At 71.4% G+C, this 54464-nt stretch carries 59 protein-coding genes and 1 pseudogene (1 of these 60 running past the window's edge); 36 read left to right on the top strand and 24 right to left on the bottom strand.

Features of this window, described 5'->3' with window-relative positions; translation table 11 throughout:
- The first annotated feature begins 50 nt into the window (after positions 1-50).
- From CP978_RS06465 to CP978_RS06445, 5 genes are read left to right on the top strand one after another with little or no spacing between them, the layout of a single operon-like run.
- Positions 51-1211 (top strand): 4Fe-4S dicluster domain-containing protein, encoded by a 1161-nt coding sequence (locus CP978_RS06465; RefSeq protein ID WP_043438350.1) that lies wholly within the window; start codon positions 51-53, stop codon positions 1209-1211.
- On the top strand, positions 1208-1684 hold the full coding sequence (locus CP978_RS06460; protein ID WP_043438349.1) for a cyclic nucleotide-binding domain-containing protein: 477 nt from the start codon (positions 1208-1210) through the stop codon (positions 1682-1684). Before CP978_RS06465 ends, CP978_RS06460 begins: the two co-directional genes overlap by 4 nt.
- Entirely contained in the window at positions 1681-2487 is an 807-nt protein-coding gene (locus CP978_RS06455; protein ID WP_043438346.1) for an FAD/NAD(P)-binding protein, read from the top strand. Before CP978_RS06460 ends, CP978_RS06455 begins: the two co-directional genes overlap by 4 nt.
- 1 nt (position 2488) lies before the next feature.
- The gene (locus CP978_RS06450) at positions 2489-3280 is read left to right on the top strand and encodes an NADH-quinone oxidoreductase subunit B family protein (RefSeq protein ID WP_043438344.1); all 792 of its coding nucleotides are present in this window, start codon (positions 2489-2491) and stop codon (positions 3278-3280) included.
- On the top strand, positions 3277-4662 hold the full coding sequence (locus CP978_RS06445; protein WP_043438343.1) for a Ni/Fe hydrogenase subunit alpha: 1386 nt from the start codon (positions 3277-3279) through the stop codon (positions 4660-4662). The genes CP978_RS06450 and CP978_RS06445 overlap by 4 nt, the downstream gene beginning before the upstream one ends.
- A gap of 75 nt (positions 4663-4737) precedes the next feature.
- Here CP978_RS06445 and CP978_RS06440 read toward each other — a convergent pair whose 3' ends face one another.
- Positions 4738-5172, bottom strand: a complete 435-nt coding sequence (locus tag CP978_RS06440; protein ID WP_221500858.1) for a hypothetical protein — start codon at positions 5170-5172, stop codon at positions 4738-4740.
- 277 nt (positions 5173-5449) lie between these two features.
- Here CP978_RS06440 and CP978_RS06435 point away from each other — a divergent pair, with 277 nt between their 5' ends.
- Positions 5450-5824, top strand: a complete 375-nt coding sequence (locus CP978_RS06435) for a VOC family protein (RefSeq protein ID WP_043438342.1) — start codon at positions 5450-5452, stop codon at positions 5822-5824.
- A gap of 152 nt (positions 5825-5976) precedes the next feature.
- On the opposite strand, the gene CP978_RS06430 is transcribed toward CP978_RS06435, so the two are convergent.
- Positions 5977-6540, bottom strand: a complete 564-nt coding sequence (locus tag CP978_RS06430; RefSeq protein ID WP_043438341.1) for a DinB family protein — start codon at positions 6538-6540, stop codon at positions 5977-5979.
- Between the two features lie 245 nt (positions 6541-6785).
- Between CP978_RS06430 and CP978_RS06425 the strand changes: the two genes are divergently transcribed.
- From CP978_RS06425 to CP978_RS06410, 4 genes are all read left to right on the top strand, one after another.
- On the top strand, positions 6786-7436 hold the full coding sequence (locus CP978_RS06425) for a PadR family transcriptional regulator (protein ID WP_079162495.1): 651 nt from the start codon (positions 6786-6788) through the stop codon (positions 7434-7436).
- A gap of 221 nt (positions 7437-7657) precedes the next feature.
- Entirely contained in the window at positions 7658-8281 is a 624-nt protein-coding gene (locus tag CP978_RS06420) for a Clp protease N-terminal domain-containing protein (protein ID WP_052454043.1), read from the top strand.
- Between the two features lie 137 nt (positions 8282-8418).
- Positions 8419-9414: an EamA family transporter gene (locus tag CP978_RS06415; protein WP_162484969.1), complete on the top strand. Its 996-nt coding sequence runs from the start codon at positions 8419-8421 to the stop codon at positions 9412-9414.
- 173 nt (positions 9415-9587) lie between these two features.
- A complete protein-coding gene (locus CP978_RS06410; protein ID WP_043438336.1) occupies positions 9588-10541 on the top strand; it encodes a DMT family transporter in 954 nt (317 codons plus the stop codon).
- Between the two features lie 69 nt (positions 10542-10610).
- Here the strand turns inward: CP978_RS06410 and CP978_RS06405 are convergent, their stop codons facing one another.
- Positions 10611-11294, bottom strand: coding sequence for a pyridoxamine 5'-phosphate oxidase family protein (locus CP978_RS06405; RefSeq protein ID WP_043438334.1), 684 nt, complete (start codon positions 11292-11294; stop codon positions 10611-10613).
- Between the two features lie 36 nt (positions 11295-11330).
- On the opposite strand from CP978_RS06405, the gene CP978_RS06400 reads away from it, so the two are divergent.
- A complete protein-coding gene (locus CP978_RS06400; protein ID WP_043438333.1) occupies positions 11331-12662 on the top strand; it encodes an aminotransferase class I/II-fold pyridoxal phosphate-dependent enzyme in 1332 nt (443 codons plus the stop codon).
- A gap of 12 nt (positions 12663-12674) precedes the next feature.
- Here the strand turns inward: CP978_RS06400 and CP978_RS06395 are convergent, their stop codons facing one another.
- On the bottom strand, positions 12675-13706 hold the full coding sequence (locus CP978_RS06395; RefSeq protein WP_052454042.1) for a DMT family transporter: 1032 nt from the start codon (positions 13704-13706) through the stop codon (positions 12675-12677).
- A 75-nt stretch (positions 13707-13781) separates the two neighbouring features.
- On the opposite strand from CP978_RS06395, the gene CP978_RS06390 reads away from it, so the two are divergent.
- A complete protein-coding gene (locus tag CP978_RS06390; protein WP_043438332.1) occupies positions 13782-14687 on the top strand; it encodes a LysR family transcriptional regulator in 906 nt (301 codons plus the stop codon).
- Positions 14688-14897: 210 nt separating this feature from the next.
- On the opposite strand, the gene CP978_RS06380 is transcribed toward CP978_RS06390, so the two are convergent.
- From CP978_RS06380 to CP978_RS06370, 3 genes are all read right to left on the bottom strand, one after another.
- Positions 14898-15365: a pyridoxamine 5'-phosphate oxidase family protein gene (locus tag CP978_RS06380; protein ID WP_043438329.1), complete on the bottom strand. Its 468-nt coding sequence runs from the start codon at positions 15363-15365 to the stop codon at positions 14898-14900.
- A gap of 133 nt (positions 15366-15498) precedes the next feature.
- The gene (locus tag CP978_RS06375; protein WP_043438326.1) at positions 15499-15993 is read right to left on the bottom strand and encodes a Rieske (2Fe-2S) protein; all 495 of its coding nucleotides are present in this window, start codon (positions 15991-15993) and stop codon (positions 15499-15501) included.
- Between the two features lie 313 nt (positions 15994-16306).
- Complete coding sequence (locus CP978_RS06370) at positions 16307-16837, bottom strand: GNAT family N-acetyltransferase (protein ID WP_043438325.1); 531 nt, start codon at positions 16835-16837, stop codon at positions 16307-16309.
- Between the two features lie 71 nt (positions 16838-16908).
- On the opposite strand from CP978_RS06370, the gene CP978_RS06365 reads away from it, so the two are divergent.
- A complete protein-coding gene (locus CP978_RS06365) occupies positions 16909-17487 on the top strand; it encodes a TetR/AcrR family transcriptional regulator (RefSeq protein WP_043438322.1) in 579 nt (192 codons plus the stop codon).
- Here CP978_RS06365 and CP978_RS06360 read toward each other — a convergent pair.
- The gene (locus CP978_RS06360; RefSeq protein ID WP_242647124.1) at positions 17444-18556 is read right to left on the bottom strand and encodes a PP2C family protein-serine/threonine phosphatase; all 1113 of its coding nucleotides are present in this window, start codon (positions 18554-18556) and stop codon (positions 17444-17446) included. The two genes, CP978_RS06365 and CP978_RS06360, sit on opposite strands and share 44 nt — an antisense overlap.
- 355 nt (positions 18557-18911) lie before the next feature.
- Between CP978_RS06360 and CP978_RS35570 the strand changes: the two are divergent.
- The 8 genes and pseudogenes from CP978_RS35570 to CP978_RS06315 form a co-directional block, all read left to right on the top strand.
- Positions 18912-19022: pseudogene (locus tag CP978_RS35570) on the top strand (IS630 family transposase); the annotation flags it as partial.
- Between the two features lie 189 nt (positions 19023-19211).
- Positions 19212-19985: a HipA family kinase gene (locus CP978_RS06345; protein ID WP_043438320.1), complete on the top strand. Its 774-nt coding sequence runs from the start codon at positions 19212-19214 to the stop codon at positions 19983-19985.
- The gene (locus CP978_RS06340) at positions 19982-20365 is read left to right on the top strand and encodes a DUF3037 domain-containing protein (protein ID WP_043438318.1); all 384 of its coding nucleotides are present in this window, start codon (positions 19982-19984) and stop codon (positions 20363-20365) included. Before CP978_RS06345 ends, CP978_RS06340 begins: the two co-directional genes overlap by 4 nt.
- A 231-nt stretch (positions 20366-20596) precedes the next feature.
- Complete coding sequence (gene fabG / locus CP978_RS06335; protein WP_043438315.1) at positions 20597-21358, top strand: 3-oxoacyl-ACP reductase FabG; 762 nt, start codon at positions 20597-20599, stop codon at positions 21356-21358.
- Positions 21359-21377: 19 nt separating this feature from the next.
- Positions 21378-22139, top strand: a complete 762-nt coding sequence (locus CP978_RS06330; RefSeq protein WP_043438313.1) for an SDR family oxidoreductase — start codon at positions 21378-21380, stop codon at positions 22137-22139.
- 241 nt (positions 22140-22380) lie between these two features.
- Entirely contained in the window at positions 22381-23958 is a 1578-nt protein-coding gene (locus tag CP978_RS06325; protein ID WP_043438311.1) for an ABC transporter substrate-binding protein, read from the top strand.
- A 100-nt stretch (positions 23959-24058) separates the two neighbouring features.
- Entirely contained in the window at positions 24059-24742 is a 684-nt protein-coding gene (gene ung, locus CP978_RS06320) for a uracil-DNA glycosylase (protein WP_043438309.1), read from the top strand.
- 172 nt (positions 24743-24914) lie between these two features.
- The gene (locus tag CP978_RS06315; protein WP_043448238.1) at positions 24915-25496 is read left to right on the top strand and encodes a tetratricopeptide repeat protein; all 582 of its coding nucleotides are present in this window, start codon (positions 24915-24917) and stop codon (positions 25494-25496) included.
- A 707-nt stretch (positions 25497-26203) separates the two neighbouring features.
- Here CP978_RS06315 and CP978_RS06305 read toward each other — a convergent pair.
- Positions 26204-26716 carry a DinB family protein gene (locus CP978_RS06305; protein ID WP_043438306.1) on the bottom strand — a complete coding sequence of 171 codons (513 nt, stop codon included), beginning with the start codon at positions 26714-26716 and terminating at the stop codon, positions 26204-26206.
- 173 nt (positions 26717-26889) lie between these two features.
- On the opposite strand from CP978_RS06305, the gene CP978_RS06300 reads away from it, so the two are divergent.
- Positions 26890-27801 carry a Gfo/Idh/MocA family protein gene (locus CP978_RS06300; RefSeq protein ID WP_043438303.1) on the top strand — a complete coding sequence of 304 codons (912 nt, stop codon included), beginning with the start codon at positions 26890-26892 and terminating at the stop codon, positions 27799-27801.
- On the opposite strand, the gene lnt is transcribed toward CP978_RS06300, so the two are convergent.
- The 5 genes from lnt to CP978_RS06275 form a co-directional block, all read right to left on the bottom strand.
- Entirely contained in the window at positions 27719-29293 is a 1575-nt protein-coding gene (gene lnt, locus CP978_RS06295) for an apolipoprotein N-acyltransferase (RefSeq protein ID WP_043438301.1), read from the bottom strand. The genes CP978_RS06300 and lnt overlap by 83 nt on opposite strands.
- 193 nt (positions 29294-29486) lie before the next feature.
- Entirely contained in the window at positions 29487-30230 is a 744-nt protein-coding gene (locus CP978_RS06290) for a hypothetical protein (protein ID WP_144401436.1), read from the bottom strand.
- 249 nt (positions 30231-30479) lie between these two features.
- Positions 30480-30683, bottom strand: coding sequence for a hypothetical protein (locus tag CP978_RS06285; RefSeq protein ID WP_043438297.1), 204 nt, complete (start codon positions 30681-30683; stop codon positions 30480-30482).
- 142 nt (positions 30684-30825) lie between these two features.
- Positions 30826-31701, bottom strand: coding sequence for an undecaprenyl-diphosphate phosphatase (locus CP978_RS06280; RefSeq protein ID WP_043438294.1), 876 nt, complete (start codon positions 31699-31701; stop codon positions 30826-30828).
- Positions 31702-31871: 170 nt separating this feature from the next.
- Positions 31872-32336: a winged helix-turn-helix transcriptional regulator gene (locus tag CP978_RS06275; RefSeq protein WP_043438292.1), complete on the bottom strand. Its 465-nt coding sequence runs from the start codon at positions 32334-32336 to the stop codon at positions 31872-31874.
- Between the two features lie 178 nt (positions 32337-32514).
- Between CP978_RS06275 and CP978_RS06270 the strand changes: the two genes are divergently transcribed.
- On the top strand, positions 32515-33684 hold the full coding sequence (locus CP978_RS06270) for a thiolase family protein (RefSeq protein WP_043438290.1): 1170 nt from the start codon (positions 32515-32517) through the stop codon (positions 33682-33684).
- Positions 33685-33688: 4 nt separating this feature from the next.
- On the opposite strand, the gene CP978_RS06265 is transcribed toward CP978_RS06270, so the two are convergent.
- Entirely contained in the window at positions 33689-34465 is a 777-nt protein-coding gene (locus CP978_RS06265; protein WP_150478152.1) for a TVP38/TMEM64 family protein, read from the bottom strand.
- Positions 34466-34927: 462 nt separating this feature from the next.
- On the opposite strand from CP978_RS06265, the gene tuf reads away from it, so the two are divergent.
- Complete coding sequence (gene tuf / locus CP978_RS06260) at positions 34928-36097, top strand: elongation factor Tu (protein ID WP_043438288.1); 1170 nt, start codon at positions 34928-34930, stop codon at positions 36095-36097.
- Positions 36098-36229: 132 nt separating this feature from the next.
- On the top strand, positions 36230-37075 hold the full coding sequence (locus tag CP978_RS06255) for a spermidine synthase (RefSeq protein WP_043438286.1): 846 nt from the start codon (positions 36230-36232) through the stop codon (positions 37073-37075).
- Positions 37076-37142: 67 nt separating this feature from the next.
- On the opposite strand, the gene CP978_RS06250 is transcribed toward CP978_RS06255, so the two are convergent.
- Both CP978_RS06250 and CP978_RS06245 read right to left on the bottom strand, forming a co-directional pair.
- Positions 37143-38141 (bottom strand): DUF8017 domain-containing protein, encoded by a 999-nt coding sequence (locus CP978_RS06250; protein WP_043438283.1) that lies wholly within the window; start codon positions 38139-38141, stop codon positions 37143-37145.
- Between the two features lie 75 nt (positions 38142-38216).
- Positions 38217-39176 (bottom strand): DUF8017 domain-containing protein, encoded by a 960-nt coding sequence (locus tag CP978_RS06245; protein WP_043438281.1) that lies wholly within the window; start codon positions 39174-39176, stop codon positions 38217-38219.
- A 71-nt stretch (positions 39177-39247) separates the two neighbouring features.
- Between CP978_RS06245 and CP978_RS06240 the strand changes: the two genes are divergently transcribed.
- Positions 39248-39700 (top strand): DUF4442 domain-containing protein, encoded by a 453-nt coding sequence (locus CP978_RS06240; RefSeq protein WP_043438279.1) that lies wholly within the window; start codon positions 39248-39250, stop codon positions 39698-39700.
- 240 nt (positions 39701-39940) lie between these two features.
- Here CP978_RS06240 and CP978_RS06235 read toward each other — a convergent pair whose 3' ends face one another.
- Complete coding sequence (locus tag CP978_RS06235) at positions 39941-40609, bottom strand: HhH-GDP family DNA glycosylase (RefSeq protein ID WP_043438277.1); 669 nt, start codon at positions 40607-40609, stop codon at positions 39941-39943.
- Between the two features lie 223 nt (positions 40610-40832).
- On the opposite strand from CP978_RS06235, the gene CP978_RS06230 reads away from it, so the two are divergent.
- Entirely contained in the window at positions 40833-41498 is a 666-nt protein-coding gene (locus CP978_RS06230; RefSeq protein ID WP_043438275.1) for a DedA family protein, read from the top strand.
- Positions 41499-41518: 20 nt separating this feature from the next.
- Here the strand turns inward: CP978_RS06230 and CP978_RS06225 are convergent, their stop codons facing one another.
- Positions 41519-42052 (bottom strand): gamma carbonic anhydrase family protein, encoded by a 534-nt coding sequence (locus CP978_RS06225; RefSeq protein ID WP_043438272.1) that lies wholly within the window; start codon positions 42050-42052, stop codon positions 41519-41521.
- Between the two features lie 111 nt (positions 42053-42163).
- On the opposite strand from CP978_RS06225, the gene CP978_RS06220 reads away from it, so the two are divergent.
- Complete coding sequence (locus tag CP978_RS06220) at positions 42164-42940, top strand: acyltransferase (protein WP_052454534.1); 777 nt, start codon at positions 42164-42166, stop codon at positions 42938-42940.
- A gap of 1 nt (position 42941) precedes the next feature.
- On the opposite strand, the gene CP978_RS06215 is transcribed toward CP978_RS06220, so the two are convergent.
- Positions 42942-43799, bottom strand: a complete 858-nt coding sequence (locus CP978_RS06215) for an EamA family transporter (protein WP_043438267.1) — start codon at positions 43797-43799, stop codon at positions 42942-42944.
- 93 nt (positions 43800-43892) lie between these two features.
- Between CP978_RS06215 and CP978_RS06210 the strand changes: the two genes are divergently transcribed.
- Positions 43893-44465, top strand: a complete 573-nt coding sequence (locus tag CP978_RS06210) for a helix-turn-helix domain-containing protein (RefSeq protein WP_043438264.1) — start codon at positions 43893-43895, stop codon at positions 44463-44465.
- Positions 44466-44673: 208 nt separating this feature from the next.
- Complete coding sequence (locus CP978_RS06205) at positions 44674-45228, top strand: YbaK/EbsC family protein (protein ID WP_043438262.1); 555 nt, start codon at positions 44674-44676, stop codon at positions 45226-45228.
- Positions 45229-45305: 77 nt separating this feature from the next.
- Here CP978_RS06205 and CP978_RS06200 read toward each other — a convergent pair whose 3' ends face one another.
- The gene (locus CP978_RS06200) at positions 45306-46385 is read right to left on the bottom strand and encodes a cation diffusion facilitator family transporter (RefSeq protein ID WP_043438260.1); all 1080 of its coding nucleotides are present in this window, start codon (positions 46383-46385) and stop codon (positions 45306-45308) included.
- Positions 46386-46458: 73 nt separating this feature from the next.
- Between CP978_RS06200 and CP978_RS06195 the strand changes: the two genes are divergently transcribed.
- Positions 46459-46851 carry an ArsR/SmtB family transcription factor gene (locus CP978_RS06195; protein ID WP_043438258.1) on the top strand — a complete coding sequence of 131 codons (393 nt, stop codon included), beginning with the start codon at positions 46459-46461 and terminating at the stop codon, positions 46849-46851.
- 112 nt (positions 46852-46963) lie between these two features.
- Here CP978_RS06195 and CP978_RS06190 read toward each other — a convergent pair whose 3' ends face one another.
- On the bottom strand, positions 46964-47521 hold the full coding sequence (locus CP978_RS06190) for an NAD(P)H-dependent oxidoreductase (protein WP_043438255.1): 558 nt from the start codon (positions 47519-47521) through the stop codon (positions 46964-46966).
- 149 nt (positions 47522-47670) lie between these two features.
- Between CP978_RS06190 and CP978_RS06185 the strand changes: the two genes are divergently transcribed.
- The 5 genes from CP978_RS06185 (at position 47671) to CP978_RS06165 (ending at position 51783) form a co-directional block, all read left to right on the top strand.
- Positions 47671-48330: a TetR/AcrR family transcriptional regulator gene (locus CP978_RS06185; RefSeq protein ID WP_043438252.1), complete on the top strand. Its 660-nt coding sequence runs from the start codon at positions 47671-47673 to the stop codon at positions 48328-48330.
- A gap of 154 nt (positions 48331-48484) precedes the next feature.
- Positions 48485-49504: a cation diffusion facilitator family transporter gene (locus CP978_RS06180; protein WP_043438251.1), complete on the top strand. Its 1020-nt coding sequence runs from the start codon at positions 48485-48487 to the stop codon at positions 49502-49504.
- A 146-nt stretch (positions 49505-49650) separates the two neighbouring features.
- Entirely contained in the window at positions 49651-50112 is a 462-nt protein-coding gene (locus CP978_RS06175; protein WP_043438248.1) for a MarR family winged helix-turn-helix transcriptional regulator, read from the top strand.
- Positions 50109-50963: an ABC transporter ATP-binding protein gene (locus tag CP978_RS06170; protein WP_043438247.1), complete on the top strand. Its 855-nt coding sequence runs from the start codon at positions 50109-50111 to the stop codon at positions 50961-50963. The genes CP978_RS06175 and CP978_RS06170 overlap by 4 nt, the downstream gene beginning before the upstream one ends.
- Positions 50923-51783 (top strand): ABC transporter permease, encoded by an 861-nt coding sequence (locus CP978_RS06165; RefSeq protein WP_043438244.1) that lies wholly within the window; start codon positions 50923-50925, stop codon positions 51781-51783. Before CP978_RS06170 ends, CP978_RS06165 begins: the two co-directional genes overlap by 41 nt.
- A 36-nt stretch (positions 51784-51819) precedes the next feature.
- On the opposite strand, the gene CP978_RS06160 is transcribed toward CP978_RS06165, so the two are convergent.
- Positions 51820-52002: a hypothetical protein gene (locus CP978_RS06160; RefSeq protein ID WP_043438243.1), complete on the bottom strand. Its 183-nt coding sequence runs from the start codon at positions 52000-52002 to the stop codon at positions 51820-51822.
- 553 nt (positions 52003-52555) lie between these two features.
- Positions 52556-54464, bottom strand: the 3' portion of a protein-coding gene (locus CP978_RS06155; protein ID WP_043438240.1) for a GH92 family glycosyl hydrolase. 1373 nt of this gene lie beyond the right edge of the window; the window shows 1909 of its 3282 coding nt (coding positions 1374-3282); its start codon lies beyond the right edge, outside the window — the gene reads right to left on this strand; it ends in the stop codon at positions 52556-52558.

The following is a 54464-nucleotide window of genomic DNA, read 5'->3' as shown; positions in this document are numbered from 1 at the left end:
ACGGCCGCGATGGGCCATCGGCCCGGAGGGCCAGGAGCGAGGGAACGAGGATGACCGACCCGGACGCCGTCCTCGACCGAGGCGGTCTCGACGCGCTGGTGCGGGTCCTGAAACGGCGCGGTCGTACCGTGATCGGCCCCACGCTACGGGACCGTGCCATCGTGCTGGCCGAGTTGGACTCCGCCGACGAACTGCCGTACGGCTGGGGGGTCGAGGCGGAGGCGGGGCGGTACCGGGTCCGCCGGAGGCAGGACGAGGCCGCCTTCGCGCACAGTGCGGGCCCGCAGTCCTGGAAGTCGTTCCTGCACCCCCGAAGGGTCCGCCAGTGGACCGCCGACCGTGACGCCGACGGCGGGATGACCGTGCGCGAGGAAGAGCCCGCCGGTGTCTCGTACGCGTTCCTCGGGGTGAGGCCCTGCGACCTGCGGGCCGTGCGGATCCTGGACCGGGTGACGACCGGCGGCCGGTACCGGGACCCCGCCTATGACGCACGCCGCTCGGGGGCCTTTCTGATCGCCGCCGAGTGCACCGAGCCGGGAGCCACCTGCTTCTGCGTCTCCATGGGCTCGGGACCGGCCGTGGACGCCGGATACGACCTCGCGCTCACCGAGGTGGTGGACCGTGACGGCCATCGCTTTCTCTGCCGCAGCGGCAGCGAGGAGGGCGCCGCCGTGCTCGCGGAACTGCCGCGCCGCGGCGCCGACGACGCCACGCGCACCGCGGCGGCCGGGGCCGTGAGCCGGGCCGCCGAGCGGATGGGCCGGTCCATGCCACCGGTCGACCTGCGCGCCCTGATGCGGGACACCCTGGAGGCCGACCGCTGGGACGATGTCACCTCCCGCTGCCTGAGCTGCGGCAACTGCACCATGGTCTGCCCCACCTGCTTCTGCACCACCACCGAGGACATCACCGACCTGACCGGCGACCACGCCGAGCGCTGGCGCCGCTGGGACTCCTGCTACGACCTGGACTTCACCCTGCTGCACGGCGGCCCGGTCCGTGCCACCCCCCGCAGCCGCTACCGGCAGTGGCTCACCCACAAGATCGGCACCTGGCACGACCAGTTCGGCAGTTCCGGGTGTGTCGGCTGTGGTCGCTGCATCGTCTGGTGCCCCACCGGCATCGACCTCACCGAGGAGGCTCACGCCCTGCACCGGGAGGCCACGGAGAAGGCGCAGCGGGACGCCGGGGAGAGGGGGACCGCGCGATGAGGTCGCAGCAGGGCGCGGATCCCGGGGCCGGCCTGCTCGCCGCGCTGTCGCCGGAGCACCGGGACCGGCTCCTCGGCCTAGCACGGGAGGTCACCCACCCGGGGGACACCCGGCTGTTCGAGGAGGGCGAGCCGGCCGACCGCTTCTGGATCGTCCGTACCGGCGTGGTGGCGCTCGACATCCAGATCCCCGGCCGCGGACGTGCGGTCGTCGAGACGATCGGTGCGGGCGGTCTCCTCGGCTGGTCCTGGCTGTGCCCGCCGCGTCAGTGGCATCTCGGGGCCGAGACCAGGAGCCCCGTGGTGGCCTGGGAGTTCGATGCCGAGGAGGTGCGCCGGACGTGCGCCGCGGACCCGGGGTTCGGTCTGGCGCTGGTCACCCTGGTCGCCGAGACGATCGGGCACCGGCTGCGTGCCACCCGCACCCGGCTGCTCGACCTCTACGGTCCTCTGGGGAGCGCACCGAGGCCATGACGACCGTCCCCGTCCCCCATCGCCTCGTCGGCCGTCACCGTGAGACGGCCGACACGGTGACCCTCCGTCTGGAGCCGGTGGGGGAGCCCCTGAGCCCTTTCGCACCGGGCCAGTTCGCCATGATGTACGCCTTCGGCGTCGGTGAGATCCCGGTCTCGGCCTCCCGCACGGCCCCGGACGGGCGGCTCGCGCACACGGTCCGCGCGGTCGGCGCCGTGTCCCGGGCGCTGTGCGAGCTGTCGACGGGGGCCTCGGTCGGACTGCGCGGCCCCTTCGGCACCGACTGGGGCCTGACCGCTGCCCGGGGACACGATCTGCTCGTCATCGCCGGGGGCATCGGCCTCGCCCCGCTGCGCCCCCTGATCCATGCCGTCCTCGCCGAGCCCGGCGCCTATGGGAGGCTGAACGTCCTCATCGGGGCCCGCACCCCCGACGATCTGCTCTACCGGGACGAACTCCCCTCCTGGAGAAGGCCGTTCGGCGCCGTCACGGTCGACCGGCCCACCGGCGGCTGGACCGGCCGGGTCGGAGTCGTCACCACCCTGCTGGACGAGGCCCACTGCGCCCCGGAGCGGACCACCGCCTTCGTCTGCGGCCCCGAGGTCATGATCCGGGCCACGGCCCGCGAGCTGATTCACCGCGGGGTGCGCGCCGATCGGATCCGGGTCTCCCTGGAACGCACCATGCGCTGCGGCACCGGTCACTGCGGTCACTGCCAGCTCGGCCCGCTGCTGCTCTGCCGGGACGGCCCCGTCGTCGGTCATGACCTGGCCGGTCCGCTGCTCGCCGTACGGGAGTTGTGAGATGAGCGATCCCACCCCGCCGCCGGAGCACGCCCGTCCGCGACTCGGCGTGTTCAAGTTCGCGTCGTGCGACGGCTGTCAGCTCACCCTGCTCGACTGCGAGGACGAACTGCTGGGCATCGCCGAGGAACTGGAGATCGCCCACTTCCTGGAGGCCTCCGGCGACATCGGTTCCGGTCCCTTCGATCTGTCGCTCGTCGAGGGGTCGGTCTCCACCCCCGAGCATCTGGAGCGCGTCCGGCGTATCCGTGACGCGTCCCGGCATCTCGTCACCATCGGTGCCTGCGCCACGGCCGGAGGCGTCCAGGCCCTGCGGAACCACGCCGGAACGACGGAGTATCTGGAGAAGGTCTACGCCCGCCCCGACTACATCGCGACCCTCGCCTGCTCCACCCCGATCTCCGCCCATGTGCCGGTCGATTTCGAGCTGCGCGGCTGCCCCATCGACCGCGGCCAGCTCCTCGAGGTCGTCACCGCCTTCCTCATCGGCCGCAAGCCCGGCATCCCCGACCACAGCGTCTGCTTCTCCTGCAAACAGCGTGACAATGTGTGCGTCCTGGTCGCCCATGGCACGCCCTGCCTCGGACCCGTCACCCACGCCGGGTGCGGAGCCCTGTGCCCCACCTACGGTCGCGGCTGCTACGGCTGCTTCGGACCCGCCGCCACCACCAATCTGCCCGCCCTGATCCCCGTCCTGCGCCATGACGGGATGCACGACGACGCCATCGGCAGATTTCTGCACACCTTCAATGTCACCGCCTTCGCCGCGCTGGAGGAGGAAGAGGGGCCATGACCGAGCCCGCCGCCGGATCCCGGGTGCTGCGCATCCCCGCACTCGCCCGCGTCGAGGGCGAGGCGGCCCTGTATCTGCGGGTCCACGACGGCACCGTCACCGAGGCCCGGTTGAGGATCTATGAGCCTCCTCGGTTCTTCGAGGCCTTTCTGTGCGGCCGCGCCCACACCGAGGCGCCCGATCTCACCTCGCGGGTCTGCGGGATCTGCCCGGTCGCCTACCAGCTGAGCGCCTGCCGGGCCGTCGAGGACGCCTGTGGAACCGTGGTCGACGGCCGACTCGCGGCGCTGCGGCGCCTGTTGTACTGCGGCGAGTGGATCGAGAGCCAGACCCTGCACATCTATCTGCTGCACGCCCCCGACTTCCTCGGTCATGACGGCGCGATCAGCATGGCCCGCACCCACCGGAGCCAGGTCGAGCGCGGGCTGCGGCTCAAACAAGCCGGCAACGCCATCATGGAACTGCTCGGCGGACGCGCCATCCACCCCGTCAACGTCCGCCTCGGCGGCTTCCACCGGGTGCCCGCCCCCGCCGAGCTCCGGCCCCTCGAGCAACGGCTGCGGATCGCTCTGGACGACGCGTGGGAGACCGTGCGCTGGGTCGCCGGCTTCGACTTCCCCGACGCCGAGTGCACCGCCGACCTGCTGGCGCTGGCCGAACCCGGCACCTATGCCATCGAGTCGGGCGTGCCCACCGTTCTCCCGGAGGCCGGCTCCCTGCCCCCGTACACCTTCCCGGTCCAGGACTTCTCCGGCCATGTCACCGAGGAACAGGTCCCCCACTCCACCGCCCTCCGTGCACGGCTGGACGGCCGCCGGCACCTCACCGGCTCCCTCGCCCGCTACGCCGTCAGCGGCCATCAGCTCTCCCCGACCGCCTTGCAGGCCGCACACGAGGCCGGGCTGGGCGCCCCGCCGGTCCCCGGCGCGGACGGCACGATGCGGGGCGAGGTCTGCAGAAACCCCTACCGCAGCATCGTCGTACGGGCGGTCGAGGTGCTCTACGCGGTGGAGGAGGCCCTCCGGATCATCGACGCCTATGAGCCTCCGGAACGCCCGTACACGGAGGTGTCGCCCCGGGCGGCCGTGGGGCACGGGGCCACCGAGGCGCCACGGGGCCTGCTCTACCACCGCTATGCGTTCGACGACGAGGGGCGCATCACCGAGGCCTGCCTCGTCCCGCCGACCGCGCAGAACCAGGGGGCGATCGAGGAGGACCTGCGCCGCCTGACCCAGGCCGCCCTGGACCGGGGGCGGCCATCCGACGCCGACCTCATCCACCTGTGCGAGCGCGCGATCCGCAACCACGACCCGTGCATCTCCTGCGCGGCCCACTTCCTGGACCTGACCATCGAGAACCACCCGTGGGCGAGCCGGCCGTAGCCGGTCCTCCCACCGAGCGCCTCCCGGAAGGCCCGTGCTCAGCGGCCCGGGACAGGCCGCCGAGCCGCTGCGGAGTCACTCTTTCGGGCCCGCGGGGTCGGTGGCCCCGGCCCGCGCGGCGGCTGCCGCCTCCAGCAGGGACCAGCCGTCGATCTCCACCGCCCGACTCCCCTCCGGCTGCCACCCGCGGGTCGACGCCGCGTCGAGCAGGGCGCGGACGGCGCCGGGTTCATGCAGGTTCAGGGAGGCACCCCGGCTGTACCCCACGTCTCCGGAGCCCAGGGGAGCCCCGCCCGGGACGTACCGGCCCGGGCCCTCGGTGAAGGCGATGCGCAGAGGTCCGACAGCGCCGGCCGGCTGCGGGTACAGGGTGAGGGTCTCGCAGCATGACTGGCCGCCGTTCGCCACGCTGTGGCTGTGACGGAGCGTCCACAGGTACACGCGCCCGTCGGCAGTGAGCCGACGGGGCTTCTTCGGATGGCGGGGCACGGAGCCGAGGGTACGCGGCATGCTCCACAAGTCCCTGGCGATTGTTCCGTCTCACGAGACGTGGCAGCTTCCAAGCTCAGCCCACGAGCCGCACGTTGTCGTGGTCAGTCGGATCAACTAAGGTCACCCGACGTGAACACCGGACCGGCACTACGCCACACACGGATTGGCCACCCGGTGGTGGGCTGATCGCGCAGCGGGTGCGGAGAAGGCACCCCCTCAGTTCGGCACGCGGACCTCCCGCTGCTCGTGCACCGCGAGTCCGCTTTTCGTGCCGAACAATACTGAGGTCAGCCGAATGACAGTCACGTTCAACCACACCATCATCGCTTCCAAGGACCGCCATGAGTCGGCCCGCTTCTTCCGAGAGCTGTTGGAAGTGCCGGAAGCGCCTTCCTGGGGGCCGTTCACCAACATTCAGCTCCCCGACGGTGTGCTGCTGCAGTTCGCCGAGCCGCCGGTGGAGATCCAGATGCAGCACTACGCGTTCCTGATCGACGACGAGCTGTTCGACCGGGCGTACCGGCGGCTCTGCGACCAGGGCATCGAGCACTGGGCCGACCCCCAGATGCGACGCCCGGGTGAGACCAACAACGAGCACGGCGGTCGAGGCGTGTACTTCAAGGACCCCGCCGGCCATGCGATCGAGTTGATCACCCGCCCGTACCTGTAGGGGGCGGAGCCTGGTCGGGCACCCGAGACGCGGCGCCCGACCAGGCGTTCGGAGTCACAAGCGACGGACACGTGGTTCGTCGAGCCGGCCCTGGCCTTCAGGCCCCCCGATGGCCGGCCAGTTTCCGAAGCTCGATCGACGGTTACCGAAAGTCAGATTCGGCGCGGTACGGCTCCGTCCTGCCAGCGGTAGAGGTCGCGCAGCAGGGAAATCTCGGCGCCGTGATGGATCAGCTCCCTGTTGACGTGCAGGACCCTGTTCTCCATGGGATACCGCTCGGGACCCACCGTGGGCGGATTGTCCAGGTCAGCGTCCGAGAGCTTGCGGACCCCCGCGTTCCATCTCCCATACATCTCATCGAGCTGTTTCAGCGCCTCGTCAGCGGTCCCCGCGTAGGCGAATGTCTGGGAGTCGCCGTCCTGGCCGCCGAAGTACCATCCGACCCGATAGCCCAGGCACGAGACGATGATGTGCGCCAGCCGCCAGGCGATCGTGGTCACCGGTGCCGGCACCGGGGCAGGGGACGCGGAGTCCATCGTCCATTCCCCCGAGCCTTCCAGCGTCGGTGCTGCCGACGTGCCACGTGGGCGGATGCTCCAGCAGCCGCGCACCGGCTCCCAGAAGTACTCCTCGTCGGTAAGACCGTCCAGCCGTGGCCGCAGGTTCTTGCGCCAGTACCAGTCCAACTGCTCCGCGAGCCGCTCGCTTCTTGTCATTGCCGCACAGTACAGACCCGTCGAGCAGAGTGATCCCCACCGTCTGCGGTCATCCTCCACTGTCACAGAACCCGCAGGCAGTCATCCCTGACTGGCACAGAAGCCAATCGATCGGCCTTCGCCGGCAATCGATCAACACCCACTGACACAGGTCAACGGACCCAGAGCAGAGGGTTGCCATGCCGAGGATGCCGATATATCGTTGAGGTATCGCGACAGATCAACGATGGAATGGAGTGATCCAGATGCGGTCCCATGGAGAGGACTACGGACAGGACTACGGATTCGAGCGACGGCATGGCCGGCACGGTGACGCCGGTCGGCATGTCCGGGGTGGCTTCGAGAGTCGGCGTGCGGCCTTCGGGCCCTTCGGGCCGGGCGGCGGGCCGGGTGGGCCGGGCTTCTTCGGTCCGGGTGGCCCGTGGGGCGGGCGTGGCCGGGGCGGACCGAGGGGAAGGGCGCGGCGCGGCGACGTACGCGCGTCGATCCTGGCTCTCCTCAAGGACCGGCCGATGCACGGCTACGAGATGATCCAGGAGATCGCCGAGCGCAGCGGCGGGGCCTGGAAGCCCAGCCCGGGCTCGGTGTACCCGACCCTCCAGCTGCTGGAGGACGAGGGGCTGATCGTCAGTGAGAGCGAGGGAGGCAAGAAGCTCTTCGCGCTCACCGAGGCGGGCCGCACCGCGGCCGACGAAGGTCCCGACGCGCCCTGGGAGGCGGCCTCGCAGGGCGTCGACTGGGAAGCCCTGCATGAGATCCGGCAGGCCGGTTTCGGTCTGATGGAGGCGTTCGGGCAGGTCTGGAAGACCGGTGACAAGGACCAGCGTGACAAGGCCCTGGCGGTCATCAACGAGGCCCGCAAGAAGCTGTATCTGATCCTCGCCGACGAGGACTGACGGCGGTGTGGCGGTATCCGCCGCCGGACGGCGCCCCGCGGAATCGCCGCGGGGCGCCGACGTGTCCGTGCGCCCCCACCGCCTGGGCGAGGCCGGGTGCCGAATAAAGGGCGTCGGGACAGGTGATCTCCGGGAAAAATCGGCGTGACCTCATCCCTGAGGAGGAGAACCTCTTGAAGATGCCCACCCTGTGACGGATGTGAAGATGCCCCCCGCCGGGGATGACCATGGCGTCCGGGACTGATGAGGTGGAGGGCGTGTCACCCCGTCAGTCACCGCAGCCGGCCGCCGAGCGCGGCACGCACCGCACGGACCCCGACGCCAGGCTCACCGCCGAGCTGGCCGCGGTGGTCTCGGGTGCGCGCAGAAGGGCGATGCGGGACGGGGACCGCCAGATCGACACGGCCCATCTGCTGCACTCCCTGCTGGAGTCCGACCCCGAGGTCCGCGCCCTCTTCGAGGGCCCCCAGGTCGCACGGCTGCTCGGCTATCTCGTCCAGCGCGCCATCGGCTACGGCCTGCGCTGGCAGGGCACCGTCGAGGACTCCGGTGCCGTACCCGTGCTGAACGAGCCCGAGGGCTGGTCGCCCGCGGCGGCGAGCGCTCTGGACGCGGCGTGCGGGCGTGCGCTGCGGCGCGGCGAGCCCCGTGCCCGCGGTCTCGACCTGCTCACCGCGATCGTCGAGGACCCCGAGTCGCGGGCCGTCGAGGTTCTGGGCCGGGCGGGTGTCGACGCGGGGGCGCTGGGAGCGCGGATCGAGACGGGGGCTACGGCGCGGGAGTACGCCGACGGGTGCGCGGGTGGGGGGACACCGGCCGCGGAGCCGGCCACCGGATCTGCCTGATTCCGGCGGTACGTCGACAGCCGGCCTACGGGCGTCCGGGATCCGGATTCTGCCGTGGGTGGCCGGGTCCAGCTGCTGAGACAGGTGCATTCAGGGGTGACGCTCATGTTGCCGCCTGTCATCATGTGCCGGTGCATATGTCTCAGGGCAGTCAGGGTGAGCGGGGCAGAGGCGTCGGCCTCGGGCTCGCCCTTGTGTCGGCGGTCGCCTTCGGTGGATCGGGGGTCGCGGCCAAACCGCTGATCCAGGCGGGTCTTGACCCCCTCCATGTGGTGTGGCTGCGGGCCACCGGCGCCGCACTGGTGATGCTTCCGCTCGCCGTGCGGCACCGCGGGCTGGTGCGCAGCCGACCGGCACTGCTCGCCGGGTTCGGACTGCTCGGGGTGGCCGGCGTCCAGGCCTGCTACTTCGCCGCGCTCTCCCGCATACCCGTCGGCGTCGCCCTGCTGATCGAATACCTCGCGCCCGCACTGGTGCTCGGCTGGGTGCGGTTTGTACAGCGGCGCCCCGTGACGCGCGCCGCGGCGGTCGGGGTGGTGCTCGCGGTCGGCGGACTCGCCTGTGTGGTGGAGGTCTGGTCGGGGCTGAGCTTCGACGTCCTGGGGCTGCTGCTCGCGCTCGGCGCCGCCTGCTGCCAGGTGGGCTACTTCGTCCTGGCCGACCAGGGCAGCGAGGCGGGCGACCGGGCCCCTGACCCGCTCGGTGTCATCGCCTACGGCCTGCTCGTCGGGGCCGCGCTGCTGACCGTGGTGGCCCGCCCCTGGACCCTGGACTGGTCCGTCCTCGGGGGCAGCGCGGCGATGAACGGCACCTCCGTGCCGGCCGTCGCCCTGCTGGCCTGGGTGGTGCTGATCGCCACGGTGCTCGCCTATGTCACCGGGGTGCTGTCGGTGCGCCGGCTCTCGCCGCAGGTGGCGGGCGTGGTGGCCTGTCTCGAAGCGGTCATCGCGACCGTCCTTGCCTGGGTGCTGCTCGGCGAGCACCTCTCGATGCCGCAGCTCATCGGTGGCGCGGTCGTCCTGCTGGGCGCGTTCACGGCCCAGTCCTCGGCGCCGGCGAAGACCTCCGCGGAGCCGGTGGCGGCGGGCGACGGCACCGGCAGGGAGTTGTCCTCCCGCAGCGCGTCGGCCTAGAGTTCCGATCATGCATACGCACGCGCTCGTCCTTCCGCCCCCGGCCGCCTGAGGCGGGCCCTCCGGAAACACCCGGCTGTCCGCCGGGTGGACGGTGCTGCCCGCAGACGCAGTCCCTGGATCCCGTCGCCATGGGGTCTTCCCGAACATCTGTGCATCTGCGGAGTCAACTCGTGTCGAATGCTGCCCCCTTGGGCCTGCCCGTCGGGCGGGGCCTTGTCTATCTGATCGTCGCCGGTGTCGCCTGGGGCACTGCGGGAGCCGCCGCCTCCCTGGTCTACCGGACCAGCGACATGGGCCCGGTCGCCCTCTCCTTCTGGCGCTGCGCCACCGGACTCGTCCTGCTGGTCGCCGTCCGTCTGCTGCGCCCGCGTGCCAGGGCCGCGGTGTCCCTGCCGCTCCGGCCGAGGGCGCTGCGGGCCGGTGCCACCGGTGCTGCGCTCGCCGTCTTCCAGACCGCCTACTTCGCGGCCGTCTCCGCCACCGGACTTGCGGTGGCCACCGTGGTCACCCTCGGTGCCGGTCCCGTGCTCATCGCGCTGGGCGCCCGCCTCACCCTGGGGGAGCGGCTCGGCCGCGGCGGGGTGTGCGCCGTCGTCGGGGCGCTCGCCGGGCTCGCGGTGCTCGTCCTGGGCAGCGGCGGTGCGACCGTGCGTCCCTGGGGTGTGCTGCTCGCGGTGCTGTCGGCGTCCGGCTACTCGGCCATGACGCTGCTCACCCGGTGGTGGGGTCGGGACGGCGGCGTCGACATGTCCGGTACGACCGTGTCGGCCTTCGCGGTCACCAGCCTGTGCCTGCTGCCCTTCGCCCTGGCCGAGGGGCTGGTGCCGCACTCCGCGGAGCCGGTCAGGCTCGCCTGGCTGCTGGTGTATGTCGCGGCGGTTCCCACGGCCCTGGCCTATGCCCTCTACTTCGCGGGCGCGGCCGTCGTACGGTCCGCCACCGTCTCCGTGATCATGCTCCTCGAACCGGTCAGCGCGGCGGTGCTCGCGGTGGCCCTGCTCGGTGAGCGGCTCACGGCGGCGACCCTCCTCGGTACCGCGCTGATGCTCGGCTCGGTCGCGGGGCTCGCCCTGGCGGAGGCGCGCGGGGCGCGGCTGCCGGGGGAGGAACCCCTGCCCGCCTGACCGTGTGACGCGGGACCCGCCGAAGGGCCCCGCCGCCGGGCCCCGCGTCACACTCCGGCGCCTTCGGCGTCACCGGGTCGTCAGGTAGTCCGGTAGTGGGGTGGCGGGGGGCAGTCGGGGGTCGGTCAGGGGGGTGCCGTGAGCGGTGCGGACCGGGATCACTCCGGCCCAGTGGGGGAGGGAGAGGTCCTCGGGCTCGTCGTTCACCCCGCCGGCGCGCATCTTGGCGGAGACCTCCTCCAGATCGAGGCGGATCACGGAGGTGGCGGCCAGCTCCTTGGCGTTGGCGGGCCGGCAGTCACGGGAGCGGCCCGGCACCACCTGGTCCACCAGGGCGTCGAGCGCCGTCCGTCGTTCCTCGGGGTCGGTGACCTGCCGGGCGATGCCGTGCACCACCACGGAACGGTAGTTCATCGAATGGTGGAAGGCCGACCGGGCCAGCACCAGACCGTCCACATGGGTCACCGTCAGACAGACCGCGAGCCCCGGGTCCGCCCTGCCGGTCATCAGCAGCGGACGCGAGCCCGTGGAGCCGTGTACGTAGAGCCGCTCGCCGACCCGTGCGTACAGCGTGGGCAGCACGACCGGCGCACCGTCGCGGACGAAGCCGAGATGGCAGACGGAACCCTCGTCGAGTATCGCGTGGACCACCTCCCTGTCGTACGAGGCCTGCGTGGCGGAGCGCGTGGGAGTGGTGCGGTCGGTGGGGGTGTAGGAGGTGGTGGCCGGTGACCCCGGCGGGCTGCCCTGCATCTGCGCTCCTGATTGCACTAGTGCATAATGTGATTTGTGCTAGGAGAATATCGGATCGAAGGGCGTGGCGCAGCGGAGATCGCGGCGAGCGTCGAGCGCGCGGTGGGCGACGGACGGCTGGAGCCGGGCCGACTGCTCCCTCCCATGCGGGTGTTGGCCGCCGAGTTGGGGGTGAACCCCAATACGGTCGCCGCCGCGTACCGCGTGCTGCGTGACCGCGGGGTGATCGAGACCGCCGGGCGCCGGGGCAGCCGGGTGCGGTCCGCGCCGGCCACGACGGAGCGGGACAGCATCCGGGTGGAGGTCCCGGAAGGGGTGCGGGACGTGTCGAGCGGCAACCCGGACCGGGCGCTGCTGCCCCCGCTCGCACCGGCGCTCGCGGCGGCCGCCGCGCAGGGGAACGGTGAGCCGGTGCTGTACGGGGCGATTCCCGTGGACCCCGAACTGGAGCGCCGCGCGCGGGCCGCCCTGGACGCCGACGGGGTGCCCGACGGTCCGCTCGCGGTGGCCTCAGGGTCCCTCGACGCGATCGAACGCGTGCTCACCGCCCGTCTCAAACCCGGGGACACCGTCGCGGTCGAGGACCCCGGCTGGAGCCGCACCCTCGACCTCGTCCCGGCGCTCGGGCTGCGCACGGCTCCGGTCGGCGTCGACGACGAGGGGCCGCTCACCGAAGACCTGCGCACCGCTCTGGAGGCGGGCGCGCGCGCCCTGATCGTCACGGACCGGGCGCAGAACCCGACCGGCGCAGCGGTGAGCGCCCCGCGCGCGCGTGCCCTGCGGTCCGTGCTGAAGGCGTACCCGGAGACCCTGCTGATCGAGGACGACCACGGCCACGGGATCGTCGACCTTCCCCTCCACCCCCTCGCCGGGATCACCCGGCACTGGGCCTTCGTGCGCTCGGTCGCCAAGGCGTACGGGCCCGATCTGCGGATCGCCGTGCTCACCGGGGATCCCGTCACCCTCGACCGGTTCCGCGGACGCCAGCGGCTGGGACCCGGCTGGACCAGCCTGCTGCTCCAGCGGACCGTGGCGCGGTTGTGGGCGGACGGCGCGGTGGACACCCGGGCGGTGGCGGCGGCGTACGGGGAACGCCGTGCCGCGCTGATCGACGCCCTTGCGCGCCGCGGGGTCCCGGCCCAGGGGCGCAGCGGGATGAACGTATGGGTCCCGGTGCCGGACGAGACGGGCGCGGTGGCGCGCCTGCTGCACGCCGGGTGGGCGGTGGCGCCGGGCGCCCGCTTCCGGTTGAGTGCGCAGCCCGGCATCAGGATCACCGTCTCGGCGCTGACCGCGGAGGACACCGAAGCCCTGGCCGCCGCCGTCGCAGCCGCTCTGCGCCCGGGCCCGGCCCGCAGTTACGTCTAGTGCTGTGACCCATCAGGTGGTGTCGGGCGCGGCCTGCTCCCCGGATCCGGCCCCCGGTCCGGTCGCCCGGGCCCCGGAAGCGGGCTTCGGCCTGGACTGTGTCAGCGCCGCGCCCGCCAGTACGATCACCGCGCCGACCGGGGTCGACCAGCTCAGCGACTCGTCGAGGATCGCCACGCCCGCCGCGGTGGCGATGACCGGGATGAAGTAGGTGACCATCTGCGCCGTGGTCGGGCCGACCTCCGCGACCAGGCCGTACTGGACCAGCACCGCGAACCCGGTGCCCAGTGCGCCCAGGGCCACGACCGCCAGCAGCGGGACCAGCGGGAAGCGGCTCGGCATGCTGGTGAACAGCGGCGTGATCAGAGCCAGTTGGACGGTCGCCAGCAGCAGCTGCGCGCCGGTCAGCGACAGATGGGAGTGGCTGGAGCCGGCCAGGGTGCGGCGGACATAGATCCAGCCGACCGGATAGCTGAGCGAGGCGAGCAGTGCCATCGCGGTGCCCGTCAGATCCAGTCCGTCGAAGCCCTGCCAGGCTCCGAGCACCGTCAGCACCCCCAGGAAGCCGATGCCGAGCCCCGCGAACCGGCGGCGCGTCGGCCGGTCCTCGGAGAGCGCGACCAGCGACAGCACCATGCCCCACAGGGGCGAGGTGGCGTTGCAGATGCCCGCGAGCGTGGACGGGATGGTCAGCTCCGAGTAGGCGAAGAGCGAGAACGGCAGCGCGTTGAGCAGAAAGGCCGCGACCGCGAGGTGGCCCCAGGTGCGGGCCCCGCGCGGCAGCCGCTCGCGCTTGACCGCCATGGCGGCCGCGAGTACCGCCGTACCGAACACCAGCCGGCCGAGCGTGACCTGGAACGGGGCGTACGCGTCGGTGCCGACCTTGATGAACAGAAAGCTGAAACCCCAGATCAGCGAGAGGGCGCCGAAGCGGATCCGCCAGTCGAGGGCGGCCGGACGGCGCGGTGTGCCGGGGGTGTCAGCGTCGGTGGTGCTGGTGCTGGTGCTGTCGGTGGTGCCTTGTCGGCCGGTGACGGTGGTCATGGGGTAAACGATGACGTACCACAATCTCGTAGCACAATCGAGAATTCAACCGGGGTATCTCGTAGTATCGCTTACATGTTGAATCTGGAGCGCCTGCGCACCCTGGACGCCCTCGCCCGGCACGGCTCGGTCAGCGGCGCGGCCGAGGGGCTGCACGTCACGACCTCGGCGGTCTCCCAGCAGATGGCGAAGCTGGAACGGGAGGTGGGCCAGCAGCTCCTGGCCCGGAACGGACGAGGGGTGCGGCTCACCGACGCGGGCCGGCTGCTCGCCGATCACGCGGCACGCATCCTGTCCCAGGTCGAGCTCGCCCAGGCCGATCTGGAGGCGCAGCGCGGGCAGGTGGCCGGCGAGCTTCGTCTGTCGGCCTTCCCGACGGCCGCGCGCGGACTGTTCCCGACCGCGCTGGCCGCGCTGCGGACCGAACATCCCGCGTTGCGGCTGCGCTCGTGCGAGCTGGAGCCCGAGGCCGGGGTCGCCGGGGTGGTGCGGGGGGACCTCGATCTCGCGGTCGTCCTCGACTGGTACAACAAGCCGATGCCGTTGCCCGAGGGACTGGTGAAGGCGGCGGTGCTCGACGATCCGGCGGATGTGGCGATGCCCGTCGGGCACCGGCTCGCGGACCGTGCGGAGGTGGACCTCGGGGAGTTCACCGACGACGAGTGGATCACCTGGGGCGAGGGCGAGTTCTGTCATGAGTGGCTGATGTTCACCCTGCGCTCCCTGGGCGTCGAACCGTGCGTCGGCCATCGTGCCGGAGAGACCCACACCCAGCTCGCGCTGGTCGCCGCCGGGCTCGGGGTGTGCATCGCGCCGCTGCTCGGGCGCGACCCGGTGCCGGACGGTGTGGTGACCGTGCCCCTGCGGCAGGGGGTGCGACGGCATGTCTTCGTGGTGTGGCGGGCCGACGCCGACCGCCGCCCGTCGATCAGGGCGGCGGTCAAGGCGCTGCAGACGGCGGGGCGGACCGTGAGGCCCTAGGGCGTGTTTCGAAAGTGGCGTCGTTCGCCCGGAGGGCGGGCCCTGCGGCGTCTGGTGCGTGCGATCGCAAGGCGGAGGGTCGTCCTCGTGCTGGGTGTACGTGGGCGATCCCGACAACGCAGCGAGCGTGCGTGCCTGGGGGCACCCCCAGCGGTAGCTGGGGGAGCGTCGCGGAGCAGACGGCACTTTCGAAACACGCCCTAGGTCCACCTAGGACGTGCCCAGTTTGCGGAAGTCCCAGGAGACGACCTTCGTGGGGGTCAGCCGCAGCCAGGCGTGCCGGCCGTCGTGCGTCAGCTCCTCCAGGCCGGAGTACTTGCGTGCGAACAGGGTCTCGGGGACGTCCAGTTCGGCGCACAGGTCCCCGGTGCGGGGGATCTCACCCACGAACTCCACGGTGCCCGACAGTTCGGCCCCGCGCAGTTCCTCGTACTCCTCCCCGGCGTCGACGATGACCGCGACCCGTGGTTCACGGCGCAGCTCGGCCCAGCGCTTGCTGCGCACCACCGAGTACAGCCACAGCGAGACCCCGTCCCAGACGAACCACAGGGCGCTCACATGCGGGGCGCCCTCGGCCGACACGGTGGCCACCCGGCAGGTGCGCCGGGCGGTCAGGAAGTCGTCCAGCTCCCCGGTCGTCATCATGATCTTCCGGCCACGGCGCTGAGTGCCGGTCATGCGGTCCCCCTCATCTCTCTTGTCCACACCCCCCTCGTGCCCGGCTTCGGCCGTAACGGCCGAGACCGTGCGGCGAGACGCCGGGCTGCCCCGTCCGGCGCGCCGGACGGCGCGGTCCGGACGCGGCGCCGGGTCAGGTGAGCTTGATCGAGTCCCCGTCGACGGAGATCTTCGCGGCGGCCAGCGGCTGGGTCGCCGGGCCCTTCTGCACGCTGCCGTCGGTCGCGGAGAACTGGCTATCGTGGCACGGGCAGGTGATGAGGCCGTTCGCAACGTCCTTCACCGCACAGCCCTGGTGGGTGCACTTGGACGAGAACGCCTTGAAATGACCGGCGGTCGGCTGGGTCACCACCACGCCCTGGTCGGCGAAGACCTTGCCGCCGCCCTGCGGGATCTCGGAGGTCTTGGCCAGGACCGTGCCGTCGGAGCCGGCGGCGGCGTTCTCGCCCGCTCCGGCGCTCGCCGGGGCGCTGCTGTCCTCCTGCGGGGCGGACGAGTTCGACGACGAGCTGTTGGAGTCCGAGCCCGCACACGCGGTCAGCGCGACGGCGAGCCCCGTCGCGCCCACCGCCGCCACGACGGTGCGACGGGCCGGCGCGGGGACGGGCTGAAGCGGTTCGCTGGTCATGCTGACGTTCCCTTCCACGGTTCTTTCGTAGGTCTGGCTGCCTCGTTGGTCTGTACGGAGGTACGGCCCGGGGCCGATGGCCGTTCAGACGGCCTCGACATCCTGACCGGTTCGGGATGAGCTGCCCGGAAGGCGCGCACGGACCGCCCCCAATGGGCCCCGAACGCCCCAGCAGCCTGGGGCGATGCTCCGGGGCAGCCCCCGGTGACGCACACTGGAAGGTCTCCGTGCCGAGGGGGAACGCGGCGGTGCCGCACGCCTGGCGGGCGACGACGGCCTGTTGACAGAGGCGGCGGTTCGAGCTGTGTGCCGGTCAGCTGTCGCTGTTCACCGCGGTGGTGCGCAGATCGAGGGTCCAGTTCTGGCCGACGAGATCGTGGCCGAAGCTGTGGTGGCGTTCCTCGTCGGCGAGGGTGAAGCCGAAGCTCTGGTAGATCTTGCGCGCTGCCGTCAGGACGTCGTTGGTCCACAGCGTCACCTGTTCGTAGCCCACCTCGCGGGCGAAGGTCAGGCACTCCTCGACCAGGCGGGTCCCGAGGCGCAGGCCCCTTCCTTCCGGAGTGACGAGCAGGATCCGCAGCTTGGCCACCTTCGGCTGGTCGCCCGCGACGAGGAAGACGCAGCCCACGCGCCGGCCGTCGACTTCGGCGATCCAAGCCGCCTCGCGTGCCGGGTCGTGCCCGGTGCCGTAGTCGGCGACGATCCTGGCGACCAGGGCCTCGAAGTCGGTGTTCCAGCCGAACTGCCGGTCGTATGCCTCGCCGTGGGCCATCACCACCCATCCCAGGTCGCCGGGACGGTCGGCGCGACGTACGACGATGTGCTTCTGATCCTGCTGCGGCATGAGCTGCTCTCCTGGTCCCGCGATCGTTCCGCCCACATCACTGAAACAGGTGTTTCAGTTAGGCTAACCGTATGCCCCAGGAAGCGCCGACCCCCTCCGCCCGGCAGACCGAACTGCTGGAGGCCGCCTACCGGTACGCCCTCGCCCACGGCCTGGCCGACCTGTCACTGCGCCCGCTGGCCGAGGCGATCGGCTCCAGCCCGCGGGTCCTGCTCTACCTCTTCGGAAGCAAGGACGGCCTGCTGCAGGCACTGCTGGAGCGCGCCCGCAGCGAGGAACTGGCACTCCTGGACCGGGCCGGGCGCCCCGGTCGCCCCACCGGGCTGGCCCCGGCCGTCGAGCACGTCTGGACGTGGCTCGCCGCGAAAGAACACCGGCCGCTGCTGCGTCTGTGGGCCGAGGCGTACACGCGCTCCCTCGTCCAGTCCGACGGGGCCTGGGCCGGGTTCGCCCGAGCGACGGTGGAGGACTGGCTCGGTGTCCTGGCCGACTGCCAGCCACCGTCCGAGCGTGACAGCAGGGACGGCGCCGCCCGCCGCACCCTGGCCCTGGCCGTGCTACGAGGCGCACTGCTCGACCTCCTCGCCACGAACGACGAGCGGCGGCTCACCGAAGCCGTCGAGCACCAACTCGCCCTGCTGCAGGACTGAACAGGTTCGCCGGCCTGTCGCGGCGGAGGTTTCCGTGCCCCTGCTGGATCACCCCGGCAGGCCGCTCGATCGCGATCATCGCGGCGTCGTCATCCAGTCGGCCTCCCGCGTGGGCAAGCAGATCGGTGCGCAGCCGCTCCAGGAAGTCCTCCGGACGTTCCCCCTTCCACGCCGCGCGTTCGAGGAGCGGGTAGAACTCGCCCCGGGTGTTGCGGGCTTCGATCACACCGTCGGTGTACAGCAGGAGGAGGTCACCGGCCCCGAAGTCGAACGTGTCCACGTCATAACAGGGCGTGCCGATGTCCAGGCCCAGCGGGGGGCCCGGCAGACGGGGAGACAGCGCCGCGGCGGTGTGCCCAGGTCGCAGCAACAGCGGCGGTGGATGACCGCAATAGGCGATACGGGCGGCGGCGGGGTGGTCGGGGATCTCGAGGAGCACCGCAGTGATGAAGCACTCGTGCGCATGATGATCGGGGGCGGCAAGCTCCGCCTGCCTCCCACACACGCTGGTGTCCAAGTGGGCGGTCAGTTGTGCCAAGGTCATCGGCAGATGCGCGACCGCACGGAAGGCGCCCATCAGCAGCGCCGCATCGCCCACTGCCGCCAGGCCCTTGCCGCGGACGTCTCCCACGATCAGGCGCGTGCCGCGCTTGATCCGGGCCGCCGCGTACAGGTCGCCACCGATATGCATCTCGTTCTCCGCCGACAGGTACACCGCGGCCAGGTGCAGCGGCCCGATCCGCGGCGGCAACGGCTGCAACACCAGTTCCTGGGCGGTCTCACAGACCTGGCTCACGCGCCTGAGCTCCCGTGCACTGCGCTCCCGCCCGGCGGACATCACCGCGGCGAACCCCGAGACTCCGATCAACGCCAGCAACTGCGCCACGCGGTCGGCGGAGGACAGATCCCGTTGCAGCATCGCGATGGCCACCTGGCACATCAACGCCAGCACCCCGGTGAGCACGATCAGCCTCGGCCCCAGCCGGACCGCGGCCAGGGCCGGCGCAATGACCAGCAGTGGCCCGACGTGCGGATGCCCTGGAGTAGCCAGATGGACCGCGACAGTCACGACGATCAATGTGAGAGGGACCGCCAGCAGGCCGCGCGCCTCGCACCACGATCGGCAGCGCCGTGCGGAAAGCCTCCTGGAAGTCACCCTTTTGTACTACCACCGTCCACACCCCATCGCAGCTCAGCGGGAGTGTCGAAGCGACGGCGATGACGCGCGTTGCCTCGGTCAGGGCGGGTTGACGTGGTTTCAGGTGCACTGGTCCACCGCTGCCTGGTCGCTGTGCAGTGGCAGGCGTGGCGGGCATGGTGGACGAGCATTCCGGGTTCGACCTCGCGGGGCGAGGGCATACTGGAGGAAGGCGAGGAGCAGGTCGGCGTCCGTGTGAGCGGAAGTCTCCCAGGACACGACCCGGTGGGATGTGCACAAGGCCGCCGGGCTGCGGGAGTTCGCCGCGTTCCGGGACCGGCCGACCATTTACCATCTGCCGCTCTATGCGCTCGACCTCAACCCCGTGGGCGGGATCCGGGCAGTGGCATGCCTGTGCCTCGGTCCAACTGGGGGCTGGAGAGGGTGTTGTGACCTTGGCGCGGCGGCTCGGACACTCCTCGCCCGCGATCACCCTCGGTTACTATGCTCACTTCACGCCGGAGGCCGGCAGCAAGCGGTGGTCGGTCATGGATTGCAAGGTTGAAGAGATGGGTGGCCTGGGAAATTGCTGAAAGAGGTCACCGCGACCCGCTACATCACCCCCCTGCGTGAGGGCGGTTCGCTGCCGGGGCTCGTCGAGGCCGACGATCTCGGGACGTATGTCATGAAGTTCACCGGCGCCGGGCAGGGCCGCAAGACGCTCGTCGCCGAGGTGGTCTGCGGTGAGCTCGCCCGGCGGCTCGGTCTGCGGGTGCCGGGCCTGGTGACGATCGGCCTCGACCCGGTGCTGGGCCTCGGCGAGCCCGACCCGGAGGTGCAGGAACTGCTGAAGTCGAGCGGCGGACGCAACCTCGGCATGGGCTTCCTCGACCGTGCGATCGGCTTCGACCCGCTCGCCTTCGCGGTCGGCCCCGAGGAGGCCGGACGCGTCGTCTGGTTCGACGCGCTGGTGAACAACGTCGACCGCTCCTGGCGCAACCCCAATCTGCTGATGTGGCACGGCGAGCTGTGGCTCATCGACCACGGCGCCACCATGATCTGGCACCACAACTGGCCCGGCGTGGAGGCCTCGGCCGCCCGGCCCTACGACGCCTCCGACCATGCCCTGGCCCCCTTCGCCCCGGATGTGGCGGGCGCTGCCGCCGCGCTGGCGCCGCTGGTCACCGAGGACCTGCTGGCCGAGGTGACTGCCGGGATCCCGGACGAATGGCTGGCCGGCGAACCCGGTTTTGACTCACCGGACGCACTGCGCCGGGCGTATGCGCGGCCGCTGCTGGCCCGCGCCGCCGACATCCATGAACGCATCCGGGGCATCGCGGCCCACCAGGAGGACCGGTGAACGGGCGGGACGTCTTCGAGTACGCGCTGCTGCGAGTCGTACCCAGAGTCGAACGCGGCGAGTGCATCAACGCCGGCGTGTTGGTGTACTGCCGCGCCAAGTCCTTCGTCACCGCCCTCACCCATCTGGACGAGGGGCGACTGCTGGCGCTGGACCCGGAGGCGGACGTGGCCGGGGTGCGGGCCGCGCTCGGTGCCGTCGAGGGCGTGTGCGCGGGCGGCGCGGCGGCCGGGCAGGCCTCGGGCGACGACGCCGGGCGGCGCTTCCGCTGGCTGATCGCACCCCGCTCGACGGTGGTACAGCCCGGACCGGTGCACACCGGGCTGACCGCGGACCCGGCGGCCGAGGCGGAGCGGTTGCTCGACCTCCTGGTGAGATAGGGGACCACCTGCACCGGGTGGGCCGTTGACACCGGGTGCCAGGACTTCTAGCGTCACAACCGCAAGAAGGTACTAAGCGGTCGCTCACTGGTGGCGTACCGTGGGAGCCGCAGACCTCCAGGGCCTCTCCCGGGAGTTCCAGGAGTCCCGGGCGGTGCAGGGGTTCCGGCGGTCCGGTCGGTCTGTGTGTTCCAGGTGTTCCAGGCTTTTCACAGGCGAGGAGAACCAGCAATGTCCACCACTGAGCAGCGGGTCGCCGTCGTCACCGGCGGTGCGCGCGGCATCGGCGCCGCGACCGCCGTACGACTGGCCGCCGAGGGCCGTGCCGTCGCGGTGATCGACCTCGACGAGGCCGCCTGCAAGGACACCGTCGGGAAGATCACTGAGGCCGGTGGCAGGGCCATCGCCGTCGGCTGCGACGTCTCGGACGAGGCACAGGTCGAGGCAGCCGTCGCCCGGGTCGCCGAGGAGCTGGGCGCCCCGACGATCCTCGTCAACAACGCGGGTGTGCTCCGTGACAACCTGCTGTTCAAGATGAGCGTCTCGGACTGGGACACCGTCATGAACGTGCATCTGCGCGGCGCCTTCCTGATGTCCCGCGCGGTGCAGAACCACATGGTGGACGCGGGCTTCGGCAGGATCGTCAACCTCTCGTCGTCCTCCGCGCTCGGCAACCGCGGCCAGGTGAACTACTCCGCGGCCAAGGCCGGCCTCCAGGGCTTCACCAAGACCCTGGCCAAGGAGCTCGGCAAGTTCGGCGTCACCGCCAACGCCGTCGCCCCGGGCTTCATCGCCACCGAGATGACCAAGGCCACCGCGGAACGGGTAGGCATGGGCTTCGAGGACTTCAAGGCCGCGGCCGCCACCCAGATCCCCGTGCAGCGCGTCGGCGAGCCCGACGACATCGCCAACGCGATCGCCTTCTTCACGGGCGACGCGGCCGGATTCGTCTCCGGCCAGGTGCTGTACGTCGCCGGCGGACCGCTCGACTAGGCAGGGGGACCTGGAACAGATGACTGCACCGACCGAACTCTCCGGCAGGGTCGCCCTCGTCACGGGCGCCAGCCGCGGCATCGGCTACGGCATAGCCGAGGCGTTCGTCGCCCGCGGCGACCGGGTCTGCATCACCGGACGCAACGAGGAGGCCCTCAAGGAGGCCGTCGAGAGACTGGGCGGCGACCGGGTCATCGGCGTCGCCGGCAAGGCCCATGACGAGACCCACCAGGCCGTCGCCGTGGAACGCACCATGGAGGCCTTCGGCCGCGTCGACTTCCTGGTCAACAACGCGGGCACCAACCCGGTGTTCGGCCCGATCGCCGACCTCGATCTGAATGTGGCGCGCAAGGTGTTCGAGACCAATGTCGTCTCGGCCCTCGGCTTCGCCCAGCAGACCTGGAAGGCATGGCAGGGCGACCACGGCGGCGCGATCGTCAACATCGCCTCGGTGGCGGGCGTTTCCGCCTCGCCGTTCATCGGCGCCTACGGCATCAGCAAGGCCGCCATGATCAATCTGACCCTGCAGCTCGCGCACGAGTTCGCGCCCGGGGTGCGGGTCAACGCGATCGCTCCGGCCGTCGTGAAGACCAGGTTCGCCCAGGCCCTGTACGAGGGACGGGAGGCGGAGGCCGCCGCGGCCTATCCCCTCGGCCGGCTCGGGGTTCCCTCCGACATCGGCGGCGCCGCCGCGTTCCTCACCTCGGACCAGTCCGACTGGATCACCGGCCAGACCCTTGTCGTCGACGGTGGGATCTTCCTGAACGCCGGGGTCGGATGAGCTGAGTCCCGGCACGGGCGCCGCGCCCGGATCCGACGGCGCCCGTGCCGGCGTACCCGCGCCACACGCACACCACGCACACCACGACACATACGAAGGTGACACGAACATCACGGCGTGAAGGCGTTGACAACGTTGTTCATCACGTGCTGATCAAGGACTCCTCGAACCCCTTCCGCTCGCCGGTTGCTGCGGTAGCGTCCGCGCCGACCCCAGATACGGCGGATCGAGGAGTGTGCGCGTGTTCAATCGGAACCGTTTCCTGCGTCGGCTGGCGGCGATCACATCGATATCCCTGGTGGCAGGCTGCAGCGCACTCTCCTCGGGGCCCTCGGACGAGGAGCCGATCCTCGTGGGCACCACCAGTGCTCCGAGCACGCTGGACCCGGCCGCCTCCTGGGACAACTCCTGGGAGCTGTTCCGTAACGTCTACCAGACCCTGCTCAACTACCCCGACGGCGCGGCCGAGCCGGGCCCCGACGCCGCGGAGAGCTGTGACTTCACGGATGAGAAGAACCTGGCGTACCGCTGTGTGCTGCGCAGGCACCTCACCTTCTCCGACGGGGACGCACTGGACGCCCGTGCGGTGAAGCACTCCTTCGACCGGATCAAACGGATCGATGTGCCCGGCGGCCCGGCCGGTCTGCTGGGCAGCCTGGACCGGGTCGAGACGAGGGGCACCCGCGAGGTCGTCTTCCACCTCAAAGAACCGGACGCCACCTTCCCGTTCGTCCTCGCCACCCCCGCGATGTCCATCGTCGATCCGGCCGAGTACCCGGCCGACCGGCTGCGCGAGGACGGCGAGGTCACCGGGTCCGGGCCCTACACGCTGGCGTCGTACGAGGAGGGCGACGAGGCCCGGCTCACCGGCAACGACACCTACCGGGGCTACGCCCAGCGGAAGAACGAGGCGGTCACCATCCGCTACTTCCAGGACTCCTCCTCCATGGTGGAGGCGCTCAGGAGCGGGAAGATCGATGTCACCTATCGCGGCCTCGGCGCCTCCGACATCGTCTCGCTCCAGGACCGCGCCTCCCGCGAGGGCCTCCAGCTCGTGGAGAACCCGGGGATCGAGATCAGCTATCTGGTGTTCAACCCGAAGGACCCCTGGGCCCGGAAGACCGTCGTCCGCAAGGCCGTGGCCCAGGTGGTGGACCGGGCCGCGATCGCCCACACCGTCTACAAGGACACCGTCCAACCGCTCTACTCCATGATCCCGGCGGGGCTGACCGGGCACACCACCGGGTTCTTCGACGACTACGGGGACCCCAGTGTCACCAAGGCCCACGAGATGCTCACCGGCGCAGGGATCACCGAGCCGGTGCCCCTGACCCTCTGGTACACCACCGACCGGTACGGTTCCGAGACCGCGCCGGAGTTCCGGGAGCTCAAGCGGCAGCTCGACGAGTCCGGCCTCTTCCGGGTGACCCTCAAGAGCCGCCCCTGGAAGCAGTATGTGGGGGGCTACCAGAAGGGCGAGTACCCGGTGTTCGGCCGCGGCTGGTTCCCCGACTTCCCGGACCCCGACAACTACATCGCGCCCTTCGTGGGCCGGCAGAACGCCCTCGGCACGCCCTATGAGGCGCCGGAGATCACCGATGTGCTGCTGCCGCGGTCCCGGCGGGCGAGCAACCGCGCCGACGTGATGAAGGAGTTCGAGGACGCCCAGCGGATCCTGGTGGACGAGGCCAGGCTGCTGCCCCTGTGGCAGGGCAAGCAGTACGTCGCGGCGAGCGAGGACATCTCCGGCGGGGAGCGGGCGCTGGACCCGTCGACGATCATGTTGCTGTGGGAGCTGTCCCGCAAGACGAGCTGGTAGCGGGCCCGGCCGGGGGCCGGTCCGGTGCCAGGAGCCCGTTGTCAGTGGCCGCCTGTAGGTTCTGAGGCCTGGAAGTGATCGTACGACGGAGGAAGTTGACGTGACCGACATCGCCATGCTGCCGGAGTCCTGGCGGGGCGTTCTGGGCGACGAACTGCAGCAGCCCTACTTCAAGGAGCTGACGGAGTTCGTCGAGGAGGAGCGTGCCAAGGGTCCTGTCTACCCTCCGCGTGAGGAGGTCTTCGCCGCCCTCGACGCCACGCCGTACGACCAGGTGAAGGTCCTTGTCCTCGGCCAGGACCCCTACCACGGCGAGGGCCAGGGACACGGTCTGTGCTTCTCCGTGCGGCCCGGGGTGAAGACCCCGCCCTCGCTGCGGAACATCTACAAGGAGATGAAGGAGGAGCTGGGCACGCCCGTCCCGGACAACGGCTATCTGATGCCCTGGGCGCAGCAGGGCGTGCTGCTGCTCAACGCGGTGCTGACGGTGCGGGCCGGCGAGGCGAACTCGCACAAGGGCAAGGGCTGGGAGAAGTTCACCGACGCGGTGATCCGCGCGGTCGCCGGCCGTCCGGACCCTGCGGTGTTCGTGCTGTGGGGCAACTACGCGCAGAAGAAGCTCCCGCTGATCGACGAGACACGGCATGTAGTCGTCAAGGGCGCGCACCCCTCGCCGCTGTCCGCGAAGAAGTTCTTCGGCTCGCGCCCGTTCACCCAGATCAACGAGGCGGTGGCGCGGCAGGGCCATGCCCCGATCGACTGGACCGTCCCGAACCTGGGCTGAGACCGGGGCCCGGGAGGGACATCCGGGACGGGATCAGGGGGCGGGGGCGCGTTCGGGCCCCCGCCCCGGCCGCGTCACCGGCTTGGCCCAGCGCCCGTACGGAGCCGCCTGATCGTGATTGTCGGCGCGGGCGGCTAGCGTCGTGACGACGGCCGAGGCACGGGAGGACGCGGTGGCGGAGCGACAGGAGCAGGCGGCGCCGGACGCCGTCATGACCCGGATCGGACAGGTCGTCATGCTGCACCACGGCGGCGACCGCGAGGAGGCCAGGGACCGCTTTCTGCGGCTGTGGTCGGAGATCGGTGAGGACGGCGACCCGCTGCACCGCTGCACCCTGGCCCACTACCTGGCGGACACCCATGACGATCCGGCGGACGAGCTCGCCTGGGACCTGAGAGCGCTGTCGGCCGCCGAGGAACTCACCGACGGGCGCCCCGCCGGCCAGGCGGGAAAGGTCGCGGTGCGCGCCTTCTACCCCTCACTGCATCTGAACCTGGCCGCCGACTACATGAAGCTCGGCCGCTCCGAGGCCGCCCGCACCCATCTGAGCAGGGCCCGTGGCGCGGCCGGTGTCCTCGCCGACGACCGTTACGGGGACGGTATCCGGGCGGCGATCGGCCGCCTGGAACGGCGGCTGGCGCAGGAGCGGTCCACGGACGGCTCCGCCGAGCCCGCTCCCCGGGACGGCCCGGGCGGGGACACCCTGGGCCCGCCGAGACAGCGGCTCCAGGGCCCTTCTGACGGATCTCCCTGACGCCACGGAGATCGGTCAGAAGGACCCTGGGGGCCGGGCCGCCCGGACCGCGACCCCGGGAGGACCCGGCGGGGGGGACTTCCCGTACGGGCCTCGGGCTCAACGCCCGTAGGTTCCGTCGCAGATGGCGGACTCGGGGCTGTCCGGCCGCCATTTTCCGTATCTGCGGCCGAGCGCGCACACGTCCGCATTCCTGGGGAGCGGACCGGAGACGGCCGGCGGCACCTGGGCCTGCTGACCGGAGCGGGGCCGATGCGGGTGCCGATGTGGGTGCGAGTGCCGGTGCTGAGGCGAGCGAGGGGACGCGGGCGCGGGCGGTGCGACGGGCGGGATCACTCTGTGCTCCGGCCGGGGCGCACGGTCCGGGGCGGTGCCGGACGGCGAGAGACCCGGAGCGGACGGAACCCTCCCCAGCGCCTCCCGTGCCGGCGCCTGCACGGGGCGCGGATCCACACTGCCGTCGGGGCGCCCCGCCCAGGGGGCCGAGGGCGCCGTGGGCGGCGGGGCGGGAGCCGGCGGTCGATGGACGGTCACACAGCCGGTGAGGGCCGAGGCGGCCATGGTGACCAGGAGCGTTGCGGTCGTCTTTCGGTGCACCCCTGCAACACTGCCGGGAGACGGCCCGCCGCAGGGAGCGGACAGGCGCAGGATGCCCCGCACGGGTGATGTCCGGCTCGTCAGGGGCCCGGGCCGGCGCCCGGGAGTCGTCAGTCCCCGGTGGCCCCGTCGAGCCGCTCACGCAGCAGATCGGCGTGCCCGTTGTGGCGGGCGTACTCCTCGATCATATGGGTGTAGATCCAGCGCAGATTGAAGGGTTCCTCGGTGGACCTGCTCGAACCCTTGGAGAGGTCGTCAAGACCGAAGCCGGCGGCCTGCCGCCGGGCGGTCTCGATCTCGGCCTGCCAGGTGGCGTACGCCTCCTCCCAGGTGTCGGCGTCGGTGACATGGAAATCACCGTCGCGGTCCTTGTCGCTGGAGTAGATCGGTCCCGGGTCCTCGCCGACGAGGACCGCACGGAACCAGCCCCGCTCCACCTCCGCCATATGGCGGACGAGCCCCATCAGGGAGAGTCCGGACGGTTCGACGGCGGCCGTCCGCAGTTGTGCGTCGGTGAGACCCTCGCACTTCCAGGCGAGGGTGCGGCGGTGATAGTCGAGCCAGCCCTCCAGCATGGCTCGTTCGCCGGCGGTCTGGGCGGGTTCAAGGCGCTCCACAGTCATGGGCGCCATCGTGACCCACGTGCGTGGACCGTCACCACACCTTTTCCGCGGCCGGCGGCTCCAGCGGCTCCACAGGTGACCACCGGTGGAGCCCCCGGTCGGCGGAAGCCGCCGACGGGTGGAGCCGTATGCTTCCGACGACACACCCGCCCGTGATTTCCAGGAGACGCCCCGTGAAGGTCGGTTGCATCGGACTCGGCGACATCGCGCAGAAGGCCTATCTGCCGGTGCTCGGGCTGCAGCCGGGGCTCGAACTGCACCTCCAGACGCGCACCCCCGCGACGCTCCACCGGGTCGCCAACGGCCTGCACCTTCCGCGGGAGCAGCGGCACCTGGACCTGGACGCGCTGCTCGCCCAGGACCTGGACGCGGCGTTCGTGCATGCGCCCACCGCCGCGCACCCCGAGATCGTGGCGCGTTTGCTGGAGGCGGGCGTACCGACGTATGTCGACAAGCCTCTCGCCTACGAACTGGCCGACTCCGAACGGCTGGTGCGGCTCGCCGAGGAGCGTGAGGTCTCGCTGGCGGTCGGCTTCAACCGGCGTTTCGCACCCGGCTACGCGCAGTGCGCCGACCACCCCCGCGCGCTGATCCTGATGCAGAAGAACCGCGTCGGACTGCCCGAGGAACCGCGCACGATGATCCTCGACGACTTCATCCATGTCGTCGACACCCTGCGGTTCCTGGTCCCCGGGCCGGTCGACGAGGTGACGGTGCACGGCCGGGTGCGGGACGGGCTGCTGCACCATGTGGTGCTTCAGCTGGCCGGTGACGGGTTCACCGCGCTCGGCGTGATGAACCGGCTGAGCGGTTCGACGGAGGAGATCCTCGAGGTGTCCGGGCAGGACACCAAGCGGCAGGTGCTCAACCTCGCCGAGGTGATCGACCACAAGGGTCAGCCGACCGTGCGGCGGCGCGGGGACTGGGTGCCGGTGGCCCGGCAGCGGGGTATCGAGCAGGCCGCGACGGCCTTTCTCGACGCGGTCCGTGCGGGCACGGTGCTCAGCGCCCGTGACGCGCTGGCGACTCATGAGCTGTGTGAGCGGGTGGTGGCTGAGGTGCAGAGCCGCCCCGTCGCGCTCTGAGGGCGCCGAACCCCTCGGCCGCGCACATCCCGGCCAGGATCAGCAGGGCGCCGTGCACCGGCCAGTCGCCGTGCCGGACGTACGGCGTGCTGCCGCGGGCGAGCGGGACCTCGTACACCACGGAGGCGCTCCTGCCGGTGCCGAGCCAGGAGCCGACGCGCTCTCCGTCGGGGCCGTAGACCGCGGAGACCCCGGTCAGCGTGGCGTGCACCATCGGGCGGCCGGTCTCCGCGGCGCGCAGCGCGGCCAGTGAGGCGTGCTGTTCCGGCGCCCAGCTCTGCTGGAACGTCGCGGTCGACGACTGGGCGAGCAGCACCTCGGCGCCGTCCCGGGCCAGATGGCGGCTCATGTCCGGGAACGCGGACTCGAAGCAGATCATCGGGCCGACCCGCAGTCCGTGGCCGACGTCCATGACCACCTGTTCGGTGCCGCGCCTGCGGTCCTCCCCGGCCGCCCTGCCGACCGAGGTGGCCCAGCCGAGTACGGACCGCGCCGGTATGTACTCGCCGAACGGGACGAGCCGCATCTTGTCGTAGCGGTCGCCGGTGGGGCCGTTCGGGCCGACCAGCACGGAGCTCTTGTATATGCCGGGACGGTCGGCGCGACGGGCGTCGACATTGACCAGGATGTCGGCCTTCACCAGGCGGGACAGCGCCGCGATCCGGTCGGCCAGATCGGGCCGTCGCGCCAGGTCGAAGCCGATGCTGCTCTCGCCCCAGACGACCAGATCCATGTGCTGCCCGGCGAGTGCGCGGGTCAGCTGTTCCTCACGGTCGAAGCGCCGGGCACCGCTGTCGGGGCCGCCGATCACCCCTGGCTGGACGACCGCGATCCGCACCCGCCCGTCCGGAACCGGGCGCGGTGACCAGGCCCAGGCCGCCGAGGTCACGGCGGCCGTGGCGAGGAGCCCGGCCAGCGCCGGGATCCGGGACTCGCGGACCGCCACCAGTACGGCGAGGGCGACATTGACCGCCACCACCAGGAAGCTCAGCAGCCATACCCCGCCGACCGAGGCGAGCCGCAGCGCGGGAGCCACCTGCCACTGGCTCGATCCGAGCAGCCCCCAGGGGCCGCCGAGCCCCTGCCAGGAGCGCACCAGTTCCACCATCAGCCAGCCGGACGGCAGTACGAGGAGAGCGGCGCAGACCCGTCCCACCGTGGGTCTCCCGGCCAGAAAACGGCGTACGAGCAGGCCCCAGGGCGCCCACAGCGCTCCCAGCAGTGCCCCTATGACGAAGGTGAACACATGCAGGTTCGGGATCAGCCAGTGGTGGACGGCCACCATGAAGCCGAAACCGCCGAGCCAGCCGTCGTACGCGGCCCGCCTTCCGGTCGGCGCGGACCGGGCGAGCAGGATCCAGGGCACCAGACAGACATAGGCGAACCACCACCACGACGGCGCGGGGAAGGCGAGCACGGGCAGGGCGCCCGCGAGCACGGCGGCGGCGCCGCGCTTCCAGCGGGAGGTGAGCCAGTCTCCCGACAACCTCATGCGACGCCTCCCTCACCGGTGCATGCCTCCAGTGTGCGCGCCGTCGAGGATCTTGGACAGGGCGGTTTGGGAGACGGGTGGGAGAAGGGGGCGGCTCAGGCCGTGCCCGGCTTCCCGTCCACGAGGGCGGAAGCGCCGGCCCGATTCCGGCGGGCCGGTGTTCCGTGTGTTCCGTGTGTTCCGGGAGGGCCCGTCACCAGTCGTGATGCCCGATCACCCGGAAGCTGCCCACGACGCCGTCGTTCAGGAACAGACCGCCTGACCGGAGGCGACTGAGCAGGTCGGAACCGCCGTCACCGTTGTCGCTGGTGCTGGGCGCGACCCCGTAGGTGGCGCCGTACGGGCCGACCGTGGCGATCGGAGCGCCGTTGTCGCAGGTGAACCCGCGGTACACCTCCACCCATTGCTTGGTGTCGTTGTAGATGCTGAAGCTGGTGGAGCCCAGCCCGCTGGCCACGCTGACGCAGCCCCGGATGAAGCCGGAGTAGGTCCGGTCGTTGAACTGGATCGACCCGCCGTCGTCCCTGCGGTCGAAGCCGCGGTAGCCTCCGCCTCCGTAGCCGAAGGAGCCGCCACCCCCGTAGCCCCCGCCGCCGCCTCCGTAGCCACGGTCCTCACCCTGGCCGCGTCCCCCTTGGTTCCGGTCCTCGTCACTCCTTTCGTTGCCGTTGCCGTTGCCGTTCCCGTTCGCCGTGCCGTTCGTGTTTCCGTTCGCGTTCCCGTTGCCGTTCGTCTTCTCGTTCCCGTTCGCGTTCGCGGTGGCGCCGGCAAGGGGAGCCAGGGACGGGGCGGCCGGCGTCTGGACGGGCGGGACCACCCGCTTGGCGAGCGGGGCGGCCGGGGTGACTCTCCCGGGTGTCGCATAGGTGATGCCGGTGGTGGTCAGGACTGCCGCGCCCACTGCGGCGGCGGTCATGGCGAAAGTTCGCGTGCGCATGTCAGTTCTTTCCGTCTCGGGGACGCCGACCGGACAGCCGACCTGCGTTGAACGTAATGAGCGCCCCTATTGCTGTCATGCCGGATATGTCCACGGTGTGACGTCGAAGGGCTGGACGGGTGCAAAGGTGCTTCGCGCGGCATAACGGGGGGCGGTCCTGGCGGCGCGTCAGGATCGCCCGGACGGAAGCGAGGAGCGGTGCCCCTCCAGGGGGCCGGGCGAGCGACAGCCGTGCGGCCCCGGGCGGCCTCAGCGGGCGGCGGCCGCGATCCCCTCGGGGCGCGCCGGCCGGGCCGAGGAGACGGCGGCCGCCCACTCCACGACCAACAGCTCGTACTCCGTACGCTCCTGGGCTGTCAGGTAGCCGCCCGTGCGCAGCCACAGTGCGCGAATTTGTTCGTTCACATCGTCGGCGGACCGTGCGGAACCAGGGCGCGAGGGATCGGGGGACATGCCCACCAGCCTAGGGGCAAGGTCTGACGGTGCGCTACCGAGCGGCTACGCGTGCCGTATGTGGTTGGTCACGATCGTTTCTGTGCAAGGGAGTTGGGGGCAATGCCGGGGCCGTGTACAGGGGCCCTCGCCAAGTCCGCCGTCAGCCCGCCGACTCGGCCGCATGCGGGCTGAGTACGCCGGCCGCGACCAGCGCGATGATGACGATGCCGAGCGCGATCCGGTACCAGACGAACGGCATGAAACTCTTGCTGGAGATGAACTTCATGAACCATGCGATGACCACGTAACCCGACACGAACGCGATCACCGTCGCGAACAGGGTGGGTCCCCAGTACACATGCCCCGACTCCGCGGCGTCCTTGAGTTCGAACACGCCCGAGGCGAGCACCGCGGGGATGGCGAGCAGGAAGGAGTAACGGGCGGCCGACTCGCGCCGGTAGCCGAGGAAGAGACCGCCGCTGATGGTGGCCCCGGAGCGGGACACGCCAGGTATCAGGGCCATCGCCTGGCAGATGCCGAAGACCAGGCCGTCCTTGATGTTCAGGTCCTGGAGGTCCTTGCGCTGCTTGGCCACCCGATGCCGGCCGCCCGACTCGTCCCGTGCCGCGAGCCGGTCCGCCACGCCGAGGATCACGCCCATCACGATCAGCATCGTCGCCGTGACCCGCAGATCGCGGAAGGGTCCCTCGATCTGGTCCTTCAGGGTCACACCGAGGACGCCGATGGGTATGGAGCCCACGATCACCAGCCAGCCCATCCGGGCGTCGTGGTCGTGCCGCATGTTCTTGTCGAACAGGGAGCGGAACCAGGCCGAGATGATGTTCGCGATGTCCTTGCGGAAGTAGATCAGGACCGCGGCCTCCGTGCCGATCTGGGTGATCGCGGTGAAGGCCGCCCCCGGGTCCTGCCAGCTCGCGAATGCCGCGGTCAGCCGCAGATGGGCGCTGGAGGAGACGGGGAGGAATTCGGTCAGCCCCTGGACGAGTCCGAGGATGAGGGATTCAAGCCAAGACATGGAGTGAGAGATCCAAGCGCTGATCGTGGGAACGGCGACGGGCACACCGGGGCGTCGGCTGCCGTGACACAGCCGACGATCAGGGTGTTTCGGGGCGCAGCGTAGCGTCCCAAGGTGTCGGGATGGTTGCCGGGGATTTACCGTTCCTTGGGGCGTTCAGGGGGATCCGTTCACTCCGGGCCGGAGACCGTCCAGCCCGGCGTCCGGGGGTGCGCCGTCAGGTCCTGGTGCCGGGCCTCCTCGCCGCAGCCGGCGCAGGTGACGACCGGGACGAACTCCTCGCCGCAGCTGTGCTCGATCGCCATGGGGCGGTCGTCCTGCTGTCGCAGATGGCGGTCGCCCCATGCCTTGAGGGTCATCAGAACCGGCTCCAGCTCCAGGCCCGCCGCCGTGGCCCGGTACTCGAAGCGCTGCGGGCGCTCGCTGTACATCCGCTTGGTCAGGACGCCCGCGTCCACCAGGCGCCTCAGTCGTGCGGCCAGGATGTCGCGCGGGGCGCCGATATTGCGGACCAGCCGGTCGAAGCGTCCGTTGCCGAGGAACACCTCGCGCAGGACCAGCAGGGAGTACTTCTCGCCGACGACGGCCAGGGTGTCGGCGATCGAACAGGGTCGCGGGTCTTTGGGGGCGGCCATGGGCCCAGTCTAGGAGTGGGTTTGTTTTTCAAACTCACGGCGTTATGGTGGGTCCGGATTTCCTACTCACTGGTAATCGTCGAACCGTCGATCCGCTGAAACGTCGAAATCGCTGAATCGCCGAACCCCTGAATCGCGAACCGCTGAACCGGCACCCGCCGGGCAAGGAGGCCCCGCCATGCGTGACGCCGTGATCGTCGAAGCCGTACGCACCCCGGTGGGCAAGGGCAAGCCGAACGGCGCCCTCGCCCAGGTCCACCCCGTGGAACTCCTCGCGCACACCTTGCGCACCCTCGTCGAGCGCTCCGGCGTCGACCCGGCGCTCATCGACGACGTCATCGGCGGCACCGTCGACCAGGTCGGCGAACAGGCGATGAACACCACCCGGTACGCCGTCCTGTCCGCGGGCTTCCCGGAGACGGTGCCCGCGACCACCGTGGACCGGCAGTGCGGTTCCTCCCAGCAGGCCGTGCACTTCGCCGCGCAGGGAGTGCTCTCGGGTGCGTACGACATCGTGGTGGCCTGTGGCGTGGAGTCCATGAGCCGGGTGCCGATGTGGTCGAACGTGCCCCCGGGTAAGGACCCCTTCGGCCCCGGCGTGGCCGAGCGCTACCCGGAGGGTCTGGTGCCGCAGGGCATCAGCGCCGAGCTGATCGCCGCGAAGTGGTCCCTCACCCGTGAGCGGATGGACGCCTTCGCGGTGTCCTCGCATCACAAGGCGGCCGCCGCCTGGGAGGCCGGACTGTTCGACGCGGAGACCGCGCCCCTTCAGGACCTGGGGCGCGACGAGTGCATCCGGCCGGGCAGCACCGTGGAGATCCTCGCCGGGCTCAAGCCCGCCTACTACGACCCGGGATTCGCCGAGCGGTTCCCGGGGATCGAGTGGAACGTCACCGCGGGCAACGCGAGCCCGGTCAACGACGGTGCGTCGGCCGTGCTGATCATGTCGGGCGAGACGGCGGCCCGCCTCGGCCTGCGTCCGCTCGCCCGGCTGCACAGCTTCGCCGTCACCGGCTCCGACCCGCTGCTGATGCTGACCGGTGTCGTGCCCGCCACCGAAAAGGTGCTGCGCAGGGCGGGGCTGACCCTCGACGACATCGACCTCTTCGAGGTGAACGAGGCCTTCGCCGCCGTGGTGCTGGCCTGGCAGCAGGAGACGGGTGCCGACCCCGCGAAGGTCAACGTCCACGGCGGGGCCATCGCGATCGGCCATCCGCTGGGTGCGAGCGGGACCCGTCTGACCACCACCCTGGTGCACGCCCTGCGCGCCCGGGGAGCGCGGTACGGCCTGCAGACGATGTGTGAGGCGGGCGGCCTCGCCAATGCGATGATCCTCGAGGCGGTCTGACCGCTCAACGGGCGCTCAGGTGGTGGCGCTTGCGCCAGGCCATCACCGAGCCGACCACCGCGGGCACCGTGATGAGGGCCATCGCGATCAGAAAGGCCGGCGAGGTCGGCCGGGAGGCGCGGGCGCCGGCGACGACATAGGCGGCCGTGTTCGGGATCGAGCCGAGCGCCGTCGCGATCAGGTAGGGCGCCCAGCGCATCCGGGAGACGGCCGCGCAGTAGTTGGCCGCCCAGAACGGCACTCCCGGGAACAACCGGGCCGCCATCATCGAGCGGAAACCATGGCGGCTGAGCTGACCGTCCGCCGCCCTCAGCCAGCGGCCCCGCAGCAGCGGGCGCAGCGCGTCCTGGCCGAGCACCCGGCCGAGTCCGAAGGCGAGCCCGGCGCCGAGCACCGTTCCGGCGAGCGCCGCGCCGGTGCCCAGCTGAGAGCCGAACAGCGCGCCCGCCGCCAGGTTGAGCAGCGGGCGCGGCACGAACGCGACCGTGCACAGCCCGTACGCCAGCCCGAAGACGACCGCCGCGGCGGCGCCCCCGAGCCGCGGCGGCCAGCCCTCGGTCAGCAGCCGCTGCGGCTCGAAAAGCAGCACACAGGACGCCGCCCCGGCGAGCAGCACCACCAGCAGGGCCAGCCGCGCCCAGGGCGAGAGCAGCACCCTGGTGCAGCGGGCGGGGAGGCCGAGCGGTACGGCCGTGGCAGTGGGTGACGGGGCGGTGAACTCCGTGACGACCGGGGGCGGTTCCGTGGCGGTGCCCCCGGAGCGGGTGGTGGCGTCAAGCACAGGACCCCCTGGACAACACCGATTCGGCAGCATGATAGTCGGTGCCTCGGGGGTGGAGCCCGCACGCGCGGTCCCGCCATGGCCCCCTTCTCCGTACCGGATCGTACGTGCCGTCGGGGCCACGACCTGCGCGCCGGGGTGCGACGCGCGCCGCCGCCGGGGTTCCCGCTGACTGCCCGCGCCTGAAAAACCGTTCGACGCCGGCCGGTTCCTCGGCGAGGATCTACGGCATGTTCCGGTACGCCTTCCTTCTCGTAGCATCCGCCGCCGCGGATGCGCCGAAGGCTGCCGTGCCCGTCCTCGTGGCCGCAGTCGACGGCGCCCGAAGCTGACCCTTCCCGGATCATCCGGCGGACCCCGCAGGGGGAGGGTCGGCGAACTCCTCGGGGTCCCTGTCCCGGCCGGAAGTCCCGCTCCCGGGGCCGTCACTCAGCACCACCGAAGAGGCTACGAGGTACAGCCATGCCCAAGACGGCATATGTGCGCACCAAACCGCACCTGAACATCGGCACCATGGGCCACGTCGACCATGGCAAGACCACCCTGACCGCCGCCATCACCAAGGTCCTCGCCGGGCGCGGCACCGGCACCTTCGTCCCGTTCGACCGGATCGACCGGGCCCCGGAGGAGGCCGCACGCGGTATCACCATCAACATCGCGCACGTCGAGTACGAGACCGACACCCGGCACTACGCGCATGTGGACATGCCGGGTCACGCCGACTACGTCAAGAACATGGTCACCGGCGCCGCGCAACTCGACGGGGCGATCCTGGTCGTCTCCGCGCTCGACGGGATCATGCCGCAGACCGCCGAACATGTGCTGCTCGCCCGGCAGGTGGGGGTGGACCACATCGTCGTCGCGCTGAACAAGGCCGACGCGGGCGACGAGGAACTCACCGACCTGGTCGAGCTGGAGGTCCGCGAGCTGCTGTCCGCCCAGGGCTATCCCGGGGACTCCGTACCGGTGGTACGCGTCTCCGGGCTCAAGGCCCTGGAGGGCGACCCCCGTTGGACGGCCTCGATCGAGGCGCTGCTGGACGCGGTGGACACCTATGTGCCGCTGCCCGAGCGGTATCTGGACGCCCCGTTCCTGCTCCCGGTGGAGAACGTGCTCACCATCACCGGCCGCGGCACGGTCGTCACGGGCGCCGTCGAGCGCGGCACGGTCCGGGTGGGCGACCGGGTCGAGGTGCTCGGCGCCGGACTGGAGAGCGTGGTCACCGGTCTGGAGACCTTCGGCAAGCCCATGACGGAGGCGCAGGCCGGCGACAATGTGGCGCTGCTGCTGCGCGGGGTGGCGCGTGACGCGGTGCGCCGCGGGCATGTCGTCGCGGCACCCGGCAGTGTCACGCCCAGCCGCCGGTTCTCGGCGCGGGTCTATGTCCTGTCGGCGGGCGAGGGCGGCCGTACGACGCCGGTGGCCACCGGCTACCGGCCCCAGTTCTACATCAGGACCGCGGATGTGGTCGGCGACGTCGACCTGGGCGAGACCGCCGTGGCCCGGCCCGGCGACACGGTCGGGATGACCGTGGAACTGGGCCGGGAGGTCCCGCTGGAGCCCGGCCTCGGCTTCGCGATCCGCGAGGGCGGCCGGACGGTCGGCGCGGGCACGGTGACCTCCGTGGGCTGACGGGCCCCGGCCGGCGCCGCTGAGGGCGCAGGGGCGCGTGCGGACCCGATCCGCCCGCCGCCCCTGCGTTCCCGCGGGGGCGGCGGGCGGCGGGCGGCGGGCGGCGGGGCGGTGTACCGGCACAATGGGAGGGTGAGTGAGCCCATACCCGTCAGCCGGACCGTCGATCACGGCACCGCCAAGTTGATGCCCGATGTGGACCGGGAGCGGGCCTGGCTGCTGACGGTCGACGGGGCGCCGCAGTCGTATGTCGATCTGGACGCGCCGACGCATCTGGAGTTCGAGTACGCGCGCCGGCTGGGCCATGTCCTGGACACCGCGGCGGAGCCGGGACGCCCCCTGGACGTGCTGCACCTCGGCGGGGGCGCACTCACCCTGCCGCGCTACGCCGCCGCGACCCGGCCCGGCTCACGGCAGGACGTGGTCGAGGCCGACCGGGGCCTGCTGGACCTGGTCGTGGACCAGCTGCCGCTGCCCGCCGACGCCGATATCACCCTGCACCCGGCGGACGCGCGGGCCTGGCTGGAGGCCGCTCCGCCGGACTCCGCCGATGTCGTGATCGCGGACGTCTTCGGCGGCTCACGGGTCCCCGCCCATCTCACGACGGTGACCTACGCCCGGGCGGCCGAGCGGGTGCTGCGTGCGGACGGCGTCTATCTGGCGAACCTCGCCGACGCCGCGCCCTTCGCCTTTCTGCGCTCCCAACTCGCCACGTTCGCCACCGCGTTCGAGGAGCTGGTGCTGGTCGCCGAGCCGGGTGTGCTGCGCGGCCGCCGGTTCGGCAACGCCCTGCTGATCGCCTCACACCGGCCCTTCGACATCGCCGCCCTCGCCCGCCGCACCGCAGCGGACGTGTTCCCGGCCCGGGTCGAACACGGCCCGGCACTCCGGGACTTCCTGGGCGACGCCCGGCCCGTGGACGACGAGAACGCGGTCCCCTCGCCCGAACCGCCCGACGGGGCGTTCACCATCGGCTGACCGGAGCTGAGGTGCCGGGGGCAGCCCGGATACGGAGGCACCCCCGGCCCGAACGGTGCGCGCCGGGTCAGGTCCGCGTCGGCGCGCCGTGCAGTCGTACCGTGCTCAGGATCTTCATGATCGTCGCATCGGGCACCTCGTCCTTCACCCCGGTGGCGCCGTAGAAGCTCCATGCGACGAAGTCGTCCTTGGAGTTCTTGAAGCCGAAGGTGACGGCCTTGCCGTCGGAGGCGCACTTCCCCTTCTGGGGTGTGTTCTTGGAGCGGGCCCAGGCGATGCTGCCCTCGATGCCGGAGGCGGTCGTGTACGGCTGCGCCTTCTTGTCGAGGTTCACGCTCTTCTTGTCGGGCTGGGTGTAGCCGCCGTACACCCACCAGGCCACCTGGTTGCGGGCGACCTCATCGGTGTCCTTGGCCCCGTCCGCACCCTTGGTCCCGGCCGCGGCCAGCGCGGTGTCGTGCGTCTGCCCGTCCTTGCTGTCGTCGGACGTGCACCAGCTCTCCTTGAGTATCGCGGGCGCGGACATGGTGATCAGGGGCTTGTCGCCGTCCTTGGGATCGGTGGGCTCGAAGCCGATCAGCAGGTCCGGCGCCTTGACCTGCCAGTCCGGCGGGACATCGAAGGCCGTGCCCCACTTGGGGTTGACGACGACCTTCCAGCCGGGAACGGTCGGCTTCTCGTCCTCGCCGTCACGGGGGTTCTCGGAGGGGGAGGCGGGGGCGGAGACGGCCGGGGAGGCGGCGGCCGACGGCTTGGCGTCCTCGGCGTCGTCCTTCTTGTCGCCGCCGAGGACCAGAAATCCGGTGACACCGCCGGCCACCACCACGGCGAGGGCAGCCCCGATCGCGATGAACCTGGTGCGGAAGCCGCCCGGGGGGCCGGGCGGCTTCGGTCCTTGCACGGCTGTGGGCGGGCCCCACTGCGGCTGCCCCGGCTGCTGATAGGGATTCGGCTGCTGATAGCCCGGCTGCTGGTACGGGTTCGGCTGCTGGTACCCCGGCTGCTGGTAGGGGTTCTGGTGCTGCGGGTTCTGCTCGCCCCCGGGCGGCTGCTCTCCTGGCCACATGGCCAGCAACCCTAGTGCCGACTGTGACACATTTTGGTCACCGCCGGTCGTCAGACCCGTACCGGAGAAGGGGGTTCAGGAACCCGACGCATCCTTGTGGAGTCGTACGGTGGCCGCGATCCTCCGCACCGTCGCGTCCGGCACCTCGTCGGAGACCCCCTTGGCTCCGAAGAACGACCAGGAGACCAGGTCCCCTTCGGCGTCCTTGAAGGCGAACGTCCACGCCTTGCCGTCCGTCGCGCATTTGTCCGTCTTCTCCACACCCGCGGACCAGGCCGAGCCCAGGCTGCCCGTGATGCCGGAGCGGGTGGTGAACGACTCCACGGAACCCAGCTTCACCTTGGTCCGGTCGGGCTGGGTGTACATCCCGTAGACCCAGGCCTTCGGGTCCAGGACGGCTATCTCCTCGGTGTCCTTGGCGCCGTTGTTCCCCTTGGAACCGGCCGCGGCGAGCGCCGTGTACTCGGGGGTGCCGTCTTTGTTCTCGTCGACGGCGCACCACTTCTGCTTCAGATACGCGGTGGCCCGCATACCGATCAGCGGCTTGTCGTCGGGGTCGTCGTCCTCCGACACATAGGTGACCCAACCGGTGCCCATCGGCGCCCACTCCGGCGGAACGTCGAACGCGATCCCGGTGTCCGGACTGACCACGACCTTCCAGCCCTCGACCGTGGGCCGGTCGGGATCCGCGTCCCGGGGGTTGTCCTGGTCCGTCCGGGGCGAGCCGGAGCGGACCGGTTCCGGACCCGCATCGTCCTTTGTGCCCCCGCCGAGCAGCAGGAAACCGGTGACGCCCGCGGCGACCACGACGGCCGCCGCCGCGACGATCGCGACGAGTTTCGTCCGGTCCCGGCCGCCGCCCGTCGGCGGGGGCGTCGGCGCGCCCGGCGAGGGCGCCGCCGGGTGCCACGGCCCGGACGGCTGATAGGGGTTCGGCTGGTGATACCCGGGTTGTTGGTACGGGTTCGACTGCGAGGGGGCCGGGGGCTGTTGCGGACTGTGCCCGTCCCCCGACGGCTGCTCTCCTGGCCACATGGGCCGTAACGATACGACGAACCGGACCCGGCTCTGGCCAGAGCTTCCTACTGGCGGGTAACCTCACGTTCATGACAGTTGACAGCGCCTCGACGGGCGACATGCTGGCCGCGGCGGTCCCGATGGTGCGGACCTTGAACCTGGAGTTCATCGAGGTCACCCCGGAGCGCGCCGTGCTCCGGCTGCCGGACCAGCCGGACTTCCACAATCATCTCGGCGGCCCCCACGCCGGCGCGATGTTCACCCTGGCCGAGTCCGCCAGTGGCGCCATCGTGCTCAAGGCCTTCGGCGATCAGCTCTCCCGTGCCGTGCCGCTCGCGGTGCGGGCCGAGATCGACTACAAGAAGCTGGCCAGGGGGCCCGTGACGGCCACGGCGACCCTGCGCCGCCCGGCGGCCGAGATCGTCGCCGAGCTGGACGCGGGCGGACGGCCGGAGTTCCCGGTCGCCGTCGCCGTCCGGCGCGAGGACGGCGCGGTGACGGGGGAGATGACGGTGGTGTGGACCTTGCGGCCCAACGGCTGACGGGCAGGGGGAACGCGAAAATCCCACCCCCGTTCCACGGGGGTGGGATTCTCATCCGAGCGCCGGGCAGGCCTTGCACCTGCATTTCCCCGCAGGAAGCGGGGCGTCTTTCCTTGGACCACCAACGCACCGTCGGCTACCGGGAGTTCCGGTGACCGGCTCAAGATCAACATTACCTCATCGTGCGCCGGGCGGCGAGCGGCGGCCGGGCGGCCTCCCGCCCTGGGCCGTCGGTACGGCCTAGGCCGGCTTCGCCTCGGCGAGGACGTCGTCGGCGAGCGGCTTGTCCAGCGCGGCGTGCACCAGCCCGTCGGTGAACCGGGCCAGCTCTCTCCTGCTCACCAGGGTCGCCAGCCGATCGGGCGAGGTGGGCAGGCCCAGCCGCCTGGCGCCGTCCTGCGCCTTGCGGTCGACATAGGGCGCGAACTCCGGCCAGATCGTCTGCACGGCACGCAGAAAGATGTCGACGCCCGTGGGCCCGAGCCCGGGGATCTCCCGGAGCGCCTTCTTGGGGTCGTCCTCCTCGCGCAGCTTCCGCAGATCGCCGCCGTACCGCTCCAGCAGGAGTTCCGCGCCCTCGCCCAGCATGGTGGCGGTGCGCTCGTCGTACCGTCGATAACCGCCCTCGCCGAGCGCGTCCACCCGCTGCTGCCATGACGCCTTCGCCATCGACTGCGCGGTGCGCAGGCCCGCCTCGAAGAGCGCTCGTGCGGCGGCCACCGCGATGTCCGCCTTGATCCGGGCGCTGAACAGCATGGCCAGGACGAGTGCCTGGTAGAGCGGACCGGGCGTGTTCCGGAGCCGGACGCCCGCCTGGGCGAGATAGGTGGCCTCCTGCCGGTCCAGCAGCGCCTGGGCGACCGCCTTCTCCGTGCGGTCGCGGGGGTTCTTCCTGGTCGTGGGGCTCATGATGCCTCGCACCGTCGATGAGGCCCGAGTGCCGTCCGGGCGATGGAAGGGGACCTGGGGACGAGTTTCGCGAGTGCGGCGGCCGAACCCCGCCGCGCCGTGGCTCCCCGGCGTGCTCCGCGGGGCTCCGCGGGTGCAGGGCCGAACAGGTAGGCTTCCCCGGGGGTCTGCCGGTCAGGCCGGACACCCATGCAGAGGCACATGAAACGGGGAGGAACCGGCGGTGCACGTCCAGGAATGGCTCGACACGGTACCCGCGGCCGCCGTCTACGCCGTGGTGGCCCTCGTCATCGGCCTGGAGTCGCTGGGCATCCCGCTGCCCGGTGAGATCGTCCTGGTCTCGGCGGCGCTGCTGTCCTCCCAGCACGGCGGCATCAACCCGGTGGTGCTCGGCGCCTGCGCCAGCCTGGGCGCCGTGGTCGGAGACTCCATCGGCTACGCCATCGGACGCAGGGGCGGACGCCCGCTGCTGGCCTGGCTCGGCAGGAAGTTCCCCAGGCACTTCAGCGAGGGCCATGTCGCGACCGCGGAGCGCTCCTTCGAGAAGTGGGGCATGTGGGCGGTCTTCTTCGGCCGCTTCGTCGCCCTGCTGAGGATCTTCGCCGGCCCGCTCGCCGGTGTGCTGCGGATGCCGTACTGGAAGTTCCTGATCGCCAACCTCCTGGGCGGGGTGATCTGGGCGGGCGGCACCACCGCGGTCATCTACTACGTCGGGGTCGTCGCCGAGGCCTGGCTGAAGAAGTTCTCGTGGCTGGGACTGGTGGCGGCGGTGCTCGTGGGCCTCGCCTCGATGCTGATGGTGAAGCACCGGGCGAAGAAGGCCACGGAGGAGAAGGAGAAGGCGGAGCGGGAGGCGGCCGAGGCGGAGGCCGTCCCGGCCGCCGAGTGAGGCCCCGCCTCAGGGTCGCCTCAGGGCTTCTGGTGCACCTGCCGGTGCGCCCGCGCCAGCTCCGCGTACATCGTGCCGTTGCGGGTGATGTCCTTGCGCTCCTCGGGGGTCAGTTCCCTTCTGACCTTCGCGGGCACGCCCGCCACCAGTGATCCCGGGGGCACTCGCATGCCCTGCGGCACCAGTGCCTGAGCGGCGACCAGGGAACCCGCGCCGATCACCGCGCCGTTGAGCACCGTGGCGCCCATGCCGATCAGACAGTCGTCCTCCACGGTGGCGCCATGGACCACCGCGTTGTGCCCGATGGACACCCGCTCGCCCACGGAGACCGGGAAGCCCGGGTCGACATGGAGGGTGCAGTTGTCCTGCACATTGCTGTCGGCGCCGATGACGATCGGTCCGCAGTCGGCCCGCAGCACCGCGCCGTACCAGACGCCGGCGCCCGCGTGCAGCGTCACCTCCCCGATCACCACCGAGGTGGGCGCCGTGAACGCCTCCCGGTCCACCTGGGGATCCTTGCCGCCGAATCCCCTGATCAGGGCCTGGTGCGTCATCGCGGTCTCCTTGTGGTCCGGCCGTCCCACCGGCACGGTACGCCACCGGTGGGGTGAAGATCACAGCCGGATGTGCCCATGGGCGTACCCGGCCCTGAGTACGGTGTGCGGGTGCCCCGGAGCAAGAACACGTTCTCCTCCAGCTTCTCGTCATGGCGCCGCGCACTCGCCCAGCGCGCGGTCCACGCGGGCTGGGCCTGGGCGCAGCGCACGGGGGCCGTGACCGCGGAGCACCCCGGTCGCTTCCGCTTCGGTGCGTTGGGAACGGGCACCAGACTCGCCTTCCCGCTCGGCACGGTCTTCGGCGAGCCCTGGATCCGGATCGGCGCGCACTGCGTCATCGGCGAACGGGTCACCCTGACCGCCGGGCTGATGCCCGACCTCGATCTCGGCCCCGACCCGATCCTCTGCATCGGTGACGGTGTCGTCCTCGGCCGCGGCAGTCATGTCATCGCCGACACCACGGTCACCATCGGCAGGGACTGCTACGTCGGTCCGTATGTCTATGTGACCTCGACCAATCACTCGTACGACGATCCGCATGAGCCCATCGGCAAGCAGTGGCCGCGGATGGAGCCGGTGTCGATCGGCCCGGGGTGCTGGATCGGGACGGGCGCGGTGATCCTGCCGGGCGCGCGGATCGGGCGGAACGTCGTGGTGGCGGCCGGCGCGGTCGTACGGGGACAGGTGCCGGACCATGCGGTGGTGGCCGGGGCCCCGGCGCGGGTCGTGCGGCGCTGGACCCCCGACAACGGCTGGCAGCCGCCGCTCAGGACACCCGCCCCGGTGCCGATCCCCGACGGGATCACCCCGGACCAGCTGCTGGCGCTGGCCACGCTGGACGAGGAGTCCGCCGCCCGGCTCACGGAGCTGGACGCGGAGTCCTGAGTCAGCCGGTGGCGAGCAGCACCGTGCCCACCAGGGCCAGCCCTGCGCCCGCCGCCTGCACCGCGCGCAACCGCTCCCGCAGCACCCCGCGCGCGGCCAGCGCGGTGACCACCGGGTAGAGCGAGGCGAGCACGGCGGCCACCGTCACCGGCCCGAGCCGGGCGGCGGTCGCATAGGTGCCGTTGGCGGCGACATCGGCGAGTCCGACGAGGGTGAGCGCGGGCAGCGTCTGCCAGGGAAGCCCCTGCCGCGGAAGCGGCGCGGTGCCCCGCCTCCCGGCGGCGTAGAGGGTGGCGCCGCCCAGGACGGCACTGGTGACCCGCTGGACGAAGAGGGCCAGGAAGAGCCCCTCGACCGTGGTGGACGCCTCCGCGATCAGCGCGAACACCGTGCCGAAACCGAGCGCCGCGCACAGCGTGAGCAGCAGCGCCCGGCGCTGCACCGGTGCGCCCCGCAGCTCGGGCCCGCCCGCGAGGACCACCCCCGCGACGGCGACCACGATGCCCGCCGCCTGCAGCGGTCCGGGGCGCTCCCCGAGGAACAGCCCGACGCCGATGGGGATCCCCACGCTCAGGGTGGCGAGCGGGGAGACGACGCCCATCGGGCCCAGGGCGAGCGCCTGGTAGAAGCAGAGCAGGGCGAGCGGCCCGATCAGACCCGCGGCGAAAGCGAACCAGAGCCGCGGCCCGGCCTCGCTCCAGCCGCCGGTGGCGACCACCAGCGCGCCGAGCGCTACCGCGGCGATGGTCTGCGAGACCGCGACCACCGTCAGTGCGGGCATCCGGCGGGTCAGCAGTCCGCCCCCGAAGTCGGCCAGGCCCCACAGCAGGCTGGTGGCCAGGGCGAACAGTGCTGTCATGGGCCGCCTCGCAGTACAGTTCAGTGAACGATCAGGTGCACCACACCATAGTTCAGTTCACTAAACGCTGTCATCCAGAATATTGGACGGAATGTGTCGGATCTCGACCTGCTGACCCAGTCCCTGGCGCGCAACGTCAAGCGCTGGCGTACCGAGCGCGGCTTCACACTGGACGCGCTCGCCGCCCGGGCCGGAGTCAGCCGTGGCATGCTCATCCAGATCGAGCAGGCCCGGACCAACCCGAGCATCGGCACCGTCGTCAAGATCGGTGACGCGCTCGGCGTCAGCATCACCACCCTGCTCGACTACGAGCAGGGCCCCAGGGTCCGTATCGTCCCCGCCGAAGGGGCGGTACGTCTGTGGGACACCGAGGCGGGCAGCTACAACCGCCTCCTCGCGGGCGCCGAGGCTCCCGGCCCGCTGGAGATGTGGGACTGGCTGCTGATGCCGGGGGACGGGAGCCCCTCGGACCCCCATCCGGCCGGCACGGTCGAACTCGTCCATGTCACCGCCGGCGAGCTGACGCTCACCGTCGACGGCGTCGCCCATCGGATCCCCGCCGGTGCGAGCGCCTCCTTCGAAGCCGACACCCCGCACACCTACGGCAACGAGGGCGAGGAGCCGATGCGGATGGTGATGGCGGTCTCGGTGCCGCCCGTGCGCTGAGAGCTCCGAACAAAAGTGGGGCCCGGCGGGCGGCGCCCGGCACGCACGCTCGCTGCGTTGCCGGAAGGTCCTTGTAGCGGAGCTACCAGGACCTTCCGGCGCCTTGCGATCGCACGCACCGGACACCGCCCGCTGATCGGACCCCACTTTTGTTCGGAGCTCTGAGACGCCGGCCCGGCGGCCGGCCCGTGGCTGTTAGCGTGCGGACATGCGCGCACCCCTCGGAGACTTCGACCACGCCACCCCCGCTCCGGACTGCCTCGACGAGCTGACCCCTCCGGTCGCGGACGCGGTGCGTCACTGGAGCGGCAGCGTGCCCGCCGACCAGATCGTCTATGTCGACACCGAGCCCGAGTGGGCCGACACCGCGGTCTTCGTGGAGCACTACGGCCGGGAGCTGCTCGACTGGTCCGCCAACTGCGTCGTGGCCGCGGGCAGGCGGGGCGGTGTGACCACACTGGCCGCCTGTGTGGTGCTGTCCACCGCCCGGGTCGATGTGAACGGCGCGGTCCGTCGTGAACTGGGTGCCCGCAAGGCGTCGTTCGCGCCGATGGAGGTCGCGACGGGGGAGACCGGGATGGAGTACGGCGGCATCACCCCGATCGGACTCCCCGGCGACTGGCCGGTGTTGGTGGACTCGGCGGTCGTCGACCTCCCGTATGTACTGGTCGGCAGCGGCCGGCGGCGGGGCAAGCTGCTGGTGCCGGGCAAGGCGTTCGCGGAGGTGGCGAACGCGGTGGTGCTGGAGGGGCTGGGTGTCTGAGAGCCGTGCAGGGCGCACCGGAGTGACCTATGTCCGGTCCGACGGCGGTCCTGCGGGGCGTGCCGGGAGCTGATCCCTCAGGGACGGGCCCGGGCGTGGTGGGCCAGGGCCAGATGCGGGTCCGTGGCCCCCGGTGCCGGGGCCGGGTCGGCGTGGACCAGGGCGGCGGTGAGTCCCGGCACCGCGTGCAACAGGGCATGTTCGGCCTCGACCGCGATGTCATGGGCCCGGCGTACGCTCACCTCGCCGTCGACCACGACCGCCACCTCGGCGCGCAGGCGATGCCCGATCCAGCGCAGCCGCAGTTCACCGACCCCGTGCACGCCCGGCACCCCGCACAGCGCCCGCTCGGCCCGGTCCACCAGTGCCGGGTCGACGGCGTCCAGCAACCGCCGGAACACCTCGCGCGCCGCGTCCCGCAGCACCAGCACGATCGCCGCAGTGATCGCCAACCCCACGAGCGGGTCCGCGAGTTGCCAGCCGAGTGCCGCGCCGCCCGCGCCCAGCAGCACCGCGAGCGAGGTGAATCCGTCCGTACGCGCGTGCAGTCCGTCGGCGACCAGCGCGGCCGAGCCGATCGCGCGGCCCACCCGGATCCGGTGGCGGGCGACCCACTCGTTGCCCGCGAAACCGATGACGGCCGCGGCGGCGACGGCCGGGATGTCGTGCAACGGACGGGGATCCAGCAGCCGTTCGACCGCGGTCCACGCGGTGAAGGCGGCGGACGCGGCGATGGTCAGCACGATCACGATTCCGGCGAGGTCCTCCGCGCGCCCGTATCCGTAGGTGAAACGGCGGGTGGCCGCGCGCCGGCCCAGGACGAAGGCGATGCCGAGCGGTACGGCGGTCAGGGCGTCGGCGGTGTTGTGCACGGTGTCGCCGAGCAGTGCGACCGACCCGGAGACGACGACCACGGCCGCCTGCGCCAGTGCCGTCACCCCGAGCACGGCCAGCGAGACCCACAGCGCCCGCAGCCCCCGCGCGGAGGACTCCAGCGTGGGGTCCACCCTGCCGGCGGTCTCATGGGAGTGGGGCGTGAGGAGGTGCCGGAGACGCCCGAGGGGACGGTGGAGGCCGTGGCCGCCATGGGGATGCGGCCGGGCGGGGGTGTGCCCATCGGTCCCGATGTGTTCGTGTCCCTGGTGTTCATGGCTCATCGCACAGCCCCCTTCACCGCGTCCGCGCGCGGGACGGTGGACGCGGGCGCATCCATGGAGCCATTATGTGCGTATGAGCGCACGCATGCACCTGTCAGCTGCGCACGGTGTGCAGCCGCGCACCGGAGGCGCGTCCCCCGGCCGCCCCTTGACGCCGGAAGAGGAGCGGTTCACGCTCGCCGCCGAGCTGCTCGCCCTGCTCGGGGACCGTACCCGCCTCACCCTGCTGCACGCCCTGGCCCACGGGGGTGAGGCCGATGTCTCCACGCTCACGGAGGTGTGCGGCGCGGCCCGGCCCGCGGTCAGCCAGCATCTGGCGCGGCTGCGCCTCGCGGGCCTGGTCGACACGCGAAGGGAGGGGCGTCGGGTGGTCTACTCGCTGCGCGACGGCCATCTGCGCCGGGTGGTGGACGAGGCGCTCGGACTGGCCGACCACCGACTCACCGGCCGTCCGGTGCACGACTGAGAGGCCGCGGTGCCGGACGGGCGGTGCGGACACGGCTGTGGGCCGGGACCTCGAGGTCCCGGCCCACAGCCGTGTCATGGATCGGTCCGGCGTGGGGCCGGGTCCCGGGAGATCAGGCGGCGGCGGGCGCGGCCTGGGTGAGCTGCTCGATGACCTTGGTCAGGCCCTCGACGACCTCGGTGTCGTCGGCGGGGTGGGTCTCGGCGAAGCGGGTGACGGAGCCGGGGATGGAGAGCTTGGCCTCCGCGACGACCGCACCGCCGGCGATGCCCGCGGCCTTGCGGGCCTCGTCCTGCGCCCAGACGCCGCCGTACTGGCCGAACGCGGTGCCGACGACGGCGACCGGCTTGCCGGTGAGGGCGCCGGCGCCGTACGGACGGGACAGCCAGTCGATGGCGTTCTTCAGGACGGCCGGGATGGTGCCGTTGTACTCGGGCGAGAAGAGCAGGAACGAGTCGGCCGAACCGGCGGCCTCGCGCAGCGCGGCGGCGGCCTGCGGGACGGCGCCCTCGACGTCGATGTCCTCGTTGTAGAAGGGCACGTCGGCCAGGCCCTCGTAGAGCACCACCTCGACGCCCTGGGGCGCGTGCTTCACGGCGGCCTCGGCGAGCTGGCGGTTGTGGGAACCGGAACGAAGGCTGCCGACCAGGGCGAGGATGCGTACGGACATGGTGATAACTCCCAGGATGTGTGACCGATACAAGCGGACCGGGTGAGTCCGTTGAAAGTTGTACCATTCCAACCGGACCGCGGTCCACTTCTCGGAGATATTAACCGGACCAAGGTCCGATTCTCTTCCCGGCGGCTACTCTGACCCGTATGACCGAGCCGCTTCCGCCCTTCCCCCGTCCGCAGGACGACCGCAACGGCCGAACGGACCTGACCCTTCTGCCGGCCGACGACACCGCACCGCTGCGTGCCGACGCCGCGCGCAACCGCATCCGGCTTCTGTCGGTGGCCGCCCGGCTGGCCGCGGAGCGCGGCATCGCGAATGTGACCATGGACGACATCGCCTGCGGCGCGGGGGTCGGCAAGGGCACGGTCTTCCGGCGGTTCGGCGACCGGACGGGGCTGCTGGTGGAGCTGCTCAGTCATCAGGAGGAGCAACTCCAGGCGGCCTTCCTCTCCGGGCCGCCGCCGGTCGGCCCGGGAGCGCCCGCGACCGAGCGGCTGCACGCCTTCGGCGCTGCCGTCCTGCGGCACGAACACGCGCACCGGGACCTGTATCTGGCCGCCCACGCGGAGCCGGGCCGGCTCCGCATGACCGCGCCGTACCAGTTCCGGCTGGCCCATGTCCGCATGCTGCTGCGCGAGGCGCGCGTCGAGGCCGACATCGAACTCGTCGCGCATCTGCTGCTCGGATTCCTGGAGGCGGCGTTCGTCGACCACCTTCTCGCCCACCGGGGGATGGCCCTGGAGCGGGTGGCGGCCGGCTGGTGCGACCTGGTCGACCGGTTCACCGGACGATGTCCGGGCTGACACGCCGGTCACCCGTTCCCATGCCCGATGTTTGCCCAGGTCAGAGGCGTATTATCGGACATGACAACGGTCACCGGTGCAGCCTTTGCCCTGGGGCGTCGCCATGCGTTTCACTTCGGTCGAGGCACCCGATGCGAGGGGGAAGGCGGACCAGATGAGCGACCACGGTCATCGGCACCACGGGCACGGCCCGGCGGGGCATGCCGGCCACTCCCACGGCGTCTCGGCGGACGCCGACCGCCGCTGGCTGGGCATCGCGCTCGCCCTGATCACCGTGTTCATGGCGGCCGAGGTGACTGTCGGAATCCTCGCCGACTCCCTGGCGCTGATCTCCGACGCGGCCCATATGCTGACCGACGCCGCGGCCATCGTGCTCGCCCTGATCGCGATGCGGCTCGCCGCCCGGCCGGCCCGCGGCGGCTTCACCTACGGGCTCAAACGCGCCGAGATCCTCTCCGCCCAGGCCAACGGCCTCACCCTGCTCCTGCTCAGCGCCTGGCTGGCGTACGAGGCCGTACGGCGCCTGATCGCCCCGCCGGCCGTCGCGGGCGGGGCCATGCTGATCACCGCGCTGGCCGGTATCGCGGTGAATATGCTCGCCACCTGGTGCATCTCCAGGGCCAACCGCACCTCCCTCAATGTCGAGGGCGCCTATCAGCACATCCTCAACGACCTGTTCGCCTTCGTCGGCACCGCCGTCGCCGCCCTCGTCGTGGTGCTGACGGGCTTCGAGCGCGCCGACCCGCTGGCCACCCTGGTGGTCGTGGCGCTGATGGTGAAGGCCGGGTACGGGCTGCTGCGCGACTCCGGCCGTATCTTCCTGGAGGCGGCGCCCTCCGATGTCGACCCGGACGCCCTCGGCGACCGGCTCGTCGCCCGGTCGGACGTCGTCGAGGTGCACGACCTGCACGTCTGGCAGATCACCTCCGGCCAGGCCGCGCTCTCCGCCCATGTCCTGGTCGAGCCGGGCGGCGACTGCCATGCCGTACGCCGCGATCTGGAGGACGTCCTGCGCCACGACTACGGCATCACCCACACCACCCTCCAGGTCGACCACATCGCCGAGCAGGTCCTCCAGGTGGCCCTGCACGGTGAGCGGGGCGCGGCGGACGACTCCGCGCACTGCGAGGCCCCGCACGGGCCGGTGCACCGTGAGGAGCCGCACCACCACTGACGGCGCCCGCACCCGGACCGTTCGGTCTCGCGCCACGCCGTTCCCGACCGTGCTCGTCGGTTCCTGTCGGTTCCTGTCCTTGATCGTTCCGGTTCTTGACCCTCCCTTTCCCCGAATACCTCTGACACAGAGCTAATCTCGGAGCTGTGGAACGGGAACCCGGGAACTTCGCCGACGATCTGGCAGACACGCTCGTCGGAGTGCAGAGGCTGATCAGGCGGAGGCTGCGCCGTGGGACGACCGGGCCGCGACTGCGCGGCGCCGAGGTCGAACTGCTGCGTCTGGTCGCGGAGCGCCCGGGGATCGGTGTGTCGGACGCCGCCAAGGAGCTGTATCTGGCGGGGAACTCGGTCTCCACGCTGGTCAACCGGTTGGCGAAGGACGGCTATCTGCTCCGTGAGACGGACCCGGCCGACCGGCGGGCCGCGCGGCTGCTGCCCACGGTGGCGGCCGAGGCACGACTGCGTGACTGGCGCGAGCGGCGCACCGCGCTGGTACGCGGCCAGGTGGCCCGTCTGGACGAGGTGGACCGCAAGGCTCTGGAGGCGGCTCTTCCGGCTCTGCGGAAACTGGCCGAGAACCTGCACGAGGAAGGCGGGGAAAGATGACACCGCACGCGACGCACGGCGAGACCCCGGTGGACGACGCCGTCACCTGTGCCGGACTGCGCTACTCCTTCGGGGAGACACACGCGGTCGACGGGCTCGACCTGTCCGTCCTCGACGGCGAAGTGTTCGGACTGCTCGGCCCCAACGGCGCCGGGAAGACCACCGCGATCCGCTGCATCACCACGCTGCTTCCAGTCCCGGCCGGCATGGTCCGGATCTTCGGCCACGACGCGGCCCGCGAACGCATGTCCGTACGGCGCCTGCTGGGTTATGTGCCGCAGCAGCTGTCCGCCGACGCGGGACTCAGCGGCCGCGAGAACGTCGCCCTGTTCGCCCGTGTCTTCGACGTCTCCCGGCGCGAACGGGCCCGGCGCGTGGAACAGGCGCTCGCGGCCGTGGACCTCACCTCGTCGGCCGACCGGCTCGCCCGCACCTACTCCGGCGGCATGGTCCGCCGGCTCGAGCTCGCCCAGGCCCTGGTGAGCGCACCCCGGCTGCTGATCCTCGACGAGCCGACCATCGGCCTGGACCCGATCGCCCGGACCAACGTGTGGGAGCACATCAACGCCGTGCGCGCCGCCACCGGCATGACCGTGCTCGTCACCACCCACTACATGGACGAGGCCGACCAGTACTGCGACCGGGTCGCCCTGATGCACCACGGCCGTATCCGTGCCCTCGGCACACCCGAGGAGCTGAGGCACGGACTGAGGGAACGGCTCGGCACCGAAGGCCCGCTGCCGACCCTGGAGGACGTCTTCCGTGATGTCGCCGGCAGCGGACTCGACGACCAGGCAGGAGACTTCCGCGATGTCCGAAGCACCCGCCGCACCGCGTCCCGTGTCGGCTGAACCCGTCCGCCCGGCGGACCTCGACCTGCTGGTGACCCCGCCCCGGGCCCGCACCGGCTGGCGGGTGCTGCCCGCACGGGTCGCCGCGATGTGCGCGGTCGAGCTGCAGAAGCTGCGCCACGACCGTACCGAGTTGTACACCCGCGCGATCCAGCCGGCGCTCTGGCTGCTGATCTTCGGCGAGACCTTCACCAGGATCAGGGCGATCCCCACCGGCGGCATCCCCTACATCGACTACCTGGCGCCCGGCATCATCGCCCAGTCCGCGATGTTCATCGCGATCTTCTACGGCATCCAGATCATCTGGGAGCGGGACGCCGGGATCCTGACCAAGCTGCTGGTCACACCGACCCCGCGGGCGGCCCTGATCACCGGCAAGGCCTTCGCCGCCGGGGTCAAGGCACTGATCCAGGCCATCGTGGTCGTCGTCATCGCGGCGCTGCTCGGCGTCGCACTGACCTGGAACCCGCTGCGGCTGCTGGGGGTGGCGGCGGCGGTCGTCCTCGGCTCGGCCTTCTTCTCCTGTCTGTCCATGACCATCGCGGGCATCGTCCTCACCCGTGACCGGCTGATGGGCATCGGTCAGGCGATCACCATGCCGCTGTTCTTCGGGTCCAACGCGCTCTACCCGGTGGCCGTCATGCCCGGCTGGCTCCAGGCCGTCAGCACGGTCAACCCGCTGAGCTACCAGGTGGACGCCCTGCGCGGACTTCTGCTCGGCACGCCTTCCCATGTGCTGCTCGATTTCGGTGTCCTGGCGGTGGCCGCCGCGCTGGGCATCATCTCTGCGTCCTCGCTGCTGGGGCGGCTGGCCCGCTGACGGCGGCGGGCCGGCCGGTGGGACCCGGCAGCGAGGTCACCTCTTCTTCCAGAACGCCATCAGATCCGCCAGGGCCCTGATGATCTCGGGTCGTTCCGATGCCTCCGCCCGGCGCAGGCTGATCAGCAGCGACAGCAGGATCATGACGACGAAGAGGCCGACGACATAGAGGAACAGCTGCGGAGCAGACGTCGCCATGAGTTCCAGCACGGTCCACATTTCGCCTCCCGGACGGTCCCAGCCGCTGCTTCCGAGAGATTCCGCGACGGGAAGACCTCGACGGAGGCAGACGGACGCCTGTCACCACGCCGCGCCAGCCGACTGCGGAAGGCGGCCGTGCGGGCCCAGGAAGGAAGGCGGAACCCCGCCGACGAAGCCTCCACCCCGTCGGCACGGTCGGTGGCACCGTGCGTTGAGCGGCTCGACGCCACTGCCTCGTTGTCCTGTTCCGCGCATCGGCGGGGACGGCGTCATCAAGTCCGGCGAGCCCGGCGCCCTGTGCGGCTCCGGCTCGTCGACGCGGGCGGTGGCGGGGCAGACTCCTCGTCGCCGCCTGACCGGTTGCTTCGGGGGAACAACCTAACCGGGAGGGCAACTCGGTGATGTTCGACCCGCACATCCGTTCACTCGTTAGGTCTCCCGGCTCCGCTCGACAGGGGGAGTCCGAGGCCCCGCGGCAGGTCTGACGGAGACCACCGCGGATGCCGGAGGGGCGGGCCTGAAGGCCCGCCCCTCCGGGCTGTTCGGGTATCGCTCGGCGACTCGGGTCCGCTCAGCCCGTCGCCACCGTGAACACATGCAGATCGGTGTCGTCGGGGAGCTGGACGCTCGCGATCCGCTTGCCTGCCGGGGCCTCGTACGGCTTGGTGGCGAAGACATAGGTCGTCACCGCGTCCTTGTCGGCGCCCGCCACATTGCGGTACGCGCTCTTGGCGACCACCGTGTTGCCGTACTGAACGGTGCCGCCGCCTCCGCCGACGGTCCAGTCGGTGAAGGAGAGGTCGACGGTCGCGGTGCTGCCGTCGGTGTAGGTGACCGTGGCCTTGGTCTGCTGGTTGCCGTTGACCGCACTGCCGACGAAGGACAGCCGGGCCGCCGGCTCGGCCAGGTCGATGCGCTGACCGGCCGCCGAGGCGTTGTCCGGGCGTCCGCCGGGCGAGTTCGGCCAGATGAAGGCCAGGCCGTCCACCGTGCCCCGGCCGCCGGGGGTGACGCCGGCCGCCGCGAGGGCCTGGCGGGAGTAGCTCCAGCCACCGCCGTCGTAGTCGGCCTCGGCATGGTCGCCGTCGTCGTCCGAGACACCGGTGTTGTTGTAGGCGGCCAGCAGGGTTCCCGGGGCCGCCACGGTCAGGGAGACCGACTGCTCGTAGGACTCCTCGCCCGAGGTGACCGTGACCTTCGCGTCGTAGAAGCCCTGCTCGGTGCCCTTGTCAGCGGTGAGCGTGATCTGCCGGGCACCGTCGAGCACCGTGCCCTCGGCGGGCGTCGCCGTGATGCCGGCCGGGGTCCGCACACGGAAGTGCACCTCGGGGCCCTGGCCGCCGTTCAGCGACAGGGCACGGACGTCGATCTCGGTGCTCTCGCCGGGCGCGAGGATCGCCGTCGTCGGGCCCACACCGATCTGGTACGGCTGCTCGCCCTGCCGGAAGGAGGGCGGTGCCGCGGACGGGGCGCTGCCCCAGGTGCGGTCGGGGGTGGCGGAGAGGGTGTAGTCGAGCCTGCCGCCGTCCCGGACGAAGCTCGCCGGCAGCCAGGGGCGGTCGCTCGTCCGTCCGTCGACCTTCAGGGACCGGACGTAGGGGGATCCGGCCGCAGCGCCCGCCGCGCGGACGGAGATGTCGCGGCCGTGTGGACGGCTGATCTCGATCCGCTCGAACAGCGGTGAGGCGAGGACGAGTTCGGCACGGGAAGGCACCTGCGGATACATGCCGAGCGCCGAGAAGACGTACCACGAGGACATCGCGCCCAGGTCGTCGTTGCCGGGGATGCCGCCCGGCTGAGTGGTCCACAGCTGCCGCATGGCCGCGCGGACGGTCTCCTGGGTCTTGTACGGCGCGCCCGCGTAGGCGTACAGGTAGGGGACGTTGATGGAGGGCTCGTTGTCGAGTTCGGACTTGGTGCCGCCGTTGCCGGTGAACGCCCAGTCGCCGTCGGCGTCGTGGAAGAAGTCGTCCAGTCGGGCCAGCGCCGCCTCCCGGCCGCCCATCGCCGCGAACAGACCGGCCGGGTTGTGCTGGACCATCCAGGTGTACTGGGCCGCCGTGCCCTCGACGAAGCCGTTGCCGGTGTCCGGGGTGAAGCCGGGGACCCAACTGCCGTCGGCCTTGCGGTTGGCGATGTAGCCGCCGGTGGGGTGGGCCGCGATGTTGAAGTTGTTCTGCCACCACTGGGCGCGCCCGGCGAAGGCGGCGGCGGTGCTCTTCTGCCCGGCGGCCTCGGCGAGCTGGGCGAGGGCGAAGTCGGCCGTGGACATCTCCAGCGTCTCGGCGGCACCGCCCCAGGCGTTGGAGACGGACGGCATGTAGTGCCGCTCGAGGTACTGGTCGAGGGACGGCCGCTGGCCGGCCGAGAGCACCGGCTTGCCCGCCGGGGACAGGTCCTGCTCGGTCGGTACGGTCGCCGCCTTCACCAGGGAGGCGAGCGCTCCCTTCAGATCGAAGTCGGTGCCGCCGAAGGCGTGG

Source organism: Streptomyces nodosus, assembly GCF_008704995.1.
Lineage (GTDB): Bacteria > Actinomycetota > Actinomycetes > Streptomycetales > Streptomycetaceae > Streptomyces > Streptomyces nodosus.
Note: the sequence above shows the minus strand (reverse complement) of the source record. Positions and strands in the feature narration are given on the sequence as shown.

Coding starts and splice junctions, on each gene's coding strand:
- CP978_RS06240 (WP_043438279.1), top strand. CDS start 39,248: ATGACAGTTGACAGCGCCTCGACGGGCGACATGCTGGCCGCGGCGGTC.
- CP978_RS06450 (WP_043438344.1), top strand. CDS start 2,489: ATGAGCGATCCCACCCCGCCGCCGGAGCACGCCCGTCCGCGACTCGGC.
- CP978_RS06365 (WP_043438322.1), top strand. CDS start 16,909: ATGCCCCAGGAAGCGCCGACCCCCTCCGCCCGGCAGACCGAACTGCTG.
- CP978_RS06160 (WP_043438243.1), bottom strand. CDS start 52,002: ATGTGGACCGTGCTGGAACTCATGGCGACGTCTGCTCCGCAGCTGTTC.
- CP978_RS06405 (WP_043438334.1), bottom strand. CDS start 11,294: ATGCAGGGCAGCCCGCCGGGGTCACCGGCCACCACCTCCTACACCCCC.
- CP978_RS06430 (WP_043438341.1), bottom strand. CDS start 6,540: ATGACAAGAAGCGAGCGGCTCGCGGAGCAGTTGGACTGGTACTGGCGC.
- CP978_RS06390 (WP_043438332.1), top strand. CDS start 13,782: ATGTTGAATCTGGAGCGCCTGCGCACCCTGGACGCCCTCGCCCGGCAC.
- CP978_RS06200 (WP_043438260.1), bottom strand. CDS start 46,385: ATGAGCCATGAACACCAGGGACACGAACACATCGGGACCGATGGGCAC.
- CP978_RS06270 (WP_043438290.1), top strand. CDS start 32,515: ATGCGTGACGCCGTGATCGTCGAAGCCGTACGCACCCCGGTGGGCAAG.
- CP978_RS06195 (WP_043438258.1), top strand. CDS start 46,459: ATGAGCGCACGCATGCACCTGTCAGCTGCGCACGGTGTGCAGCCGCGC.
- CP978_RS06330 (WP_043438313.1), top strand. CDS start 21,378: ATGACTGCACCGACCGAACTCTCCGGCAGGGTCGCCCTCGTCACGGGC.
- CP978_RS06415 (WP_162484969.1), top strand. CDS start 8,419: ATGTCTCAGGGCAGTCAGGGTGAGCGGGGCAGAGGCGTCGGCCTCGGG.
- CP978_RS06465 (WP_043438350.1), top strand. CDS start 51: ATGACCGACCCGGACGCCGTCCTCGACCGAGGCGGTCTCGACGCGCTG.
- CP978_RS06225 (WP_043438272.1), bottom strand. CDS start 42,052: ATGACGCACCAGGCCCTGATCAGGGGATTCGGCGGCAAGGATCCCCAG.
- CP978_RS06275 (WP_043438292.1), bottom strand. CDS start 32,336: ATGGCCGCCCCCAAAGACCCGCGACCCTGTTCGATCGCCGACACCCTG.
- CP978_RS06205 (WP_043438262.1), top strand. CDS start 44,674: ATGCGCGCACCCCTCGGAGACTTCGACCACGCCACCCCCGCTCCGGAC.
- CP978_RS06455 (WP_043438346.1), top strand. CDS start 1,681: ATGACGACCGTCCCCGTCCCCCATCGCCTCGTCGGCCGTCACCGTGAG.
- CP978_RS06445 (WP_043438343.1), top strand. CDS start 3,277: ATGACCGAGCCCGCCGCCGGATCCCGGGTGCTGCGCATCCCCGCACTC.
- CP978_RS06235 (WP_043438277.1), bottom strand. CDS start 40,609: ATGAGCCCCACGACCAGGAAGAACCCCCGCGACCGCACGGAGAAGGCG.
- CP978_RS06285 (WP_043438297.1), bottom strand. CDS start 30,683: ATGTCCCCCGATCCCTCGCGCCCTGGTTCCGCACGGTCCGCCGACGAT.
- CP978_RS06170 (WP_043438247.1), top strand. CDS start 50,109: ATGACACCGCACGCGACGCACGGCGAGACCCCGGTGGACGACGCCGTC.
- tuf (WP_043438288.1), top strand. CDS start 34,928: ATGCCCAAGACGGCATATGTGCGCACCAAACCGCACCTGAACATCGGC.
- CP978_RS06375 (WP_043438326.1), bottom strand. CDS start 15,993: ATGACCAGCGAACCGCTTCAGCCCGTCCCCGCGCCGGCCCGTCGCACC.
- CP978_RS06420 (WP_052454043.1), top strand. CDS start 7,658: ATGACCATGGCGTCCGGGACTGATGAGGTGGAGGGCGTGTCACCCCGT.
- CP978_RS06290 (WP_144401436.1), bottom strand. CDS start 30,230: ATGCGCACGCGAACTTTCGCCATGACCGCCGCCGCAGTGGGCGCGGCA.
- CP978_RS06370 (WP_043438325.1), bottom strand. CDS start 16,837: ATGCCGCAGCAGGATCAGAAGCACATCGTCGTACGTCGCGCCGACCGT.
- CP978_RS06440 (WP_221500858.1), bottom strand. CDS start 5,172: ATGCCGCGTACCCTCGGCTCCGTGCCCCGCCATCCGAAGAAGCCCCGT.
- CP978_RS06460 (WP_043438349.1), top strand. CDS start 1,208: ATGAGGTCGCAGCAGGGCGCGGATCCCGGGGCCGGCCTGCTCGCCGCG.
- CP978_RS06425 (WP_079162495.1), top strand. CDS start 6,786: ATGCGGTCCCATGGAGAGGACTACGGACAGGACTACGGATTCGAGCGA.
- CP978_RS06435 (WP_043438342.1), top strand. CDS start 5,450: ATGACAGTCACGTTCAACCACACCATCATCGCTTCCAAGGACCGCCAT.
- CP978_RS06305 (WP_043438306.1), bottom strand. CDS start 26,716: ATGACTGTGGAGCGCCTTGAACCCGCCCAGACCGCCGGCGAACGAGCC.
- CP978_RS06215 (WP_043438267.1), bottom strand. CDS start 43,799: ATGACAGCACTGTTCGCCCTGGCCACCAGCCTGCTGTGGGGCCTGGCC.
- fabG (WP_043438315.1), top strand. CDS start 20,597: ATGTCCACCACTGAGCAGCGGGTCGCCGTCGTCACCGGCGGTGCGCGC.
- CP978_RS06250 (WP_043438283.1), bottom strand. CDS start 38,141: ATGTGGCCAGGAGAGCAGCCGCCCGGGGGCGAGCAGAACCCGCAGCAC.
- CP978_RS06165 (WP_043438244.1), top strand. CDS start 50,923: ATGTCCGAAGCACCCGCCGCACCGCGTCCCGTGTCGGCTGAACCCGTC.
- CP978_RS06185 (WP_043438252.1), top strand. CDS start 47,671: ATGACCGAGCCGCTTCCGCCCTTCCCCCGTCCGCAGGACGACCGCAAC.
- CP978_RS06380 (WP_043438329.1), bottom strand. CDS start 15,365: ATGACCGGCACTCAGCGCCGTGGCCGGAAGATCATGATGACGACCGGG.
- CP978_RS06245 (WP_043438281.1), bottom strand. CDS start 39,176: ATGTGGCCAGGAGAGCAGCCGTCGGGGGACGGGCACAGTCCGCAACAG.
- CP978_RS06180 (WP_043438251.1), top strand. CDS start 48,485: ATGAGCGACCACGGTCATCGGCACCACGGGCACGGCCCGGCGGGGCAT.
- CP978_RS06395 (WP_052454042.1), bottom strand. CDS start 13,706: ATGACCACCGTCACCGGCCGACAAGGCACCACCGACAGCACCAGCACC.
- CP978_RS06280 (WP_043438294.1), bottom strand. CDS start 31,701: ATGTCTTGGCTTGAATCCCTCATCCTCGGACTCGTCCAGGGGCTGACC.
- lnt (WP_043438301.1), bottom strand. CDS start 29,293: ATGAGGTTGTCGGGAGACTGGCTCACCTCCCGCTGGAAGCGCGGCGCC.
- CP978_RS06190 (WP_043438255.1), bottom strand. CDS start 47,521: ATGTCCGTACGCATCCTCGCCCTGGTCGGCAGCCTTCGTTCCGGTTCC.